52 protein-coding genes (1 of these 52 running past the window's edge) are annotated in these 56,836 nt (G+C 73.0%); 33 read left to right on the forward strand and 19 right to left on the reverse strand.

The window, feature by feature from the left end; genetic code table 11:
* The first annotated feature begins 57 nt into the window (after positions 1-57).
* The gene (locus tag ACFY1S_RS04090) at positions 58-1,950 is read left to right on the forward strand and encodes an endonuclease/exonuclease/phosphatase family protein (protein WP_387112691.1); all 1,893 of its coding nucleotides are present in this window, start codon (positions 58-60) and stop codon (positions 1,948-1,950) included.
* A 6-nt stretch (positions 1,951-1,956) separates the two neighbouring features.
* Here the strand turns inward: ACFY1S_RS04090 and ACFY1S_RS04095 are convergent, their stop codons facing one another.
* From ACFY1S_RS04095 to cofC, 5 genes are read right to left on the reverse strand one after another with little or no spacing between them, the layout of a single operon-like run.
* Entirely contained in the window at positions 1,957-2,835 is an 879-nt protein-coding gene (locus tag ACFY1S_RS04095) for an NUDIX domain-containing protein (protein WP_387112693.1), read from the reverse strand.
* A complete protein-coding gene (locus ACFY1S_RS04100; protein ID WP_387112695.1) occupies positions 2,823-4,343 on the reverse strand; it encodes a CHAD domain-containing protein in 1,521 nt (506 codons plus the stop codon). Before ACFY1S_RS04100 ends, ACFY1S_RS04095 begins: the two co-directional genes overlap by 13 nt.
* Before the next feature lie 24 nt (positions 4,344-4,367).
* Positions 4,368-6,719: an RNA degradosome polyphosphate kinase gene (locus tag ACFY1S_RS04105; protein ID WP_387112697.1), complete on the reverse strand. Its 2,352-nt coding sequence runs from the start codon at positions 6,717-6,719 to the stop codon at positions 4,368-4,370.
* A gap of 54 nt (positions 6,720-6,773) precedes the next feature.
* Entirely contained in the window at positions 6,774-6,971 is a 198-nt protein-coding gene (locus ACFY1S_RS04110) for a cold-shock protein (protein WP_139585579.1), read from the reverse strand.
* A 22-nt stretch (positions 6,972-6,993) separates the two neighbouring features.
* Positions 6,994-7,641 (reverse strand): 2-phospho-L-lactate guanylyltransferase, encoded by a 648-nt coding sequence (cofC, locus tag ACFY1S_RS04115; protein WP_387112699.1) that lies wholly within the window; start codon positions 7,639-7,641, stop codon positions 6,994-6,996.
* A 125-nt stretch (positions 7,642-7,766) separates the two neighbouring features.
* On the opposite strand from cofC, the gene ACFY1S_RS04120 reads away from it, so the two are divergent.
* The 5 genes from ACFY1S_RS04120 to ACFY1S_RS04140 all read left to right on the forward strand — a co-directional run bounded on the left by ACFY1S_RS04120 (position 7,767) and on the right by ACFY1S_RS04140 (position 12,622).
* Positions 7,767-8,501: a lysophospholipid acyltransferase family protein gene (locus ACFY1S_RS04120; RefSeq protein ID WP_387112701.1), complete on the forward strand. Its 735-nt coding sequence runs from the start codon at positions 7,767-7,769 to the stop codon at positions 8,499-8,501.
* Entirely contained in the window at positions 8,498-9,505 is a 1,008-nt protein-coding gene (locus ACFY1S_RS04125) for an NAD(P)H-dependent glycerol-3-phosphate dehydrogenase (RefSeq protein ID WP_387112703.1), read from the forward strand. Before ACFY1S_RS04120 ends, ACFY1S_RS04125 begins: the two co-directional genes overlap by 4 nt.
* Positions 9,506-9,512: 7 nt before the next feature.
* The gene (locus tag ACFY1S_RS04130; RefSeq protein WP_387112705.1) at positions 9,513-10,631 is read left to right on the forward strand and encodes a cystathionine gamma-lyase; all 1,119 of its coding nucleotides are present in this window, start codon (positions 9,513-9,515) and stop codon (positions 10,629-10,631) included.
* On the forward strand, positions 10,632-11,414 hold the full coding sequence (locus tag ACFY1S_RS04135; protein ID WP_387112707.1) for a putative protein N(5)-glutamine methyltransferase: 783 nt from the start codon (positions 10,632-10,634) through the stop codon (positions 11,412-11,414).
* 158 nt (positions 11,415-11,572) lie between these two features.
* Positions 11,573-12,622: an ROK family protein gene (locus tag ACFY1S_RS04140; RefSeq protein WP_387112709.1), complete on the forward strand. Its 1,050-nt coding sequence runs from the start codon at positions 11,573-11,575 to the stop codon at positions 12,620-12,622.
* Positions 12,623-12,729: 107 nt separating this feature from the next.
* On the opposite strand, the gene ACFY1S_RS04145 is transcribed toward ACFY1S_RS04140, so the two are convergent.
* Both ACFY1S_RS04145 and ACFY1S_RS04150 read right to left on the reverse strand, forming a co-directional pair.
* Positions 12,730-12,930 (reverse strand): DUF397 domain-containing protein, encoded by a 201-nt coding sequence (locus ACFY1S_RS04145; protein ID WP_354818686.1) that lies wholly within the window; start codon positions 12,928-12,930, stop codon positions 12,730-12,732.
* A gap of 5 nt (positions 12,931-12,935) precedes the next feature.
* Complete coding sequence (locus tag ACFY1S_RS04150) at positions 12,936-13,781, reverse strand: helix-turn-helix domain-containing protein (RefSeq protein ID WP_387112711.1); 846 nt, start codon at positions 13,779-13,781, stop codon at positions 12,936-12,938.
* A gap of 276 nt (positions 13,782-14,057) precedes the next feature.
* Here ACFY1S_RS04150 and ACFY1S_RS04155 point away from each other — a divergent pair, with 276 nt between their 5' ends.
* Both ACFY1S_RS04155 and ACFY1S_RS04160 read left to right on the forward strand, forming a co-directional pair.
* Positions 14,058-14,276 carry a hypothetical protein gene (locus ACFY1S_RS04155; RefSeq protein ID WP_387112713.1) on the forward strand — a complete coding sequence of 73 codons (219 nt, stop codon included), beginning with the start codon at positions 14,058-14,060 and terminating at the stop codon, positions 14,274-14,276.
* A 195-nt stretch (positions 14,277-14,471) separates the two neighbouring features.
* Positions 14,472-15,572 carry a D-alanine--D-alanine ligase family protein gene (locus ACFY1S_RS04160; RefSeq protein WP_387112715.1) on the forward strand — a complete coding sequence of 367 codons (1,101 nt, stop codon included), beginning with the start codon at positions 14,472-14,474 and terminating at the stop codon, positions 15,570-15,572.
* Between the two features lie 39 nt (positions 15,573-15,611).
* On the opposite strand, the gene ACFY1S_RS04165 is transcribed toward ACFY1S_RS04160, so the two are convergent.
* A complete protein-coding gene (locus tag ACFY1S_RS04165) occupies positions 15,612-16,295 on the reverse strand; it encodes a DUF3515 family protein (RefSeq protein WP_387112717.1) in 684 nt (227 codons plus the stop codon).
* Between the two features lie 9 nt (positions 16,296-16,304).
* Positions 16,305-16,538: an Lrp/AsnC ligand binding domain-containing protein gene (locus tag ACFY1S_RS04170; protein WP_013284547.1), complete on the reverse strand. Its 234-nt coding sequence runs from the start codon at positions 16,536-16,538 to the stop codon at positions 16,305-16,307.
* A gap of 153 nt (positions 16,539-16,691) precedes the next feature.
* Here ACFY1S_RS04170 and ACFY1S_RS04175 point away from each other — a divergent pair, with 153 nt between their 5' ends.
* Together ACFY1S_RS04175 and ACFY1S_RS04180 are read left to right on the forward strand one after the other, a co-directional pair.
* A complete protein-coding gene (locus tag ACFY1S_RS04175) occupies positions 16,692-17,624 on the forward strand; it encodes a thiamine-phosphate kinase (protein WP_387114281.1) in 933 nt (310 codons plus the stop codon).
* Between the two features lie 29 nt (positions 17,625-17,653).
* On the forward strand, positions 17,654-18,115 hold the full coding sequence (locus tag ACFY1S_RS04180) for a GNAT family N-acetyltransferase (RefSeq protein WP_387112719.1): 462 nt from the start codon (positions 17,654-17,656) through the stop codon (positions 18,113-18,115).
* A 127-nt stretch (positions 18,116-18,242) separates the two neighbouring features.
* On the opposite strand, the gene rpmB is transcribed toward ACFY1S_RS04180, so the two are convergent.
* Positions 18,243-18,434 carry a 50S ribosomal protein L28 gene (rpmB, locus tag ACFY1S_RS04185; RefSeq protein WP_007456456.1) on the reverse strand — a complete coding sequence of 64 codons (192 nt, stop codon included), beginning with the start codon at positions 18,432-18,434 and terminating at the stop codon, positions 18,243-18,245.
* Positions 18,435-18,598: 164 nt separating this feature from the next.
* On the opposite strand from rpmB, the gene ACFY1S_RS04190 reads away from it, so the two are divergent.
* A complete protein-coding gene (locus tag ACFY1S_RS04190) occupies positions 18,599-20,209 on the forward strand; it encodes a DAK2 domain-containing protein (protein WP_387112721.1) in 1,611 nt (536 codons plus the stop codon).
* Positions 20,206-22,404 (forward strand): ATP-dependent DNA helicase RecG, encoded by a 2,199-nt coding sequence (recG, locus tag ACFY1S_RS04195; RefSeq protein ID WP_387112723.1) that lies wholly within the window; start codon positions 20,206-20,208, stop codon positions 22,402-22,404. Before ACFY1S_RS04190 ends, recG begins: the two co-directional genes overlap by 4 nt.
* Before the next feature lie 211 nt (positions 22,405-22,615).
* On the opposite strand, the gene ACFY1S_RS04200 is transcribed toward recG, so the two are convergent.
* On the reverse strand, positions 22,616-24,136 hold the full coding sequence (locus tag ACFY1S_RS04200) for a cell wall anchor protein (RefSeq protein WP_387112725.1): 1,521 nt from the start codon (positions 24,134-24,136) through the stop codon (positions 22,616-22,618).
* 303 nt (positions 24,137-24,439) lie between these two features.
* On the opposite strand from ACFY1S_RS04200, the gene rsmD reads away from it, so the two are divergent.
* The 9 genes from rsmD (at position 24,440) to ACFY1S_RS04245 (ending at position 32,399) form a co-directional block, all read left to right on the forward strand.
* A complete protein-coding gene (gene rsmD / locus ACFY1S_RS04205) occupies positions 24,440-25,003 on the forward strand; it encodes a 16S rRNA (guanine(966)-N(2))-methyltransferase RsmD (protein ID WP_364366914.1) in 564 nt (187 codons plus the stop codon).
* Positions 25,000-25,482, forward strand: coding sequence for a pantetheine-phosphate adenylyltransferase (gene coaD / locus ACFY1S_RS04210; protein ID WP_387112727.1), 483 nt, complete (start codon positions 25,000-25,002; stop codon positions 25,480-25,482). The genes rsmD and coaD overlap by 4 nt, the downstream gene beginning before the upstream one ends.
* A 256-nt stretch (positions 25,483-25,738) precedes the next feature.
* Entirely contained in the window at positions 25,739-26,236 is a 498-nt protein-coding gene (locus tag ACFY1S_RS04215; RefSeq protein WP_089017300.1) for a hypothetical protein, read from the forward strand.
* Between the two features lie 110 nt (positions 26,237-26,346).
* On the forward strand, positions 26,347-26,910 hold the full coding sequence (locus tag ACFY1S_RS04220; protein WP_387112730.1) for a YceD family protein: 564 nt from the start codon (positions 26,347-26,349) through the stop codon (positions 26,908-26,910).
* A gap of 5 nt (positions 26,911-26,915) precedes the next feature.
* On the forward strand, positions 26,916-27,089 hold the full coding sequence (gene rpmF, locus ACFY1S_RS04225) for a 50S ribosomal protein L32 (RefSeq protein ID WP_074317731.1): 174 nt from the start codon (positions 26,916-26,918) through the stop codon (positions 27,087-27,089).
* A gap of 114 nt (positions 27,090-27,203) precedes the next feature.
* Positions 27,204-28,187: a phosphate acyltransferase PlsX gene (locus tag ACFY1S_RS04230; protein WP_364370628.1), complete on the forward strand. Its 984-nt coding sequence runs from the start codon at positions 27,204-27,206 to the stop codon at positions 28,185-28,187.
* A complete protein-coding gene (gene rnc, locus ACFY1S_RS04235; RefSeq protein WP_364366906.1) occupies positions 28,184-29,107 on the forward strand; it encodes a ribonuclease III in 924 nt (307 codons plus the stop codon). Before ACFY1S_RS04230 ends, rnc begins: the two co-directional genes overlap by 4 nt.
* Positions 29,100-29,957 (forward strand): bifunctional DNA-formamidopyrimidine glycosylase/DNA-(apurinic or apyrimidinic site) lyase, encoded by an 858-nt coding sequence (gene mutM / locus ACFY1S_RS04240; protein WP_387112733.1) that lies wholly within the window; start codon positions 29,100-29,102, stop codon positions 29,955-29,957. The genes rnc and mutM overlap by 8 nt, the downstream gene beginning before the upstream one ends.
* A gap of 222 nt (positions 29,958-30,179) precedes the next feature.
* A complete protein-coding gene (locus tag ACFY1S_RS04245) occupies positions 30,180-32,399 on the forward strand; it encodes an MMPL family transporter (RefSeq protein WP_387112735.1) in 2,220 nt (739 codons plus the stop codon).
* A gap of 48 nt (positions 32,400-32,447) precedes the next feature.
* Here ACFY1S_RS04245 and ACFY1S_RS04250 read toward each other — a convergent pair whose 3' ends face one another.
* Together ACFY1S_RS04250 and ACFY1S_RS04255 are read right to left on the reverse strand one after the other, a co-directional pair.
* Complete coding sequence (locus ACFY1S_RS04250) at positions 32,448-33,290, reverse strand: endo alpha-1,4 polygalactosaminidase (protein WP_387112737.1); 843 nt, start codon at positions 33,288-33,290, stop codon at positions 32,448-32,450.
* Positions 33,291-33,407: 117 nt separating this feature from the next.
* Positions 33,408-34,532 carry a CAP domain-containing protein gene (locus ACFY1S_RS04255; protein WP_387112739.1) on the reverse strand — a complete coding sequence of 375 codons (1,125 nt, stop codon included), beginning with the start codon at positions 34,530-34,532 and terminating at the stop codon, positions 33,408-33,410.
* 373 nt (positions 34,533-34,905) lie between these two features.
* Here ACFY1S_RS04255 and ACFY1S_RS04260 point away from each other — a divergent pair, with 373 nt between their 5' ends.
* From ACFY1S_RS04260 to ACFY1S_RS04270, 3 genes are all read left to right on the forward strand, one after another.
* Entirely contained in the window at positions 34,906-35,100 is a 195-nt protein-coding gene (locus tag ACFY1S_RS04260; RefSeq protein ID WP_007456482.1) for a hypothetical protein, read from the forward strand.
* Between the two features lie 347 nt (positions 35,101-35,447).
* Complete coding sequence (gene smc / locus ACFY1S_RS04265; protein WP_387112741.1) at positions 35,448-39,062, forward strand: chromosome segregation protein SMC; 3,615 nt, start codon at positions 35,448-35,450, stop codon at positions 39,060-39,062.
* Positions 39,062-39,682 carry an HAD family hydrolase gene (locus ACFY1S_RS04270; RefSeq protein ID WP_387112743.1) on the forward strand — a complete coding sequence of 207 codons (621 nt, stop codon included), beginning with the start codon at positions 39,062-39,064 and terminating at the stop codon, positions 39,680-39,682. The genes smc and ACFY1S_RS04270 overlap by 1 nt, the downstream gene beginning before the upstream one ends.
* Before the next feature lie 7 nt (positions 39,683-39,689).
* Here ACFY1S_RS04270 and ACFY1S_RS04275 read toward each other — a convergent pair whose 3' ends face one another.
* From ACFY1S_RS04275 to ACFY1S_RS04295, 5 genes are all read right to left on the reverse strand, one after another.
* A complete protein-coding gene (locus ACFY1S_RS04275; RefSeq protein WP_387112745.1) occupies positions 39,690-40,220 on the reverse strand; it encodes a DinB family protein in 531 nt (176 codons plus the stop codon).
* 43 nt (positions 40,221-40,263) lie between these two features.
* A complete protein-coding gene (locus tag ACFY1S_RS04280) occupies positions 40,264-40,758 on the reverse strand; it encodes a universal stress protein (protein WP_357981096.1) in 495 nt (164 codons plus the stop codon).
* A gap of 10 nt (positions 40,759-40,768) precedes the next feature.
* A complete protein-coding gene (locus ACFY1S_RS04285; protein WP_387112748.1) occupies positions 40,769-42,388 on the reverse strand; it encodes an MDR family MFS transporter in 1,620 nt (539 codons plus the stop codon).
* Positions 42,389-42,517: 129 nt separating this feature from the next.
* On the reverse strand, positions 42,518-42,958 hold the full coding sequence (locus ACFY1S_RS04290) for a MarR family transcriptional regulator (protein WP_364366874.1): 441 nt from the start codon (positions 42,956-42,958) through the stop codon (positions 42,518-42,520).
* Between the two features lie 10 nt (positions 42,959-42,968).
* Positions 42,969-44,696 (reverse strand): alkaline phosphatase D family protein, encoded by a 1,728-nt coding sequence (locus ACFY1S_RS04295; RefSeq protein WP_387112750.1) that lies wholly within the window; start codon positions 44,694-44,696, stop codon positions 42,969-42,971.
* Between the two features lie 83 nt (positions 44,697-44,779).
* On the opposite strand from ACFY1S_RS04295, the gene ftsY reads away from it, so the two are divergent.
* The 9 genes from ftsY (at position 44,780) to ACFY1S_RS04340 (ending at position 56,005) form a co-directional block, all read left to right on the forward strand.
* Entirely contained in the window at positions 44,780-45,964 is a 1,185-nt protein-coding gene (gene ftsY, locus ACFY1S_RS04300) for a signal recognition particle-docking protein FtsY (protein WP_364366869.1), read from the forward strand.
* A gap of 6 nt (positions 45,965-45,970) precedes the next feature.
* On the forward strand, positions 45,971-46,834 hold the full coding sequence (locus ACFY1S_RS04305) for an aminoglycoside phosphotransferase family protein (protein ID WP_387112752.1): 864 nt from the start codon (positions 45,971-45,973) through the stop codon (positions 46,832-46,834).
* A 243-nt stretch (positions 46,835-47,077) separates the two neighbouring features.
* On the forward strand, positions 47,078-48,487 hold the full coding sequence (locus tag ACFY1S_RS04310; RefSeq protein ID WP_364366863.1) for an ammonium transporter: 1,410 nt from the start codon (positions 47,078-47,080) through the stop codon (positions 48,485-48,487).
* A gap of 25 nt (positions 48,488-48,512) precedes the next feature.
* Positions 48,513-48,851, forward strand: a complete 339-nt coding sequence (locus tag ACFY1S_RS04315; RefSeq protein WP_172862163.1) for a P-II family nitrogen regulator — start codon at positions 48,513-48,515, stop codon at positions 48,849-48,851.
* Between the two features lie 17 nt (positions 48,852-48,868).
* A complete protein-coding gene (locus ACFY1S_RS04320) occupies positions 48,869-51,145 on the forward strand; it encodes a [protein-PII] uridylyltransferase (protein WP_387112755.1) in 2,277 nt (758 codons plus the stop codon).
* Between the two features lie 247 nt (positions 51,146-51,392).
* The gene (locus tag ACFY1S_RS04325; RefSeq protein ID WP_387112757.1) at positions 51,393-52,547 is read left to right on the forward strand and encodes a sensor histidine kinase; all 1,155 of its coding nucleotides are present in this window, start codon (positions 51,393-51,395) and stop codon (positions 52,545-52,547) included.
* Positions 52,544-53,200: a response regulator gene (locus tag ACFY1S_RS04330; RefSeq protein WP_387112759.1), complete on the forward strand. Its 657-nt coding sequence runs from the start codon at positions 52,544-52,546 to the stop codon at positions 53,198-53,200. Before ACFY1S_RS04325 ends, ACFY1S_RS04330 begins: the two co-directional genes overlap by 4 nt.
* 110 nt (positions 53,201-53,310) lie before the next feature.
* A complete protein-coding gene (gene ffh / locus ACFY1S_RS04335; protein ID WP_387112761.1) occupies positions 53,311-54,864 on the forward strand; it encodes a signal recognition particle protein in 1,554 nt (517 codons plus the stop codon).
* Between the two features lie 61 nt (positions 54,865-54,925).
* Positions 54,926-56,005: an amidohydrolase family protein gene (locus ACFY1S_RS04340; RefSeq protein WP_387112763.1), complete on the forward strand. Its 1,080-nt coding sequence runs from the start codon at positions 54,926-54,928 to the stop codon at positions 56,003-56,005.
* Positions 56,006-56,402: 397 nt separating this feature from the next.
* Here ACFY1S_RS04340 and ACFY1S_RS04345 read toward each other — a convergent pair whose 3' ends face one another.
* On the reverse strand, positions 56,403-56,836 hold the 3' portion of the coding sequence (locus ACFY1S_RS04345; RefSeq protein ID WP_387112765.1) for a TetR family transcriptional regulator. Its footprint extends 169 nt past the window's final position; the window shows 434 of its 603 coding nt (coding positions 170-603); its start codon lies beyond the right edge, outside the window — the gene reads right to left on this strand; its stop codon occupies positions 56,403-56,405.

Consider the following 56,836-nt stretch of genomic DNA (forward strand, 5'->3'; position numbering starts at 1 on the left):
CGCAGAATCGCCGTGCCGGCCCCCTCCGCCGGCCTGCCGACGGGAAGTGGGGCGCCGGTGCGCTACCGCCAATTCGCCACCGCGTCGCTCGCGCTCGGCGTTCTCCTGCTCATCGACGTGCTGCGGGTGTGGCTGCCCGGCATCATCACCATCTTCGGCCAGGCCGCGTCCACCCCTGCCGAACTGATGGGCGCCTTCGCCCTCGGCTGGTTCGTCCTGGCGCTGGCCGTGCCGGCCGTCGTCCGCCGCCTGGGCTCCCGCCCGGTCACCGTCGCCGCAGCCGTCGCGCTTGCCGGCGCCCGCCTCGCGCTCACCGCGACCCCCGGCGGGCGTACGCAGCTCTGGGTGGCCACCGTCGGCCTGCTCGCCGGGCTGGTGTGGCTGGTAGGCGTCGCCGCCGGCACGGACCGGCCGGTGCCGGGTCTGGCGCTGGGCCTGGCCGTCAACGCGGCCGTCCACGCGCTGCTCGACACCTACGACCTCGTCTGGCGCGGCGACTGGGTGGCGTGGCTGCTCAGCGCCGTGGCGGTGACGCTGTTCCTGCTCGGCACGACGCGGCCCACCCCGCCGGCGGGCCCCCGAGGGGCGCGGGCCTGGCTGTTGGCCGGGCCGGCGCTGCTGCTGGCCGGAATGGTGGCTCTCGCGCCGGCGCTCACCCAGACCGGGATGTCGTACCTGGCCGGTGGGGACGGGGTGGCCCGTTCTCCGTTGTTCGGGATGGCCCCGGTGCCGGTCGCGGTCGCCGTGTTCCTCCTCGCGGCGCTGACCGCGCCATCCCGCCGGTGGGGTCGGCTGCTCGGCCCGGTGGCGTTGCTGGCCGGCGCGGTGCTCTTCGCCCTCGACCGGGGCGACCTGCTGCTCGTGGCGGTCGGTCTCGCGGCCGGCGGTCTCGGCGCCTGCCTGGCCCTGACCGACGACGCCGGTCGGGACGACACCAGCGCCGACGCCGACGACGCGCGGTCGGCGGCCCGCCGGGGGTACGCGGCCGCCGCCGGGATGCTCGTCTTCGTCCTCGGGGCGGTCGGCTACTACTCCGCCTACGACCTCGGCTACCCCAACGCGGCGGTGCCTGTGGTGGTCGCCGGACTGGTCGCCGTGGTGGCGTTCGCCGCCCACCCCAGCACGCCCCGGGTCGCGGGGCCGTTCCCGGCGCTGCGGACCACGACGGTGGTCACCGCGGTCGCCCTGCTGGCCCCCGTGCTCGCCGACGAACTGCCGGTGGCCAGCAACCGGGACGGCCCGCCGCAGCGGCTGACAGTTGTGGCGTACAACATCCGGATGGGCTTCGGGCTGGACGGCCGGTTCGACCTGGCCGGCCTCGCCGGCGCCATCGAGCGGCAGCGGCCCGACGTCGTACTGCTCAGCGAGGTGGACCGGGCGTGGCTGCTCAACGGCGGCCACGACACCCTGGACCTGCTGTCCGACCGGCTCGGCATGCCGTACGTCTTCGGACCGGCCGCCGACCCCGTCTGGGGTGACGCGGTGCTCAGCAGGTGGCCGGTGACCGACCCGCGGACCCTGCCACTGCCGGCCGTCGGCGCACCCACCGGGGCGCAGGCCCTCGCCGTCACCCTGGACCTCGGCGACGGTGTGCGTACCGCCGTGGTCAGCACCCACCTGCAGCCGCCGCCGGATGAAGGGCCTGTGGTCCAGGCCCGCGCGGTGGCCGACTTCGCCACCGGGTACGCGGCCGGCCGTCCCCTGGTGGTGGCGGGTGACCTGAACACCGAGCCGGGCGACGAGGCGTTCGGGCAGTTCACGGCCGCCGGCCTGGTGGACGCGTTGAGCGGTGCCCGACCGCTTGCCACCAGCCCCGCCGACGACCCGCGGCAACAGATCGACCACGTCTTCGTCTCGCCCGGCCTGACCGCCTCCGCACCTGTCGCGCCGCGCGGCACGGCCAGCGACCACCTGCCGGTCGCGGTGACCCTCGACCTACCGGCCCGCTGACCGGCGCTACAGGCGGTCGGTGGCGAGCAGCCCGTCGGTGGTGAACGCGAGCAGCCACCCGCCGCCCTTGGGCGTGGTGAAGTCCTCGTCGGCGCGGCCGGACAACCGCTCCAACGCCCCCGGCAGCACCTTGCCCTGGCTGCACACCGCCACCTGCCCGCCGGCCTGGGCCAGCTCCAGCAACCGGGCGGCGGTGGCGAGGACCTGTTCGTCGCCCTGCTGGCCCGGCTGGGGCTCGTCCAGGTCGCCGCAGATCTCGATGGGCAGGTCGAGCAGCGAGGCGGCCGGGTCGAGGGTCTGCACGCAGCGGCGCGGCGACGCGGACACCAGCCGGCCCGGCCGGACCAGGACGATCAGGTCGGCCAGGGCGGACGCCTGGGCCCAGCCCTCCGCGTCCAGGGGACGAGCCGTGTCCGGGCCGGTCCAGGTGGCGCGCTTTCCGGCGTGCGCGTGGCGGACCAACGCGACGGTCGCGGTCACCTGCGGCAGCGCGGCGAACGCGCCAAGCACCTCGGCGTCGTGGGGATAGCTGACCAGCCGGATCGCCTCGTCCACGGCGAGCCACCGGATGTCGTCCACCTCGGTGCCCGGCTGGAAACCGCCGTTGGCGACCGCGAGCATGGACCAGTAGTCGACAAGCTTCGCCTGGCCCTCACTGCGGTAACGCACCGACGGCAGCCGCACCTGCGGTACGCCCCGCACATCGGCCTCCTCGGCCACCTCGCGGACCGCAGCGACCATCGGGTGCTCACCCGGCTCCAGCTTGCCCTTGGGCAGTGTCCAGTCGCCGTAGCGGGGGCGGTGCACCACGCAGACCCGTACGCCGTCGTCCGACGGGCGCCAGGCCACCCCACCGGCCGCCCGGATGCCCGTCACGGCAGCCAACGGGTCCGCCGCCGCCGGGTCGCCCGGTGCCACGCGGCCGGGAACCGGGCCCGCATCAGGCGTACCGACTCCCGTTCCCGTTCGGCCAGCCGGCCGGCGGTGACCGCCACCTCGTGGTCTGCCGGCCGCTCGGCGGCCAGTTCCAGCCAGGTGTCCGCCGCCACGGCCGCGTCCTGGTGCTCGCCGAGCACGTCCTGCACGCCCGCCAGCGCGCGGGACAGCCGTCGTGCGGCCCTGTCGACAGCCGGGGCCACCGCGTTCACCGCGTACCGGGTCTGCTTGCCCTGCTTGCGGACGGCGTGCCAGCGCTCGTCCGGCGACGACGGGTCGAGCCCGTCGACGCCGTCCGGGCCGGTCAGCCGCCGCCACGGCCGGGCCACCAGTTTGGGCAGCGCCCGCGCCGCCGGGGTGGCCGCCCGGCGGGTGAGCCGGGGCGCCCGTGCGGCAAGCACAAGCGCGTCGACGAGGGCCAGGTAACGGGGGGAGCGCAGCGCCTCGTCGATCGCGGCGTGCGCCACCCGCTGCCGTGCGGCGAGCGCCTCGTCCAGCCGGTCCACCGCACCGGCGTCGAGCGGGCTGAGTGGGTCGGCGTCCGCGGTGCCGCGCAACCGCTCGCGCAGCACCTCGGCGTCCCGGGCCGCGCCGAGCACCCCGGCCAGCCAGTGCAGCTCGTCGCGCAGCGGACGGGACCAGCTCTTGCGGACCAGCGGCTGGAAGGTGCGCAGGTCGCTGCGCAGCCGCCGGCAGGCCACCCGCATCTGGTGCACTGCGGTGTCACCTGTGGCGGCGGGGGCGCGCAGCCGCACCAGCGGATCGTGCGTCAGCAGGCGGCGTACCTCCTTGCGGACCGCCTCGGTGACCACGTCGCCGGCGCTCGGGTCGTCCGGCAGCCCGGCCGGCGCGACCAGGTCCGGGTCGGCCTGCGCCGCCGGGCCCAGGGCGCGTACGTGCTTCGGGGTGAACGAACCGCCCCGCGCGCCGGCCTCGCGCAGCACCGAACCGGCCCGCTCCAGCAGCTCCCGGTCGCCGGACTTGAGTTCCACCTCCAGTTCGCGGAACGCGCCGGTGGCGGTGCCCGAGGCGTCCAGCACCCGCACCCGGTCGTCCACCACCTCGACGAGCACCGTGCCTGCCTCGTCGCACACCTCGTGGGCGTGCCGGACGGTGCGGACCACTGTCACCGGGGCCAGCGGTGCGCCCCGGTGCAGGGCGGTGACCAGCTCCACCAGCTCCGGCGGTGGTTGCCCCTTCGGGCCGGGGCGGGAGATCTCGTGCCGGACACCGGGGCTGCCGGTGGGCAGCTTCACCGTCCAGGGCAGCTCGTCGCCCTTGCGGTGTCGCAACGACGCGCCGGCCCGGGCCAGCCGCAGGTCGACCGTGTCGAGGTAGCGGGCCACGAGCGTCACCGGCGGCAGCGCCCGTACCCGGCCGCCGGCCGGGGCCACGGCGGACAGGTCCGGCAGCACGTAGGTGTCGTCCACCTCGTACTTCTGCTCCTCCTCCACCATCAGCTCAGCCTATGCCGCGATCGGTCAGCCGGCCGTGCCACCGACGCGGCGCAGCAACAGTTCCTGCAGATGCGTACCGGCCGTCTCGTCGCCGCCGGCACGCCTGGTCCAGGTGCCGTCGCCGGCCAGCTCGAACGCGTCCACGTCCGGGCCCATCGCGGCGGTCAGCACGTGGTCCAGCTCGGCCCGCGCCACCGGGTCGCTCACCTGCACCAGCGCCTCCACCCGGCGGTCCAGGTTGCGGTGCATGAGGTCCGCCGAGCCCATCCAGAACTCGGCCTCGCCGTTGTTGCCGAACCGGAACACCCGCGAGTGCTCCAGGAACCGGCCCAGGATCGAGCGGACCCGGATGTTCTCCGACAGCCCCGGCACCCCCGGGCGCAGCGTGCACATGCCCCGGATCAGCAGGTCCACGTGCACGCCGGCCTGGGAGGCCCGGTACAGCGCGTCGGTCACGCCCTCGTCGACAAGCGAATTCACCTTGAACTGGACCAGCCCCGGCATGCCGAGGCGGACGTGCGCGATCTCCCGCTCGATGCGCTCGATGAGGCCGCTGCGGATGCCCTGCGGGGCCACCAGCAACCGCCGGTACGCGGTCTGCCGGCTGTACCCGGTCAGCACGTTGAACAGGTCGGTGAGATCGGCGCCGATCTCCGGGTCGGCGGTGAGCATGCCGAAGTCCTCGTACAGCCGGGCGGTCTTCGGGTGGTAGTTGCCGGTGCCGATGTGGCAGTAGCGGCGGATCTGGTTGCCCTCCTGCCGGACCACGAGCGCGGTCTTGCAGTGCGTCTTGAGGCCCACCAGGCCGTACACCACGTGGCAGCCGGCGCGTTCCAGCGTGCGCGCCCAGCCGATGTTCGCCACCTCGTCGAAGCGGGCCTTCACCTCCACGAGCACCACCACCTGCTTGCCGGCGGCGGCCGCGTCGACGAGCGCGTCGACGATCGGCGAGTCACCGCTGGTGCGGTAGAGGGTCTGCTTGATGGCCAGCACGTTCGGGTCGGCGGCGGCCTGCTCGATGAAGCGCTGCACGCTCGTGGCGAACGAGTGGTACGGGTGGTGCACCAGGATGTCCCCGTCGCGCAGGGTGGAGAAGACGCTGCGCGGCACCTCGCCCTCGGTGAGCCGGGGATGGGTGGCCGGCACGAACGGCGGGTCCTTCAGATCGGGGCGGTCGGCCTCGCCGTACACCTGCCAGAGGGCGGAGAGGTCCAGCAGGCCGGGCACCCGCAGCACGTCCTGGTCGTCCATGTCCAGCTCGCGCACGAGCAGCTCCAACATGTGGTCGGAGATCGACGCGGCGACCTCCAGGCGCACCGGTGGGCCGAACCGCCGCCGGGCCAGCTCCCGCTCCAGGGCCTGGAGCAGGTCCTCGTCACGGTCCTCGTCGACCTCCACCTCGGCGTTGCGGGTGACCCGGAACAGGTGGCACTCGACGACCTGCATGCCGCTGAACAGCTGCCCCAGGTGCACCGAGATCAGGTCCTCGACCGGCAGCATCCGGACGCCCGGCTGGTCCCGGTCCACGCGGACGAAACGGGGGACGTTGTTGGGCACCTTCACCCGGGCGAACAGCTCCGAGCCGCCGTCCGGGTCCCGTACCGCCACCGCCAGGTTCAGCGACCGCCCGGAGATGTACGGGAACGGGTGGGCCGGGTCGACAGCCAGGGGGGTCAGCACCGGGAAGATGTGCTCGCGGAAGTAGGTCCGCAGCCGCTCCCGCTCGGGGTCGCCCAGTTCGCCCCAGCGCAGGATGCGGATGCCCTCGTCGGCGAGCTTGGGCAGTACGTCGTCGACGAAGCAGGCGGCGTGCCGGGCCACCAGTTCGGCGGTCCGCTCGGCGATCAGCTCGAGTTGGGTCCGCAGCGGCAGCCGGTCCCCGCCGCGTACCGGCAGGCCGGCGGAGAGCCGCCGTTTCAAGCCGGCGATCCGCACCATGTAGAACTCGTCGAGGTTGCTGGCGAAGATGGCCAGGAACTTCGCCCGTTCCAGCAGGGGGGTGCGCTGGTCCTCGGCGAGGGTGAGCACGCGCGCGTTGAAGTCGAGCCAGGAGAGTTCCCGGTTGAGGAACCGGTCCTCGGGCAGCGACGGGACGGCCGGCGCCTCGTCGTCCCCGTCGACGACGCTCGGCGCGGCGGGCTGGACGACTCCACCGGCGGCCGGACCGTCGGTCTCGGTGGGGCCGACGGCGGGGTCGAGGACCTCGTCCAGTCCGGAGGAGGCGGCTCCTGGGTCGTCGCCGAGGGTGTCGGCGCGGGCGGCGCCGGCCCGTTCGGCGCGGGACGGACGGAAACGGCCGTCAGCGCCACGGATGCGGGCGCCGTTGAGAGGTTCGGTGGCTGACGGGGTGGCCGGGTGCTCGCGAGGGGTGCTCACCCGCTCATAATCACCCGATTCGGGTTAACGCAAAATGAACTTGGGCTCGCCGGCTCAGATCATGGTCGGCAATGTCACCCGGACGACCTCGCCGTCGGGATCGGTGTCGATGCGCACCCGCTGGCCGAGCCGGAGCAGCCGCAGCCCGGAGGCGTCGAACGCCCGCGCGGGGAAGCGCAGCTCGGTGCCGTCGTCGAGCAGCAGGACGCCGCTGCGCGTCGCCGCGTCGTAGCTGGCCACCGTGCCTTGCATGCTGGCACCGTACACCTGTGGGTCAGCTCGCGGAGGCGGCCGGGCAGCCGGAGTCGAGCAGCGCGGCCGTGCCCGGTCCGAGCCCGAGTCGCGCGGCGGCCGCCAGGTCCGCCGCGGTGTCCACGTCGCGGCGCAGGCTGGGCCAGTCCCCGGTCAGCGGCAGCGCGCCGCTCGCCGCGTGCGCCGCCGCCGAGCCCACCCCGAAGCGTGGGTCCAGCGCAACGCCGGGCGGGGCGGCCAGCAGCACGGTGCCGTCGCCTGGCGCGTCCGGCACGAACCGGCGTACCCCGTCTGGAGCGGCCTGAGCCGCGAGCAGCGCGGCGGCCAGCTCGGCCGGGCGCAGCGCCGGCAGGTCGGCGGTGAGCCCGGCCACCCAGCCGGCGGGCCCGGCCGTCGCGCCGTGCCGGAACGCGGCGTTCAGCCCGGCGTCCGGCTCGTCGGGCATCACCCGGGCGCCGGCCGCCCGGGCCACCGCCGCCACCCGGGCGTCGTCGGTGACCACCCGGGCCTCGGCGACCGCCGGGCAGGCCAGCACCGCGCGGAGCGTGTCGGCCGCCAGCGCCAGTGCCAGCTCCTCATGCGGTACGCCGGGCAGTGCGCCCCGCAGCCGGCTCTTGGCGGCGGTCAGACGCTTCACCGGCACCACCACTGCCCACCTCGGCTGACTCACGTCCGCAATCCTGCCAGCAGGACGGAGGGACCCTCGCTGGCCGTACCGGGGGCGAGCAGGCATGATTTCCGCTGCGGGTGTCGTGGACGCGGTCCGCGGCGGGGCGGGCGCGACGAGGAGGCACAGTGGCACGGCGGAGGCTGGGGTTCTGGCAACGGTTCGCCGTGGTGCTGGTGAAGCCGGTGATGCTCGTCTGGACCCGGCGTACCTGGCGTGGCCAGGAGCACCTCGGCCGGGACGGCGGCGTGATCATCGTGGCGAACCACATCTCGCACGCCGACCCGCTGGTCTCCGCGCACTTCATCTACGAATCCGGACGCTGGCCGCAGTACCTGGGCAAGGCAAGCGTGTTCCGGGTGCCGGTGATCGGCTGGATCCTGCACCGCTGCCTGCAGATCCCCGTCGAGCGCGGCAGCGTGGACGCGGTCCGCTCACTGGACAAGCTGGTCGCCGCGCTCGACGAGGGTGGCGCTGTGGTGATCTACCCCGAGGGCACCACCACGCGGCAGCCGGACCTGTGGCCGATGAAGGCCAAGACCGGGGCGGCCCGGCTGGCGCTGGCCACCGGCGCGCCAGTGGTGCCGCTGGTGATGTGGGGGCCGGAGCGGATCTTCGACCCGCGGACGGCCCGGTTGAACCCCCGACCCCGCATCCCGGTGACCGTGGTCGCCGGGGAACCGGTCGACCTGAGCCGGTGGGCGGACGCCCCGCCGACCCGGGCGACCCTGGAGGAGATGACGGACGCCATCATGCTGCGTTTGCGGGACATGCTCGCCGAGATCCGTGGCGGCACCCCGCCGCCGCTGTGGGAACGGCCGGTCCGACCGTCCGCCCAGCACCAGCAGGGTGAAGCCGCGTGAGCGGCCACGTCGCGGTGCTCGGCGCCGGCTCCTGGGGCACCGCGTTCGCCAAGATCCTCGCCGACGCCGGGCGGGACGTGACCGTGTGGGCCCGCCGCGCGCCGGTGGCCGAGAGCATCCGCACCGAGCGCCGCAACCAGGAGTACCTGCCGGACCTGCTGCTGCCACCCCGGGTCACCGGCACCGCCGACGCCGCCGAGGCGATCACCGGCGCCGAGCTGGTGGTCCTGGCCGTACCCTCGCAGACCCTGCGCGGCAACCTCGCCGAGTGGGCCGGGTACCTGCACCCCGACTCGACCCTGGTGTCGCTGATGAAGGGCATCGAACTCGGCACCACGAAGCGGATGAGCGAGGTCATCGTGGAGACCGCCGGCGTGGCCGCCGACCGGGTGGTGGTCGTGTCCGGCCCGAACCTGGCCCCGGAGATCGCCGCCGAGCAGCCGGCCGCCACTGTCGTCGCCGGGACGAGCAGCCACCGCACGGTGCTCGTGCAGTCGTCGATCCGGACGCCCTACCTGCGCCCCTACACGAACGACGACGTGATCGGCTGCGAGCTGGGCGGTGCCGTCAAGAACGTGATCGCCCTGTCGTACGGCATCGCCACCGCGATGGGCTTCGGCGACAACACCAGGGCCATGCTGATGACCCGGGGGCTCGCCGAGACGGCCCGCCTGGGCGTGGCGCTGGGCGCCGACCCGATCACCTTCGCCGGCCTGGCCGGCATGGGCGACCTCGTCGCCTCCTGCTCGTCCCCGCTCGCCCGGAACCGCACCTTCGGCGAGCACCTGGGTCGGGGGGAGACGCTCGAGCAGGCCCAGGCCGCAACCCGGCAGACCGCCGAGGGCGTGAAGAGCTGCCTGGCGATCCGTGACCTGGCCCGGGCGCATGGTGTGGAGATGCCGATCACCGAGCAGGTCGAGCGGATCTGCCACGAGGGGATGGACCCCCGGCTGGCCGTGGACACGCTGATGAGCCGGACCGCCAAACCCGAGTCGTACGAATGAGGATCCGATGACTGATCTGGGAGACGGCACCCGCTGCGTACGCGCCGGACTGCCCGAGCCGGCGCCGGGGGACCCGTTCCTGCCGGGGCCGGTCCTCGCCGCGCCGTACCACCTCGACCCGTGGCAGGGCCCCGCCGCCTCGCCGAACGGCTACGGCCGCCCCGACAACCCGACCCGACGCCTCCTGGAGGCGGCCGTGGGCGAGCTGGAGGGTGGCGAGTGCCGGGTCTTCGCCAGCGGTCAGGCGGCCATCACCGGCGTGCTGCTCGCCCTGCTGCGCCCGGGTGACACGGTGCTGCTGCCCAGCGACGGCTACTTCCCGGTCCGGTCGTTCGCCACCGACGTGCTGGGGACGATGGGCGTCCGGGTGGTCTTCGTACCGACCGCCGGGCCGTACCCGTCCCTCGACGGCGTCCGGCTGGTGCTTGTGGAGACCCCCGCCAACCCGGGTCTGGACGTGGTCGACGTGGCGGTCCTGGCCGAGCAGGCGCACGCCGCCGGCGCGCTGCTCGCCGTGGACAACACCACTGCCACCCCGCTCGGGCAGCGCCCACTGGACCTCGGCGCCGACCTGGTGGTCGCCTCCGGCACCAAGGCGCTCACCGGGCACTCCGACCTGCTGCTCGGGTATCTGGCCAGCCGGAACACCGAGCTGGTCGAGGCGGTGACGCTCTGGCGTACCACCACCGGGTCGGTGCCCGGCGCGTTCGACGCCTGGCTGGCGCACCGGTCGCTGGCCACCCTCGACCTGCGGCTGGCCCGGCAGAGCGCCAACGCGGCCGCGGTCGCCGACCTGCTCGCCGCCCGGGCGGACGTGTCGGGTCTGCGCTGGCCGGGCCGACCCGACGACCCCGCGTACGCGGTGGCCTCGGCGCAGATGCGCCGGATGCCCGGGGTGCTCTCGTTCGACCTGGGCGACGCCGACCGCGTGAGCCGGTTCGTCGAGGCCGCCCGGCTGGTGGCGGCTGCCACCTCCTTCGGCGGCCTGCACACGACCGCGGACCGACGGGCGCAGTGGGGTGACGACACGTCGCCGGGCTTCGTCCGGCTCTCCTGCGGCGTGGAGGACACGCCGGACCTGGTGGCCGACATCGCCGCCGCGCTGGACGCCGCAGGAGAGGCCTGAGTGGAGTCCGTCCCCGTCGACAGGTCCGCCCTCGTGGACCGGCTGCGCGCCGCCGGGTGCGTCTACGCCGAGGACGAGGCGGACCTGCTGCTGGCCGCCGCCGACGATCCGGCGACGGTGGCGGCCCTGACCGAGCGTCGGGTGGCCGGCGAACCGCTGGAGTACCTGCTCGGCTGGGCGGAGTTCTGCGGCCTGCGGATCGCCGTCGACGCGGGTGTCTTCGTGCCGCGCGGCCGGACGGCTCTGCTGGTCGAGGCGGCGGCGGCGCTGACCGGCCCGACGCCGGCAGTCGTCGATCTGTGCTGCGGGTCCGGGGCCACCACCGTGGCGCTGGCGCACCGGCTCGCGCCGCGTTGGCTGGCCGCCACCGACATCGACCCGGCGGCCGTGGCGTGCGCCCGCCGCAACCTCGCCGGGTTGGCCGCCGAGGTGTTCGAGGGTGACCTGTTCGCGCCGCTGCCGCCGCACTGGCGGGGGCGACTCGACCTGGTGGTCGCCAACGCACCGTACGTCCCGACCGACGCGGTGGCGCTGATGCCGCCGGAGGCGCGGCTGCACGAGGCACCGGTGGCGCTCGACGGCGGCCCGGACGGGCTCTCGGTGCTGCGCCGGGTGGGCGCCGAGGCGGTCGGCTGGCTGGCCCCCGGCGGCCACCTGGTGGTCGAGGTAGGTGTCACCCAGGTGGACGTGCTCGGCGAGGCGTTCGCCGCCGCCGGGCTGCTGCCGAGCGTCCGCCACGACGACGACCTGGACGCCACGGCCCTGACCGCCCGCCGCCCCTGACCCCTCACCCGCGATCTTGCGGTTTCGGTTGTCGAAATGGGTGCGATACGCCTTGTGCCGCGACAGCAGGTGCACGATCGCGGGGACGGCGGGCGTGGCGGGGGAGAGGGCTTGGCACTAGCCTCGGCTCACACTCATGACGGCGGGAGGCGGTTTCGGTGGGCAGCGCAGGGGTGCCTGTGGTCGTCGGGTTGGACAACGGCGGCACCAGCAACAACGCCACAGTGCTGACGGTGGACGGCCGGTTCCTGGTGGACGGCCTGCTGGAGATCCCCAGCGAGGTGCGGGCCGGGCCGGAGGCGGCGATCGAGGCGTTGGCCCGGGCACTGGACGGCGCGTTGGCGCACACCGGGGTGCCGCGCGAGCTGGTCCGGGCTGTCGGGCTGGACACGCCCGGCCCGGCCAGCGCCGCAGGCGTCATCTCCTCGCGGGGCTCGACCAACTTCTCCCAGCCGGCCTGGCGGGGCTTCGACGTGCGGGGCGCGCTGGAGCGGCGGCTCGGCCTGCCGGTGATCTACCACAACGACGGCAACGCGGCGGCGCTCTACGCCCACCACGTGTTCTTCGGCGCCGAGGCGATGAACCGATCGTCGGTCGCCGCGATCGTCGGCACCGGTCTGGGCGGCGGGGTGGTCGAGAGCGGGCGGGTGATCGCCGGCGCGGCCGGGATGGCCGGGGAACTGGGTCACGTGCACATCCCGCTGAACGGGCTGCTCGGTCCCGGCCAGTCGGACCCCACCTGCGCCTGCGGCTTCACCGGCGACGTGGAGAGCGTCGCCTCGTTGACGGGCATCGAGCGCAACCTGCTGCCGTACTGGCTGACCCGCCACCCCGACCACCCGCTGGCCGCCGAACCGGTGGCTCGGGCGGCGAAGCTGGTCCGTGGGTACGGCGAGCGGGGCGACGTGCTGGCCCGGGAGCTGTTCACCCAGCAGGCGATGGCGTTGGGCAGGCTGTTCACCGTGGCGGCCAACTTCACCGACCCGCACGCGTACTTCGTGGGTGGCGGGGTGGTGGAGGCGGCGCCGGAGTTCCGCGACTGGTTCCTGGGGACGGTCCGCGAGCACACCGTGCTCCGGGAGGAGCAGGCGGCCGTGGCGACCTTCGCCCTGGTGCCGGAGCGGGACATGGCAGGTGCCCGAGGAGTGGCGATCGCCGCCCTGGAGGCGCTGCGTACCGTGCCGGAGTCCCGTCCGCTGGTGGCCTGAACCCGGCGCGCCGTGCGCCCCGACGGATCGGCGAGCGACCCGCCGGGGCCTGGCCGGCACGCCGGTGAGCGACCTGCAGGGACCTGGCCGGCCGCGTCGACGGCCGGTCAGCTACGGGGTGGAGCCTGGGTGAAGGCGGCCCAGGCGGCCGGCGGGAACAGCAGGGCCGGACCGGCCGGGTCCTTGGAGTCGCGGACGGCCACCAGCCGCGGGATCGCGGCCACCTCCACGCAGGCGCCCTGGTCGCCGCTGCGGCTGCTCTTGCGCCACGCCGCCACGGCCAACGCCGCGGTGATCGTCGGTGTCATCGGTCCTACCGTCCCTTCAGGACTTCCAGGAGCATCGCCCGGCTGTCCGCCGGGCTGAGCGCCACGCTGCGCAGATGCTCCATGATCTTGGTGCAGGTACGCGTCTCGCCAGCCCGGTCGAGGATCATCTGCCCGGCGACGGTTTCCACCGAGGCGATGATCGGGTCCTCCGGGTCGGCGAACTCCAGGATGTGCAGGGAACCCCGGGTGCCGCGGTGGTAGCCGGCGGAGAGCGGGATCACCTGGACGGTGATGTTGGGCAGCTCGGCCATCTTGACGAGGTGGCGGAGCTGACCGTCCATCACCGACTGGTCGCCGACCGGCCGGAGCAGCGCGCCCTCGTCGATGACCGCGTCGAGGATCGGCGGGTCGTCGCCGGTGAGGCGCTGCTGACGGTCGAGGCGGACCTTGACCCGTTGCTCGACGAGGTCGTCGCCGAGGGTGTGGGGACCACCGCGCATCACGCCGCGGATGTAGTCGGCGGTCTGCAGCAGGCCGGGCACCACCGAGGGTTCGAAGTTGGCGATGGCAGTCGCCTCGGCCTCCAGCGCGATGAAGTCGATGGTGCGGGGGTCCAGCAGGTACGAGTAGGACACCCACCAGCCCGGTTTGCGGGCGTCCTTGGCGAGCTGCACCGCCGAGGCGACCTCCTCGGCGCTCACCCCGTACGAGGTCAGCAGGGCGCGCACGGTGGCAGGCGTGATCAGTGTCTGGGCGTTCTCGTACCGGGACAGGGTGCTGCGGGTGCTGTTGATCTCATCCGCTGCGGTCTCCAGCGTCAGGCCGGCGGCTTCCCGGTGGTGGCGCAGGGCGATGCCGAGTCGGCGGGCGCGGGCGGTCTTCGGGGCCATGCATCGATGGTCGCACACATTTGCGGGAACGTCTGCATGAGAGAACGTCGATGAGAGTTGCATTCACGGCCGTCCACGTGTCAATCTGTCATCGCGTCCTCACCGCCGGTTGTCGTGGCGACGGTGGTGGTGAGCGACCGGAGGGGATGGGGCGCGCGGCGATCGGGTTTCTCCCCCGTGCCCGATCGCCGCGTGCCGCAGCCATCCCGCCCCGCCGGAAGGAGACGACGTGCGTGACGGTCCGCAGCCCCCCGCCCTGCATCCGGGCGGCCGGCGATGACCCGCTTCCTGGTGGTGCTCACCGACGTGCGCCCCGTCGAGGGCATCGAGCGCAACGAGCGGATCGCCCCCGAGCGGCGCCGGCAGGTGGTCGGCGCCAACAGCCGGGAGGCCGCCGACCGGATCGCCGGGGCCTTCATGGCGCTGGGCATGGTCCGGGCCGGCCGGCAGCGGGTCAAGGTGATCGCGGTCGGCCGCCGGCACTCCCGCGACTGAGCCGACTCGCGCCACCGATCGATGTGGCAGCCTTCCTCCCGTCACGCACCGTATAACCTCTGTTGACCGATTGCCGCGTACCGCTGTGGCTCCCCGGGTATCGCCTCGCCCTACCGCCACGCACAGTAAGGTCAACCGGGTGAACGCCACCGGCGAGCACGACCAGCCGCAGTCGCGTACGAAGAGGTGACCGGAGTGACCACCCCAGGCAAGACCCGCGTGGCGATCGTCTTCGGCGGCCGCAGCCCGGAGCACGGCATCTCCTGTGTCAGTGCCGGCAGTGTGTTGGGCGCCCTGGACCCCGACGAGTTCGAGGTGGTGCCGGTGGGCATCACCCGGGCCGGCCAGTGGGTGCTGACCAGCGGCGATCCCGCCCAGCTCGCGATCAACGCCCGGCAACTGCCGGAGATCACCGCCGACTCCGGCGACGACATCGTGCTGCGCGCCGACCCCACCGGCAACGGGCTGATGGTGCTCGACCCGACCGAGGGTCCCCGGGTGCTCGCCGACGTGGACGTGGTCTTCCCCGTGCTGCACGGCGCGTACGGCGAGGACGGCACGATCCAGGGAATGCTGGAGATGGCAGGCATCCCCTACGTGGGCGCCAACGTGTTCGCCTCCGCGGCCGCCATGGACAAGGAGTTCACCAAGAAGCTCTGCGCGGTCGAGGGCATCCCGGTCGGCCCGTACGCGGTGCTGCGCAACGGGATGACGCTCAGCGAACAGGACAAGGACCGGCTCGGCCTGCCGGTCTTCGTGAAACCGTCGCGGGCCGGCTCGTCGTTCGGCATCACCCGGGTCACCGACTGGGCGCAGCTCGACGCGGCGGTCGCCACCGCGCGACAGATCGACCCGAAGGTCATCATCGAGGCGGCGATCGTCGGCCGCGAGGTCGAGTGCGGCGTGCTGGAGGGCGAGGCCGGCGGCGCGCCCGAGGCGTCCGTCCTGGCCGAGGTGCGGGTCGTCTCCGACCACGACTTCTACGACTTCGAGGCGAAGTACCTCGACGACTCCTGCGAGTACGACATCCCGGCCGGGCTGCCGGAGAAGGCGACCCGCCAGGTGCAGGAGTACGCGGTCCGCGCGTTCACCGCACTGGACTGCGCCGGCTTGGCGCGGGCCGACTTCTTCGTCACCCCCGAGCTGGACATCTACCTCAACGAGATCAACACGATGCCCGGGTTCACCCCGACGTCGATGTTCCCGCGGATGTGGGCGGCCGCCGGCCTGGAGTACCCGAAGCTCGTCAACCGCCTGATCCGTACCGCCCAGCGGCGCGGCGTCGGCCTGCACTGAGACAGCGGGCCCGCCCGCGCCGAGCCGGCGCCTGTCGGGTCAGCCCCGGCAGCCGGCGGGGGCGGCGCCACCCGAGGGCACCGTCGCCACGATGGTGTTGGAGATGGGTGCCGCCCACTGCAACGGCTGCTCGTACGAGCGCGGAATGCGCAGGGTGACGGGTGTCTCCCGGTCGACAGTGGTGAGCAGCGTCGCGTCGGCCTCTTCGACCGGGTGCCAGCAGACCGAGTTCACCCGCCAGACCTCGTCGGTGGCCGGAACGGTGGGCGCGGGGCCGCCGCAGGCGACGGTGAGGGCCGGGTCGCCGTACGCCGCGTTCTGCTCCGGGCCGGCGGTGACCGGACGCTGGGCCAGGTCGCGGATGGTCTGCGGCAGCTGGGAGACCAGCGCGCGGCAGACCGTGGCCGGGCGGTCGGCCAGCGCCGGGGCGGCCATCTCCACAGGTGCGGTGGACTGCGCCCGCACGCTTGTCGCCGAAGGGCTCGGCGCGGCGGCCGGAGTGTCAGGCGAGAGCTTCGAGAAGGCCAGCAGGGCGACCAGCAGGGTGACAGGCAACGCGATCAACGTGGCGACCAGCGCGGCTCCGCGGATCGTCCGGTCCCGGCCGCTCGGCGCGTCGGCGCCCGGCTTGGCGGACTCGCGGATACCGTCAGCCGGCTCGGGCGTCCCGCCGGTCGTGCCGCGCGTCTCGTCGTCGTCCAGAGCAGCGGAGGAGGTAGTCATCTCGTCCACTTACAACCGCACCACCGAACACGTGAGGGTGCGGGTGATGCCGGGCACCATCTGCACCTTGCTGACGATGAGTTTGCCGAGCTCGTCGACGGTGTTGGCCTCGGTGAGGACGACCACGTCGTACGGCCCGGTGACGGCGTCGACGCGTACCACGCCGGCAAGGTCCGCGATGAGACCGGCCACGTCACGTGCCCGGCCGACCTCGGTCTGGATGAGGATGTACGCCTGTACCACGACTCGACCTCCGTCCGTCGCCGCCGCGGGGCGGCTCGAAGGGTGAAACTACCTTACGGAGCAGGTCCGATCCCTATCGGTGGTCAAGGAGCAGCGGTGAGCGAGCGCGGCGGTGCCGGGCAGAACGGACGGAACGTCGGCGGCGGCGCCAGCGTGGCCGGTATCGGCGAGTTCGGGTTGATCGGGCGGATCACCGCCCGGCTGCCGGTCGGGCCGACGACCCTGCTCGGCCCGGGGGACGACGCGGCCGTGGTGGCCGCGCCGGACGCCCGGGTGGTGGCATCCACGGATGTGCTCGTCGACGGACGGCACTTCCGGCGCGACTGGTCGTCGGGGCGTGACGTCGGACACCGCGCGGCGGCGGCGAACCTGGCCGACATCGCGGCGATGGGCGCCACCCCGACCGCCCTGCTCGTCGCCCTCTGCATGCCTGCGGACCTGCCCACGGGCTGGGCGGAGGAGCTGGCCGACGGGCTCGCGGCGGAGGCGGACACGGTCGGCGCGAGCGTCGTCGGCGGGGACATGTCGGCCAGCCCCACCCTTACCGTCGCGGTGACCGCGCTCGGCGACCTCGACGGCCGCGCGCCTGTGGTGCGCTCGGGCGCACGCCCGGGGGACGTGCTCGCCCTGGCCGGGCGCACCGGGTACGCGGCCGCCGGGCTGACCGTGCTCACCCGCGGTTTCCGGACGCCCCGGCTGCTGGTCGAGGCGTACCGGCGGCCACTGGTGCCGTACCAGGCGGGGCCGCAGGCCGCCCGGCTGGGCGCCACCTCGATGATCGACGTGTCGGACGGCCTGCTCGCCGACCTCGGGCACGTGTCGACGGCCAGCCGGGTGGCGATCGACGTGCGCCGGGACGCGTTCGAGGTGCCCCGGCAGATGGCCGACGCGGCGCAGGCCCTCGGCGTCGACCCGTACACCTGGATCCTGGCCGGTGGCGACGACCACGCGCTGGCCGCGACCTTCCCCCCGGCGGTGGCGTTGCCGCCGGAGTGGCGGGCGATAGGCGTGGTGACGGAGGGTGCCGGCGTGACAGTCGACGGGGTGCCCTACGACGGCCCGACCGGCTGGGACCACTTCCGGTGAGGCCCGGTGGCCGCCGTACCCTGGACACCGTGAGTGAGATCGAGATCCGGCTGGTGCGGTTCGACGCACCTGTGGCGCAGCAGTTGATCCGTGACGCGCTGGCCGACCTCGGTGTCCGCTACGGCGGCACCGGCGACGACACCCCGGTGGCCGCCACCGAGTTTGAGCCGCCGGACGGCGCGTTCCTCGTCGCCTACCTGGGCGGCGAACCGGTCGGTTGCGGTGGCTGGCGCAGCCACGGCGCGGACACCGCGGAGCTGAAGCGGATGTACACCGCCCCGACGGCCCGGGGGCGTGGCGTCGCCCGCGGCGTCCTCGCGGCGGTCGAACGGTCGGCGCGTGAGCAGGGCCGCAAGCGGATGGTCCTGGAGTGCGGCGACAAGCAGCCCGAGGCGATCGCCATGTACACGGCCGCCGGCTACGAGCGCATCCCGAACTTCGGCTTCTACAAGGACTCCGAGGGCTGCGTATCCTTCGGCCGCACCCTCTGACCTGCCCGAGGAAACGGACGGCCGGGCGCGGACCGGACCGGGAAGCGCCCGTCGGCGTGCACGACAAAAGCCGGCGGACCGCAGCGGTCCGCCGGCTGAGCCGTATCGAAGAGGGTGGTGCCGCGCGTCAGGCGCGGGTGACCTTGCCGGCCTTGATGCACGAGGTGCAGACCTGCAACTTCTTGGTGTTGCCGCCACCGGCCGGGGTACGCACCGACTGGATGTTCGGGTTCCAGCGGCGGTTGGTCCGCCGGTGCGAGTGGGACACGTTGTGGCCGAAGCCCGGTCCCTTGCCACAGACGTCGCACACGCTAGCCACGGGATACTCCTGGGATTGATACGTTCACGGGGTCGCCGGCAGGTGCTGCCCGGGCAACCTGGTCAGGTTACCCGATGACCCGCCGACCCGGCCAACCGCCCCGGTCCAGCGGACACGCCGGACGAGTCCGACGGGTGTCAGTCAGCGCCAGTAGGCTTCTGGCCGTGCTGGACACCCTCGACGCCGCAGCGGTCCGCCGCTGGTGTGTGGGTGGGTTGGCCGCGCTGAAACGCCACCAGAGTGAGATAGACCAGCTCAACGTCTATCCGGTGCCCGACGGCGACACGGGCACCAACCTGGTGCTCACCCTCACGTCGGCCCAGCAGGCCCTCGCGATGGATCTGGACACGCTGCCCGACAGCGGGTCGACCGCGCACGGGCACGCGTCGCGGCTGATGGCGCAGGGCGCCCTGCTCGGGGCACGGGGCAACTCCGGGGTGATCCTGTCGCAGATCCTGCGCGGCTTCGCCGACGCCGTCGCCGCCGTGCCCGTGGTGCGCGGTCGGGAGCTGGCAGTCGCGTTGCGGTCCGCGACCACCGCCGCGTACGGCGCGGTCGGCCGCCCGGTGGAGGGCACCCTGCTCACAGTGGTCGCCGCCGCCGCCAACGCGGCCGAGCGCGCGGACACCGACGACCTGTGCCGGGTGGCCGGCGCCGCGGCGCGGGCGGCGGCCGAGGCGCTGGCGCGTACGCCGCAGCAGTTGCCGGCCCTGGCCCGCGCCGGCGTGGTCGACGCCGGCGGCAGAGGACTCTGCGTGCTGCTCGACGCCCTGGTCGAGGTGCTCTCCGGGGAGGGCGCGGCACCGGTGGGGCAGACCCCACGCACCGCCCGCCCGGCGGCCACAGTCGCCCGCGAGACAGGTTCCGAGGAATACGCCTACGAGGTCCAGTTCCTGCTCGACGCCACGGCCGAGGCGGTCGACGAGATGCGCCTGACGCTTGACGCGCTAGGCGACTCCCTGGTCGTCGTCGGTGACGGGCGGGAGCCGGTGGGCACCTGGAACGTGCACGTGCACGTCAACGACGTGGGCGCGGCGGTCGAGGCGGGTGTCGCCGCCGGCCGTCCGTACCGGATCTCGGTGACCCGCTTCGCCGACCAGCGGGAGTCGCCAGGCCCGGCCACGGCCAGCCGGGCGGCGGTGGTGGTCGCCACCGGCATCGGGATCGCCGAGCTGTTCGCCGCGGAGGGCGCCACAGTGGTGCCGGGCAACCCGTCGACGGGCGAGCTGCTGGACGCGGTGCGCAGCACCAACGCCGCCCGGGTGGTGGTGCTGCCCAACGACCCCAACACGGAGGCGGTGGCGAGTGCGGCGGCCCGCGAGGCACACCGGCACGGCATCAAGGTGAGCGTGGTGCCGACCCGCTCACCGGTGCAGGCCCTGGCCGCCCTCGCGGTCCGCGACGGCACCCGCCGCTTCGAGGACGACGTGATCGCGATGGCCGAGGCCGCCGGAGCCTGCCGCTACGCCGAGGTCTGCCACGCCAGCCGGGAGGCGCTGACCGTCGCCGGCCCGTGCCAGCCCGGCGACGTGCTGGCGCTCGTCGAGGGGGAGGTGCACCTCATCGGCGCCGACCTCACCGACATCTGCGCAGCCGTCGTCGACCGGATGCTCGGCGGCGGTGGGGAGCTGGTCACCCTCCTGGCCGGGGTGGACGCCCCGGCCGGGCTCACCGATGCCGTCCGCGCGCACGTCGCGCGGCGCTGGCCGTTCGTCGAGGTGCACGCGTACCCGGGCGGTCAACCGTTCTATCCACTGCTGGTGGGGGTTGAATGAGCGAGCCGGCCACCGTGGACACGCCGCTGAAGAAGCTCGTCGGGGACAAGACGGCCAAGGCGCTGGCCTCCGCCCTCGACCTGCACACCGCGGGTGACCTGGTCTACCACTTCCCGCGCCGGTACGACGAGCGCGGCGAGCACACCGACATCCGCTCCCTGGACGTGGGCGAGCAGGTCACCGTGCTGGCCCAGGTGCAGCGCACCGCCGTACGGCCGATGCGGCAGCGCCGGGGCAACCTGCTGGAGGTGACAGTCGGCGACGGCTCCGGGGGTGTGCTCACGCTGACGTTCTTCGGCAACCAGGCCTGGCGCGAACGCGAGCTGCGTCCGGGCCGGTGGGGTCTGTTCGCCGGCAAGGTCACCGAGTTCCGGAGCAAACGCCAGCTCAACGGCCCGGAGTACGTCCTGCTCGGCGAGGGCGGCGAGGGCGAGGCGGCGGTCAACGACGAGATCGAGGAGTTCGCGGGCGCGCTGATCCCCGTGTACCCGGCCGCGGCGGCCGTGCCGACCTGGGTGATCGCCCGCTGCGTACGCGTCGTCCTGGACACGTTCACCCCGCCGGAGGATCCGCTTCCGGCGTCCGTACGGGCCGGTCGCAACCTGGTCGACCTGGGCGCCGCGCTTCGGGAGATCCACCGACCGTCCACCAAGGAGGCGCTCTACCGGGCGCGGCGGCGGCTCAAGTGGGACGAGGCGTTCGCCGTCCAGCTGACCCTGGTGCAGCGCAAGCACCGGGCCGCCGACTGGCCGGCCCGGCCCCGCCCGCCGCGCCCCGGCGGGCTGCTGGACGCGTTCGACGCCCGACTGCCGTACGAGCTGACCGCCGGGCAGCGCGACGTGGGCGTGGAGATCGCCGAGGACCTGGCCACGCCGCACCCGATGCACCGCCTGTTGCAGGGCGAGGTGGGCTCGGGCAAGACGGTGGTGGCGCTGCGGGCGATGCTCCAGGTGGTCGACGCGGGCGGGCAGGCGGCGCTGCTGGCGCCCACCGAGGTGCTCGCCGCGCAGCACCACCGGGGGATGCTCGACCTGCTCGGGCCGCTCGGGCGTGCCGGTGAGCTGGATTCCGCCGAGCACGCCACGAGGGTCGAGCTGGTCACCGGCTCACTTGGCGCGGCGGCCCGCCGCCGGGCGCTCGCCGAGGTGGCCAGCGGCGCGGCCGGCATCGTGCTCGGCACCCACGCCCTGCTGTACGAGGGTGTCGACTTCGCCGACCTCGGCCTCGTGGTGGTCGACGAGCAGCACCGCTTCGGTGTGGAGCAACGCGACGCGCTGCGGGCCAAGGCGGACCAGCCGCCGCACACGCTTGTGATGACGGCCACCCCGATTCCACGCACGGTGGCGATGACCGTCTACGGCGACCTGGAGGTGTCCACCCTCTCCCAACTGCCCCGGGGCCGTTCGCCGATCGCCTCGCACGTGGTGCCGGCAGCCGAGAAGCCCGCCTTTCTGGACCGGGCGTGGCGCCGGCTGCGCGAGGAGGTGGCGGCCGGGCACCAGGCGTACGTCGTCTGCCCGCGGATCGGTGACGGACCGGTATCGGACGAGGAACCGCCACCCGAGGACGACAACGGCCGCCGCCCACCGCTGGCCGTGACCGAGGTGGCCCCGCTGCTGGCCGAGGGGCCGCTGCACGGGCTGCGGATCGGGGTGCTGCACGGCCGGCTGCCCGCCGACGAGAAGGACGCGGTGATGCGGTCCTTCGCCGCCGGCGACCTGGACGTGCTGGTCGCGACCACCGTGATCGAGGTCGGCGTGGACGTGCCGAACGCCACCGTGATGATCGTGCTGGACGCCGACCGGTTCGGTGTCTCCCAGCTGCACCAGCTGCGCGGCCGGGTCGGCCGGGGCTCCGCCGCCGGGCTGTGCCTGCTGGTCAGCGAGGCCGCCGAGGGCTCGTCGGCGCGGGAACGCCTGGACGCGGTGGCGTCCACAAGCGACGGCTTCAAGCTCGCCGAGCTGGATCTGGAGCAACGCCGCGAGGGTGACGTGCTGGGCGCCACCCAGTCCGGGCACCGCTCGCACCTGCGCCTGCTGTCCCTCAAACGCGACGCGGACCTGATCCGCGACGCCCGCGCCGAGGCGATCACCCTGATCGAGGACGACCCGGAGCTGACCCGCAACCCGGCCCTCGCCGCGTCCGTCGCGGCCCTGGTCGACGAGGACCGCGCGGAGTACCTGGAAAAGGGCTGACGCCGTCGCCCTCACCTGACTCCCGGTGTCGGGGCCTGGTGTCAGGCGCCCGGCACCGCGCAGGCGGCCGGCAGGATGACGTCGCCGCCCGTGTACCCGCTCCACTCGGCGCGCCGGAGGCAGGCGGATCCGTGCGGACACCGGGACCACGACGACCGAGGGCGCGCCGACCGGGTGGTCGACGCGCCCTCGGGCTTCAGCGCAGGTCAGGTCAGGCGGTGAAGGTCACCCGACGCCGACGGGCGATGACGAAGAGCACCGCGCCCGCGATCAGCAGCGCGATCGCGCCGGCGGCGATGCCGCCCGCCGCCGCACCGGTGACCGGAAGGCCCGGCTCCTCGCCGCCAGCGCCGCCACCGCCGCAGTTGCCCTCCGGCGTGTAGATGGCTTCCATCTCAAGGTCCATGTCGGGCAGGGCGACGACAGCCGTCTTGTCCTTGCCGGCCTTGAAGGTAACGGTCTCGGACGCGCCGGCCGCGACCGTACGGGTCTCGGTCTTGTCGCCGTAGGTGAACGTCGCCTTGACCGGGAGACCACCCTCGGGGTTGGTCACGGTGAGGGCGAACTCCTTGCAGTCGGCCTTGGTGGTGACGGCCGGCAGCGGGCAGTCCTCGGGGCGCTGCCACGAGTAGGTGCCGTTCTCGATGACCTTGCCGTCGACCAGCACCTCGATCTTGCCGGCGTCGGCGGCGGGCACCACGATGCTCGTGTCGGCCTTACCTGGCGCGACGGAGACCTTCTTGGTGAAGCCGTTCTCGCCCTTGACCTCGAACTCGACCGCGTACTTGCTGATCTTGCCGTCGTTGCTCAGCGAGACGGCGACCGAACCGTCGCAGTTGGACGCGAAGGTCGAGGCCGGGGTGGTGCAGCTCTTGCTGCCGCCGTTGTACCAGCCCTGCGGGCCCTTGGACCGGTTGCCCGGGGCGCCAGGCGAGCCGAGCTTCTTGTCGTCGTAGCGCTTGCCGCCGTCGACCAGCTCGTCGATGACCTGGTCCTTGCCGCCCCAGATCAGGTCGACCTGGGTGTGGCAGTCCGGGATCTCCACGTTCAGCGTGATCTCGGTCTGGGTGCCACCGATGAAGTCGCTGTCCGGCGTGCCGTACACGTACTGCGGGGTGGCGAACTGCGGCCGGGGCGCGAAGTACGAGACGAGCGTGAACCACTGCTTGCCCTCGCCGCACAGAGGCCGGTCACCGTCGAGCTTGACGGTGGCAGTCCCCTTGGCGCCGTCGAAGGTGTGGCTGTACTTGGCCTTGTCGACCTCGACGCACTTCGGGGCCGGGGTGCAGGACTTGTCACCGGCGAGGTCGATGTCGCCGTTGGCGGTGTGGTTCGCCGTGACCTTCCCATCCTTGATCCACTCGGCGTACACCTGGAGGTGGGCCTTGGTGGTGTCGCCGGGCACGCGCTGGACGGCCAGCTTGGAGGAGGCCTTGGGGATGATCAGCCCCTGCAGCGGCTTCGCCTCCTTCGCCCCCGCGACCAGCGAGGTCACCGGGGTGCCCGGGTCAGCGGTCACCCTCTGGATGGTCGCGTCCTTCTTGGCTTCGCTGTTCTCCACCTTCCACGTGATCACCCGCTCGCCGGTGAGCCGGTCACAGTCGGCCTTGGCAGTGATCGTGGTGTGGTGGGCGCTGGCTGGGGTGGCCACCGCGACGACCCCGGTGAGGCCGATGAGGGCGGCTCCCAGGATGGCCAGCGGTCGCCGGAGCGACAGCTTGGGACGGATCACGGGTACTCCTGGAGTGCTGAAGCGTCAGGGGGGGTGGCACGGGAGCGACAGTGGACGGTCACTGCACGTCGATGGAGAGGCGCCCTCCCGAGCCGTGGGCCGGTGGGTTGCCGCCGACACCCGGCAGACCCTAGCGAGATCGCCGCGTGTGTTACAGCGCTCAGGATTTGTTAAGACGGATGTTATGAACTTGAGATCATTGATATACGAGAAGTGATCACGTGGTCCTCGTGGCGGCACCGACCGTGTCGAACGCCCGCTCCGGGGGTCGCGTAGCGTCGAGGTCATGAGCAGGAGGAGACCGTGACCCGGATCGTGGCCGGGACGCTCGGCGGCCGGCGGATCGCCGCGCCGCCCGGCGCCGGCACCCGACCCACCTCCGACCGGGTCCGGGAGGCGCTGTTCAGCGCCGTCGAGTCCGAGGTCGACCTCGACGGCGCGCGCTTCGCCGACCTGTACGCGGGCTCCGGCGCGGTCGGTCTGGAGGCGCTCTCCCGGGGCGCTGGGCACGTGCTGCTCGTCGAGTCCGACCCACGGGCGGCCCGGGTGATCCGGGAGAACGTGACGACCCTGCGGGCCGGCTCGGCCGTCCGGCTGGTCACCGGCAGGGTCGCGACGGTGCTGGCCGCCGGACCGGACGGCGGCCCGTACGACGTGGTCTTCGCCGACCCGCCGTACGCGGTGCCGGAGGCGGAGATCACCGCGCTGCTGACCACGCTCGTCGAGGAGGGCTGGCTGGCGCCAGACGCGCTGGTGGTCGTGGAGCGGTCCCGGCGGACCAGGGAGTTCGACTGGGTGGAGGGGATCACCCCGGAGCGCAGTCGCCGTTACGGCGAGACCACTCTTTGGTACGGTCGCCGATCATGAGACGTGCGGTGTGTCCCGGCTCCTTCGACCCGGTCACCAACGGACACCTCGACATCATCGGTCGGGCCAGCCGGCTGTTCGACGAGGTGATCGTCGGCGTGCTGATGAACCAGTCGAAGAGCGGTCTGTTCACCGTCGAGGAGCGGATCGAGATGCTCCGCGACGTGACCGCCTCGTACGGCAACGTGCGGGTCGAGTCGTTCCGCGGGCTGCTCGTCGACTTTTGTCGGGCGCAGCAGGCGAGCGTGCTGATCAAGGGTCTGCGGGCGGTCAGCGACTTCGACTACGAGTTGCAGATGGCCCAGATGAACATCGGTCTGGCCGGTGTCGAGACGTTGTTCATGCCGACCAACCCGCTCTACTCGTTCATCTCGTCCAGCCTGATCAAGGATGTGGCGAAGTGGGGCGGCGACATCTCCGCGCACGTCCCCGACCCGGTCCGCGAGGCCCTCCAGGCCCGCCTGACCCCTCGCCCCTGACCCACCCCCACCCCCGCGATCTTGCAGTTTCGGTCGGTGGAATGTGCTCCGCTGCGGCATTTGTCGACCGCAGAAAGTGCAAGATCGATGAGGTTGGGGAGGGTGCTCCCATCGCGGAGCGCGATGACGGCGCGACGCGCCGGGTTGGGGTGGATGGGGCACGTGTGGGGTGGGCACGACATGATTGGTCAAGCGGGGGACCGGCCGTAGCCCGCATCATGGAGGTCGGCCGACGAACGACAGGAGTGAGGTACCGGTGGACCCGCTCGATCGCATCGACGAACTGATCGCCATGGTGGAGCAGGCCCGCTCCGTCCCGATGTCGCGCAACAATTGCATGGTCGACAGGGGCGAGATGATCGCGGCCCTGGACGAGATGCGCGCCGAACTCCCCGCCGACCTGCGCCGGGCCGCCGCCCTCCTGGACGAGCGGGACAAGATCATGGAGGCCGGCAAGCGCGAGGCGGACCGGATCATCAGCGAGGGTGAGGCAGAACACGCCCGCCTCGTGTCGGTGAACGAGATCACCGTGTCGGCCGAGCACGAGGGCGCCCGCATCATCGCCGAGGCCCGCGCCGAGGCGCAGCGCCTGCGTGAGGAGGTCGACGACTACGTCGACACCGCGCTCGCCAACTTCGAGCAGTTCCTCACCCGGGCCCTGGCGTCGATAGAGCGTGGCCGCGACAAGATGCACGCGCTACGCGAGATCGGCACCTTCGGTGGGGATGAGGCCGAACGCCCGCTACCCTTCTGAGCGGCACCTCACCAGCCGACATTCTCGGGCAGGCGTCGCCCCCGGTTCGACGGTCCGGCGGTCGCCCAGGTAACCTTTTTTGTCGGCCTCTCACCGGCCGGAGTCTGACTATGCCCAAGCACTCGCCATCGACACTCGACCCCAGGTCGCCGCTGGTCCTCGACACGAGGGACCTGCCGCGCCGCCCTGGTGCGTTGCGTGAGGTCCAGCGGGTCGTGCCGGCACCGACGGACCTCGGTGTGGAGTTGATCGGCGTGCCGGAGGGCGCGGACCTCGACCTCGATCTGAGGTTGCAGTCGGTGTCCGAGGGTGTGCTCGTCTCCGGGACCATCACCGGTCCCATCCGGGGCGAGTGCGGGCGTTGCCTACGCGAGATCAACGAATCGATGGCCGTGACGATCCAGGAGCTGTACGCGTACGAGAACAGCACCACGGACGCCACGACCGACGAGGACGAGGTGGGCCGGATGCAGGGCGATCTGATCGACCTGGAGCCGGCGCTGCGGGACGCGTTGGTGCTCACGCTGCCGACCAACCCGCTCTGCCGGGAGGACTGCCCAGGACTGTGCCCCGAATGCGGGACGCACTGGGACGATCTGCCGGCCGACCACAGTCACCAGCAGATCGACCCGCGTTGGGCGGGCCTGTCGCAACTGACCCGTACAGAGGAGTAAGAACCGTGGCCGTCCCGAAGCGCAAGATGTCGCGCAGCAACACCCGGTCCCGCCGGGCGAACTGGAAGGCGACAGTGGTCGCGACCGTCGCGTGCCCGCAGTGCAAGTCCCCGAAGCTGCCGCACGCCGCCTGCTCCGTCTGCGGCACCTACAACGGCCGCCAGGTCATCGAGGTCTGACCTGGACGCCGAGTGACGCCCCCGACTCCAGGTCGGGCGGCGCGCGCACCCTGGCATTCGCCCGGTGCCCCGGCTCCCTCCGACGCCGGCCGGCCCAACCCGGTCGACGTTCCGGTGGAGCCGGGCACCGCGCGGATCGCCGTTGACCTCCTCGGCGGGGACGATGCTCCCGCCGTCGTGGTTGACGGCGCTCTGCGGGCCGTGCGCGCCGACCCCGACCTGCACCTGCTGCTCGTCGGTCCGACCGAGGTCGCCGACGAGATGATCGCCGCGCTCGACCCGGCCCAGCGGTCCCGGATCACCGTGCGGCCGGTCCGTGCCGTCGTCGGCATGGCCGACCATCCCAGCGCCGCCCGGGCCGAGAGCACCGTGCGGGCCGCGGTCACCGCCGTGCGCGACGGGACCGCCGACGCCCTGGTCTCGGCCGGTGCCACCGGCGCGACAGTCACCGCCGCCGTGCTCGGTCTCGGCCGCTGGCCGGAGATCCGCCAGCCCGCCCTGGCCGCCACCCTGCCCGCGCTCACCGGGCCGGTCGTGCTGCTCGACGTCGGCGGCTCGCTGGAGCCCCGCCCCGCCACCCTCGCCCGGCACGCCGTGCTCGGCGCCGCGTACGCCGAGGTGGCGCACTCGATCGCCGCGCCCCGGGTCGGCCTGCTCTCGGTCGGCACCGAGGCGGGCAAGGGCGACCGGGTCCGCCGCGCCACCGACCCGCTGCTGGCCGTCGAGCCGCTGCCCGGCGGGGCACGCTACGTCGGCCTCGTCGAGGGGTACGACGTGACGCTCGGTGCGCGCGCCGATGTCGTGGTCACCGACGGCTTCACCGGTAACGTGCTGCTCAAGGCCATCGAGGGCGCGTACGCCATGGCCGGCGGCCCGCCCGCCGGGGGTGGCGCGCCCCGCGCCGCCGCACTGCTGGGCGTGGCGGGAACCGTGGTCGTCTGCCACGGTTCCGCCCGCGCCGACGATGTCGCCTCCGGCATCGCCCTCGCCGCCCACCTGTGGCGGCGGCACGCCACCGACCTGGTCTCCGCCCTGCTCGACGGCGACGTCGCGACGGAGAACACCGACCGTTCCACCGACACCGAGGTACGCACATGAGCAACGACAAGCGGCGGCGGGCGTCCGTCGGTCACCTGGAAGCCGCGTTCGGCGTGAGCCTGGAACCGGAGCTGCTGCAACGCGCGTTGACCCACCGCTCGTACGCGTACGAGAACGGTGGTCTGCCCACCAACGAGCGGCTGGAGTTCCTCGGCGACTCGGTGCTCGGCGTGGTGATCACCACGGCGCTCTTCCACAACCACCCGGATCTGCCCGAGGGGCAGTTGGCGAAGTTGCGTGCCAGCGTGGTCAACATGCGGGCGCTCGCCGACGTGGCCCGTGGGCTGGGCCCGGACGGCCTCGGCGCGTACCTGCTGCTCGGCAAGGGCGAGGAGACCACAGGCGGCCGGGACAAGGCGAGCATCCTGGCGGACACCCTGGAGGCGCTGCTCGGCGCGATCTACCTCCAGTACGGGCTGGACACCGCAGGGATCGTCATCCACCGGCTCTTCGACCCGCTGATGGCCGAGTCGGCCGGTCGGGGCGCGGCGCTGGACTGGAAGACCAGCCTCCAGGAGCTGACGGCCGCGCTCGGGCTGGGGGTGCCGGAGTACCGGATCGAGGGCACCGGCCCGGACCACCTCAAGACGTTCACCGCCTGGGTGGTGGTGGCCGGCAACCGGTACGGCGGCGCCGAGGGGCGCAGCAAGAAGGAGGCCGAGCAGCGGGCGGCGGAGGCGGCCTGGCGGACGCTCGCCGACCAGAACGACAAGGACGGGTCGGCTGGCCGGGACGGGTCGGCCGACCGGGAGTCGGTGGGTCCGCTGGAGCGGGCCGAGCGGGCGGCCCGGACGGAGGAGGCCGACCACCTGGCGCAGGTGATGCCGGCCGACGTCGCGGCCCAGCAGTCGTCGGGCGATGGCGCGCAGGACCGGGTGGGCGCGGCAGTCGACCGCGACGCGGGGGCGGGGCGTGCCTGAGCTGCCAGAGGTGGAGACCGTCCGGCAGGGACTGGCCCAGTGGGTCATCGGCCGCCGGATCGGCTCGGTGGAGGTCCGCCACCCGCGCGCCGTCCGCCGGCACGTCCCCGGTGGCGCGCACTTCGCGGACGTGCTTGCCGGCCGTACGGTGCTCGACGTGCGGCGGCGCGGCAAGTATCTGTGGCTCCCGCTGGACAGCGGTGACGCGGTGATCGGTCACCTGGGCATGTCCGGTCAGCTGCTCCTGCAACCGCCCGGCACCGCTGACGAGACGCACCTGCGGGTGCGGTTCCGGTTCGCCGACGACGGGCCGGAGCTGCGCTTCGTCGACCAGCGCACGTTCGGCGGACTGTCGGTGAGCGAGGGCGGCGCCGAGCTGCCCGCGGAGATCGCGCACATCGCCCGCGACCCGATGGATCCGGAGTTCTCCGACACGGCGTTCGTCGCGGCGCTGCGCCGACGGCGGACCGAGGTGAAGCGGGCCCTGCTCGACCAGAGCCTGATCTCCGGGGTGGGCAACATCTACGCCGACGAGGCGCTGTGGCGGGCCCGGCTGCACGGCGCGCGCCCCACCGACGCGTTGAGCGGCCCGGCGGCGCAGCGGTTGCTCGGTCACGTCCGGGACGTGCTCGGCGAGGCGATCACTGAGGGCGGCACCAGCTTCGACGCCCTCTACGTCAACGTCAACGGTGAGAGCGGCTACTTCGACCGGGAGCTGAACGTCTACGGGCGTGAGGGTCAGCCCTGCCGGCGGTGCGGCACGCCGATCCGCCGCGAGGCGTTTATGAACCGTTCGTCGTACAGCTGCCCGCGTTGCCAGCCGCGACCTCGGGGTGCCGCTCGGGGATGACCCGGAGCCGGCTCCGGGTCGGCATCGGCGGGTCGCGGCCTGACGCTCCGGGCCGTACCCCGGCGCGTGCCCGGATCGTCGGTCAATGGCCGTCGCACGGGCCGGGCTTCCCTCGTGTACGGGTTCCGGGGCGGGCCAGGGCCGATCCCCGATGTGACCGCCTCGTCACGCCCCTAGCGTCAGCACAGTTGACAGGGGGTTGACGTGACAGGGGGGCCCGAGATGGCTGGCAGACCGGTGACGGTGCGGATGGCGAGGTGGAGCGCCGAGCACCCGTGGCGGGCGATCGCCCTGTGGGCGGTGTTCGTGGCGGTGTGCTTCGTCGGTGGCAACGCCGCCGGTCTCAACGAGGCCACGAGCGGCGACCAGGCGATCGGCGAGGCGGGACGTGCCAGCCTCATCGTGGACGCCGGCGACTTCGACGACCCGGCAGTGGAGAACGTCCTCATCACCTCGCGGGGCGGCGCGCTGGACGCGGCGGCGGCGAAGGCCGCGGCCGACGACGCCGCAGCCCGCCTGCGGACGGTCACCGGCGTCGCCGAGGTCGGCCAGCCCGTCCCGGCCCGGGACGGGTCCGCGCTGCTTCTGCCGATCACCATGTCCGGCGATCCGGAGACGGCGTCGGACCGGGTGCAGCCGCTGCGCGACGCCACAGCCACCGTGCAGACCGCGCATCCGCAGCTCCGCGTCGAGCAGGTGGGCGGGCCGTCGATCGGTCAGGCCCTCGACGACACCCTGGGCAAGGACTTCAAGCGTGCCGAGTTGCTCAGCCTGCCGGTCACCCTCGCCATCCTGATCATCGCGTTCGGCGCGCTGATCGCGGCGAGCGTCCCGGTGCTGCTGGCGCTCTCCTCGGTCGCCGCCGCGATGGGTCTGTCCACCCTCGCCTCGCACCTGGTGCCGGCCACCGACACCACGTCGCCGGTGATCCTGCTGATCGGCATGGCCGTCGGGGTGGACTACTCGCTGTTCTACATCCGCCGCGAGCGTGAGGAACGCGCCAAGGGCCGGTCCGGTCTGGACGCCGTGGAGATCGCCGCGGAGACCTCCGGGCACGCGGTGGTGGTCTCCGGCTTCGCCGTGATCATCGCGATGGCCGGGCTGCTGCTCGCCGGCGACGTGGTCTTCTCGTCCCTCGCCGTCGGCTCGATCCTGGTGGTCGCCGTCGCGGTCACCGGTTCGCTGACCGTGCTGCCCGCCCTGTTGGCCAGGCTCGGCCGTTGGGTGGACCGGCCGCGGGTGCCGCTGCTCTGGCGCTTGACCGCGCCGCGTACCGGCCGGCACGGCACGCCCCGCCCGCCGCGGCTCTGGCCGGCGCTGCTCCGGCCCGCGCTGCGCGCCCCGGTCGTGACCCTGGTGATCTCGGTCGGGCTGCTGCTCGCCCTGGCCGCGCCGGCGCTGGGCATGAAGCTGAAGTTCCCGGGCATGGAGGACCTGCCCCGCACCACCCCGGCCATGCAGGCGTACGACAGGCTCACCGCCGCCTTCCCGAGCACCGGCACCAACCACGTGGTGGCCGTGCGGGCGCCGGCCGAGCAGGCCGACCGGGTCCGCGTCGCTCTCACCGACCTGGCCACCCGTGCCGCAGGTGACCCGCTGTTCGCGCCGACCGAGGCGGACGGCCCGAAGATCCAGGTGTCGGACGACAGGCGGGTGTCGGTGCTGGACGTCGCCACCCCGTACGCTAGCCGGGACGACCGGTCGGTGCGGTCACTGGAGGCGCTGCGCGAGGACCTGGTCCCGGCCGAGCTGCGGGGCATCCCCGGCATCGAGTACGCGGTGGGCGGCAGCGTGGCCGACAGCGAGGACTACGCGCGGCACGTCCGCGACAAGCTGCCGCTGGTGATGGGCTTCGTGCTGGTGCTCACCTTCCTGGTCATGGTGCTCACGTTCCGGTCGGTGGTGGTCGCGGCCAGCTCGATAGTGCTGAACCTGCTCTCCGCCGGCGCCGCGTACGGGCTGCTGGTGCTGGTCTTCCAGGGCGACTGGGCCGAGGGGCTGCTCGGGTTCACCTCGATGGGCGCCATCGTGTCCTGGCTGCCGTTGTTCCTCTTCGTGGTGCTCTTCGGGCTGTCGATGGACTACCACGTGTTCGTGGTCAGCCGGATCCGCGAGGGGATCCGGGCGGGCATGCCCAACCGCGAGGCCGTCTCGTACGGGATCACCTCGTCGGCCGGGGTGGTGACCAGCGCGGCGATCGTGATGGTGGGCGTGTTCTCGATCTTCGCCACGTTGAGCACGATCGACATGAAGCAGCTCGGCATCGGTCTCGCGGCGGCGATCCTGCTGGACGCCACGATCATCAGGGGCGTGGTGTTGCCGTCGCTGATGACCATGCTGGGCGACGCGAACTGGTGGGCTCCCCGCTTCCTGCGTCAGCGCCCGGCACCCGCTCCCGCCGACCCGCCGGCCCCCGCGCCGGAGCTGGTGCCGGTGCCCTGAGACCGGACGGTGGCTGGCCGGGTCGCGACAGCGGCCCGGCCAGCCGTCTCAGGGCAGCGGGCAGGGGGCCCGCGAGGCGTCAAGCGTGCGGTCCTTGCGGATCGAGGCGAAGCCGTAGCCGACGGTCGTGACGCAGAAGTCGCCTGTCGAGCCGGTGTACTCGACGTGGAAGACGGGCTTGCCGGCGTCGGCGAACGGCAGCAGTTTGGCGCACTGGCCCAGGCGGACGCACTCCTCGTTCACCGCGAAGTCGAAGTCCGGCGCGAGCGCGGCGACCTGCGGCACGTCGTTGACCAGGCCGGGGGAGAGGCTCAGCGAGCGCGCCAGCTCGGCCAGCCGGCGGTTGAACAGCAACTGGTCGTCGAAGTCGAGCGGGAACCCGGTGCGGGACGCGTACCCGTCGGCGTCGGCGAGGGCCACCGCGCCGAAGCCCTTGCCCCGGCACAGCCGGAACCGGTCGGCCAGCACCGGTCGCAGCGCATCCCAACTCCGGACGTCCAGCCACCGGCTGCCGGGTCGACGCCCGACCGCGCCACGTACGACCTCCGGGAAGCGGCTGGCGTCCGGGTCGTTCGGCCGGACCGATCCGACGTGCACCTGGCAGACCAGTCGACGGTCGTGCGAGCGCAGTTCGGCGGCCTGCGCGGCGGTGGTGTCCACCGGGTCCAGCAGGAAGACGTCCGCGTCCACCGTCGTGTCCAGCGGCCCGGTGAGCTGCCACTGCCACTGCCAGTGGCGGGACTGGCCGGACGGCCAGGCGGTGGGTGCTCCGGGCGGGGTCAGCTCGGCGCGGCACCCGTACGCCGGCACGACCACCACCGCCGCGAGGCCGGCGGCCAGGAGTCGGCGCAGTGAACGCGTCGCGGCAGGTCGCCGCGGCCGGATCCGCATCGGCAGCTCCCGGGTCCCGGGCGGCCCGTCGCCACCCTCGGCCGGTACGCCGGCCCCGCGCTCGGCCCGACGTACCTCACCGGGTCAAACGAGCGCGGGGGTGCGGACGACGCGCGGTCAGCGCGGCGCCGCGAAGACCTGCGTCCAGTACGGGCCGTTGCTGCTGGCGATGCCGACGCCGATCTCGGTGAACGCGCAGTTCAGGATGTTGGCCCGGTGGCCGGAGCTGTTCATCCAGGCGTCCATCACCGACGCCGGGGTCTTCTGGTTCCAGGCCACGTTCTCGCCGTAGGTGCGCCACGCGTAGCCGACGCGGTCCAGCCGTACGCCGGCGTTGCTGCCGTCGCTGCCGGTGTGCGACATGTTCTGGTGGTCGGCCTGGTCCTGGCTGTGCTTCTGCGCGGCGGTCATCAGCTTGTCGTCGATGCTCAGCGCCTTGCAGCCGGCCTTGGCCCGTTCGGCGTTGACCAGGTTCACCACCTCGCGCGCCTGGCTGCTCACGGTGCCGCTGGAGCTGCCGGAACCGTTTGCGGTGGTCCCTCCGGTGCTGCGCGGTGCGACGCGTCGGGAGGGGGCGGTGGTCCGCGACGGCGTCGGGCTGGGCTTGACGACCTTGCTCGGCGACGGGCTCGGCGGGGCGGCGACCGTGGGTGTGCCGGTCGGGGAGGGCGCGACGAGGGTGTCCAGGGCCGGCTGTTCGGTGGGCGCCGCCGAGGCGGCGTACGTGTCGTCGACGGCCGTCGGCTCGCTGGCCGTGTCGTCGCCACCGGGGAGCGCGAGCGCCCCGACGCCGAAGCTCACCACGAGGGTGGCCGCCGCGGCGGCACCGCCGATCATGAGCGGCCGCCGCCAGCGGCGCGGGGAGCGGTGCCGCCCCTCGCCGGGCCGTGCCGTGGGCTCGGCCTCGGCGGCGCTCCAGTCGTCGGCGGACTCCTGGGCGGCGTCGGCGCGCCAACGACCTGTGGTGTCCGCGCGACCGCGCCAGTCCGTCGGGTCGTCGTCGACCGGCCGGTGGGCCGGCCAGGCGGCGGTGTACGCGTCGGCGGGCGCGGCGGGCTCCGGCTGCCAGCGGGCGGTGGGCTGCTCGCGCTGCCACTCGTCGCCGGGGCGGTCCGGGTCGTCGCCGAACAGGTAGGCCGAGCGGGGCTCCGGGTGGTCGCGCAGCCAGTCCGGCTCGTCTGTCTGCCGCTCGGCGCTCCGGGGTGCGCCGTTCGGGTCCATCGGGTCGGTCCAGCCGTACACGCCTCTGCCTCCACGGGGTCGGTTGTTGGCCCGGGTGACGCTACGACCCGCCTACGAGCTGCGGCAACGTGGCTAAGGAAGAGTTAAGGGGAAGTAGGACGGCAGGGGGCGGACTTCCGGGAATCGGGGCGTACAGTAAAGGCGTCCGGACAGAGCGTGTCCGTGCCGTGAAGGCAGCCCCCCGACAAGTGGACAGGTCGACGTGGAGATGATCTACGGCCTGCGAGAACTTGACGAAGGAGGGGTTTGCGGCTCAATATATAGGTGTCGCCAGTCGCGCCCGGTCATGCCCAGATACAGCCTGGAATGACAGCCGCGTACAAATGGGCGCGCGTTGGCCGGCCTTTCCGGCAGCGCATATCAAGGAGTCAGCATGGCGAAGGCCCTCTACGGCCACGTAGGTGCAGCGCCCGACCGGCGTCTGCTCGACGAGGTCACCCGGCTGCGTGCCAGGGTTCAGGCACTGGAGTTCGAGATCACGCGTCTGCGTGCCGACAATGATCGGCTCGCGGCGGCTGCGGCGGAGGCGGACGATCTGCTCCGTCTGGCCGAGCCGGCGCTGACCTGACCTTCGGGTCGGAAAACTGAATCGCACCACCGCAGAAAAGCGCGCCGACACGTCACGTGCCGGCGCGCAACGCTGTCCGGCTCCCTTTCGCGTTCGACGATTCCTGATCTTGCACTGAGTCATACCGGAAACGGGCCGACACCGCGGAAAGCCTCGACGGATAAGCCGATCATGAAACGCGCTTGTCTTTACCGCGCGACCCTTGCGGACGTGCCGCTAGCGCGTCGGCGACACCGTCCGGGGCGGGTCGCGTGCCGGCCCGCTCGCGTCACCGGGTTAGTCTGCGGGTTCACCCAGGTCCGCGCAGCCGGCGACGGTACGGCGGCCACCGGACGAGGATCGAGAAGGTGTATCTCAAGAGCCTGACGGTGAAGGGCTTCAAATCCTTCGCCTCCGCCACGACGTTGAAGCTGGAGCCCGGGATCACCTGCGTGGTGGGCCCGAACGGCTCCGGCAAGTCCAACGTCGTCGACGCCATCGCCTGGGTGCTCGGCGAGCAGGGCGCCAAGGCGCTGCGTGGCGGCAAGATGGAGGACGTCATCTTCGCCGGCACCGCCGGCCGCGCGCCGCTGGGCCGCGCCGAGGTCACCCTCACCATCGACAACACCGACGGCGCGCTGCCGATCGAGTACACCGAGGTCTCCATCACCCGCCGGATGTTCCGCTCCGGCGAGAGCGAGTACGAGATCAACGGCAACTCCTGCCGGCTGCTCGACATCCAGGAACTGCTGTCGGACTCCGGCATCGGCCGGGAGATGCACATCATCGTCGGCCAGGGCCGGCTCGACGGCATGCTGCACGCCAAGCCGGAGGACCGCCGCGCGTTCATCGAGGAGGCCGCCGGCGTCCTCAAGCATCGCAAGCGCAAGGAAAAGGCGCTGCGCAAGCTCGACGCCATGCAGGTGAACCTGAACCGCCTGACCGACCTCACCGCCGAGCTGCGCCGCCAGCTCAAGCCGCTGGGCCGGCAGGCGGAGGTGGCCCGCCGCGCCGCCGCCATCCAGGCGAACCTGCGCGACGCCCGCCTGCGGCTGCTCGCCGACGACCTGGCCACCCTGCGGACCACCCTGGACCGGGAGATCGCCGACGAGACCGCGTTGCGGGAGCGCCGCGAGCAGATCGAGGGCGAGCACGCCGAGGTGCAGGGCCGGCTCGGCGAACTGGAGGCCGCCCTCGCGGAGGACGCGCCGCTGCTCGCCGCCGCCCAGGACACCTGGTACAAGCTGTCCGCCCTGCAGGAACGCTTCCGCTCGATCGAGCAACTCGCCCGGGAACGCCTGCGGCACCTCAGCGCCACCGGCGACGACGAGCGGCCCGGCCGCGACCCGGACCAGCTGGAGGCCGAGGCCGAACGCGTCCGCGAGCAGGAGGAGGAGCTGCGCGCGGCCCTCACCGACGACCAGATCCGGCTGGCCGAGGCGGTGGAGCACCGCCAGGAGCTGGAACGGCAGCTCGCCGCCGCCGAACGGGAGCTGGTCGCCGCCGCCAAGGCCATCGCCGACCGGCGCGAGGGAATGGCCCGGCTCACCGGCCAGGTCAACTCGGCCCGCGCCCGGACCACAAGCGCCGGCGAGGAGATCGAACGGCTCGCCGTCGCGCACGCCGACGCGCTGGCCCGTGCCGAACAGGCACAGGCCGACCTGGACGCGGTGGCCGCGCAGTCCACCGAGGCGGACCGGGACAACGCCGACCTGGACGCCCGGCACGCCGAGGCGGTCGCCGAGCAGGAGCGTGCGCAGGCCACCGTCCGGTCGCTCGCCGACGCGGAGCGGGCCGCCGAGAAGGACGCCGCCACCTGGAAGGCCCGCGAGGAGGCGCTCGCCCTGGGCCTGCGGCGCAAGGACGGGGCCGGCGCGCTGCTCGCCCGCGCCGACGACGTACCCGGCCTGCTCGGCAGCCTCGCCGGACTGCTCACCGTCGCTCCCGGCAACGAGGCCGCGCTTGCCGCAGCGCTCGGTGGGCTCGCCGACGCGGTCGCCGTGAGCGGGGTCGACGAGGCAGTCGAGGCGATGCGGCTGTTGAAGATCTCCGACGCCGGCCGGGCCGGCCTGCTGGTCGGCAGCCCGGCCGGACCGGGCATGACCGGCTCCGCCGACGCGCTGCGCCCGAAGCTGCCCGACGGCGCCCGCTGGGCACCCGACCTGGTGGAGTGCGGCGCCGAGCTGCGTCCGGCTGTGCACCGGGCGCTGCGGGACGTGGCGCTCGTCGACGACCTGGCCGCCGCGGCGGAGCTTGTCGCCGGCAACCCGGAGTTGCGCGCCGTCACCCCGGACGGGGACGTGGTCGGCGCGTACGCGGCGGCCGGCGGGTCGTCCAAGGCGCCCAGCTACATCGAGGTGCAGGCCGCCGTCGAGGAGGCCCGTACCAACCGGCTCACCGCCGAGCGGGCCGGCGCGGAGCTGCGCGACCAGCTCGTCGAGGCGCGCGCCGAGGTGACCACCGCCAAGGAGCGGGTGCAGCACGCCGCCGCCGAGAAGCGCGAGGCGGAGAGCCACCGCAACGCCGCCGCCCGCCGGCTCGCCGAGCTGGGCGCCGCGGCCCGCTCGGCGAAGGCGGAGACCGACCGGCTCGGCGACTCCCGCTCCCGCGCCGAGGCCGCCCGGCAACGGGACCTCACCGCGCTCGCCGAACTGGAGGAGCGGCTGCGCCTGGCCGAGGAGACCCCTGTCGACGCCGAGCCCTCCACCGAGGAACGGGACCAGCTCGCCGCCATGGTGCCGCAGGCCCGGCAGAACGAGATGGAGGTCCGGCTCGCGGTGCGTACCGCCGAGGAGCGGGTCTCCTCGATCGCCGGCCGGGCCGACTCCCTCGCGCGGCAGGCCACCGCGGAGCGCGCCGCGCGGGAACGCGCCGCCGCCCGGCGGGCCGCGCGTACCCGGGGCGCGGGCATCGCCCGGGCCGTCGCCGGCGGCGCCCGCGAGGCGCTGACCCGGCTCACCACCTCGATCGCGACGGCCGAGGAGCACCGCGACGCGGTCGCCCGGGAACGGGCCGCCCGCGAGGCGGAGCTCCAGGAGGTACGCGGGGCCGCCAAGCGGCTCGGCGCCGAGCTGGAGCGGCTGACCAGCCAGGTGCACCGGGACGAGGTGGCCCGCGCCGAGCAGCGGCTGCGCATCGAGCAGCTGGAGGCGAAGGCCGCCGAGGACTTCGGGCTGGACGTGGAGAGCCTGGTCGCCGAGTACGGCCCCACCCAGCCGGTCCCGCCCACCCAGGCCGACGTGGCGATCGCCGAACGGGACGGGCTGCCGGTGCCCGAGCCGGTCCGCTACGAACGGCCGGTGCAGGAGAAGCGTGCCGCCAAGGCGGAACGCGAACTGGCCCTGCTCGGCAAGGTCAACCCGCTCGCGCTCGAGGAGTTCGCCGCGCTGGAGGAGCGCTTCAAGTTCCTCTCCGAGCAGTTGGAGGACCTCAAGGCCACCCGGCGGGACCTGCTCACCGTGGTCAAGGACGTCGACGAGCGGATCCTGGAGGTCTTCGCCAGCGCGTTCGAGGACACCGCCCGGGAGTTCGAGCAGGTGTTCACAGTGCTCTTCCCCGGCGGCGAGGGCCGGTTGATCCTCACCGACCCCGAGGATCTGCTCACCACGGGCGTCGAGGTCGAGGCCCGCCCGCCGGGCAAGAAGATCAAGCGGCTGTCGCTGCTCTCCGGCGGCGAGCGGTCGCTGACCGCGGTGGCCATGCTGGTGGCGATCTTCCGCGCCCGGCCCAGCCCGTTCTACATCATGGACGAGGTGGAGGCGGCCCTGGACGACGTGAACCTGGGCCGGCTGATCACGTTGCTGGCACAGTTGCGGGAGAAGAGTCAGCTGATCGTCATCACCCACCAGAAGCGGACGATGGAGATCGCCGACGCGCTCTACGGCGTGACCATGCGCGGCGGGGTCACGCAGGTGATCAGCCAACGGCTCAACCGGGCCGACGAGGACGACAAGCGGCACGGCCGCGGCGAGGAGAACGGGTAGTGGCTCGGGAACGCGCAACGGCGCTCCTGCTGGATCTGGACGGCGTTCTGCGCCGGTTCGACCCGGCGGTCGCCGCCGGGGTGGAGCGGGAGTACGGCCTCGCCGACGGGGTGCTCACCGAGATCGCCATGCAGTGGGGCCGGCTCCAACCGGTGCTCACCGGGCAGGTCACCCACGCCGACTGGGTCACGAGCGTGGCCGACGCCCTGGCCGAGCCGGCCGGAGGCGCGGACCGGGCCCGCGCGGCGGTGGAGCAGTGGCAGCGCTACCGGGGCGAGGTGGACACCGAGGTGCTCGACTTCGTCCGGGAGGTACGCGCCGCCGGGATCCGGGTCGGCCTGGCCACCAACGCCACCGACCTGCTCGACGCCGACCTGGCCGCGCTCGGGCTGGTCGGCGAACTGGACGTGGTGGTCAACTCCTCCACGCTCGGCGTGCACAAGCCGGCCCCGGAGTACTTCCAGGCCGCCTGCCAGGCGCTTGCCACCCCGCCGGCCCGGGTGCTCTTCGTCGACGACGAGGACTGGGCGGTACGGGGTGCCCGCGCGGCTGGCCTGTCGGCGCACCGCTGGGGCGGCCACGCCGACCTGCGCTACCTGCGGGCGGCCCTGGACTACTGAACGCCACTCACTCGCCTGTGACGCCGTCGATGCGTTCCCGGATCAGGTCGGCGTGACCGTTGTGCCGGGCGTACTCCTCGATCATGTGCACGTAGACCCAGCGCAGGCTGAAGGTGCGGGTCCCGTCGCCGCGGGTCAGCGTGAACGTCTCGTCCAGGGACCGTCCCTCGGCCACGGCCCGCGCCGCTTCGACCTCGGCTGTGAAGGCGGCGAAGGCGGCCTCCGCGTCGGCGCCGGCCGCAGCGTGGAAGTCGGCGTCGTTGTCGGTGCTGTAGTCGAAGAGGTCGGGCAGGTCCTGGCCGGCGGAGCGCTGGCGGAACCAGGAGCGCTCGACGTCGGTCATGTGCAGGACCAACCCGAGAAGGCTCAAGCCGGACGGCTCGACGCTTGCCGTGCGCAACTGCTCGGCGGTGAGGCCGGCGCACTTGTGCAGCAGGGTGTCGCGGTGGTAATCGAGCCAGCCGTCCAGCATGGTGCGCTCATCAGCGACCAGGGGCTCGTGGCTACGGTCGATCTCCGGTGCTCTCCATGTCGTCATCGGGTCATCCTGCAGCTCGGGTACGACAGCCGCGAGCGGGTTTTCAGGGCACCACGACGACGGGCCAGCGCCCGGTGCGGACCAGACGGGTGGCGACCGAGCCGACCAGCCGGTGACCGGCCTGCTCGGAGGCCCCCACGACCACCATGTCGGCTTGGCACTCGTCAGCGGCCGCGCACAGTTCGGCGTACGCGTCGCCGCGCCGGCACAGGAACGTCAGTGGCACACCCAGCTCCTCGGCGCCACGCCGGCATTCCCGGCGCAGCTCGTCGGCCAGTTCGTCGTGGGTGCGCTGCACCGCGGCGGCGTCCATCCCGGGCACCAGGGCGCTCAGCCCGCTCGTCGAGCTGACGAAGACCACCACCAGCGAGGCGCCCTGCCGGCGGGCCAGGCCGGCGGCGTACCAGCCGGCCCGCTCCGAGGTGCGGGTGCCGTCCACGCCGACCAGGACCACCCGGGGCCCGTCCGTGCCGCGTTCGAAGGGCAGCGGACGGGTCCGGGGGCCGTACTCCTCGCGGTCCGGTGCTCCCACGCTCATGGCTGCTTACTCATCTCTGCTCGCCGGTACGGACCACGCCAGCGCCAGCGCCGGCCGGGATTGCTGATTCTCGCTCGGTCTCGGCGCCGATCGGAGAGCTGTTGTGCTGGCGCAGCGGTACCTCCTTGATGAAGATCACCGCGATCAGCGCGATCAGCGCGAAGGGCGCGGCGGCCAGGAAGATGTCACCGGCGCCGTGGCCGTACGCGCTCTCCACCACGAGCCGGATCGGGCCGGGCAGGGCGTGCACGTCGGGCAGGACTCCGCCGCTGCCCGAGCCGGCTGCGGAGATGCCGAGCCGTCCCAGGCCGTCCGCCGTGTAGCCGGTGACCCGGTGGGCGAGCACCGCACCGAGCACGGAGACGCCGATCGCGCCGCCCAGGCTGCGGAAGAACGCCACGGTCGAGCTGGCCACGCCGAGCTCGTGCGTGCCGACGGTGTTCTGCACGGCGAGGACCAGGTTCTGCATCGTCATGCCCAGGCCGACGCCGACCAGCGCCATGTAGACGCTGAGCAGGGTGAAGCTGGTGTCGGCCCGCAGTGTGCCCATCAGCGCGAAGCCGGCGGTGAGCAGTGCCGTACCGATCACCAGGAACCGCTTCCAGCGGCCGGTCCGGGTGATGATCCGGCCGCTCAGTGTCGAGGACACCAGCAGGCCGAGGATCATCGGGAGGGTCATCAGGCCGGACATGGTCGGGCTCTGGCCACGGCTGATCTGGAAGTACTGGCCGAGGAAGACCGAGGCGCCGAACATGCCCACGCCGACCGCGATGCTGGCGACGACAGCCAGGGCGATGGTGCGGTTGCGGAACAGCCGGGGCGGGATCATCGGCTCGGCGGCCCGGGTCTCCACCCGGATCGCCAGCGCGGCGAGCACCAGGGCACCGACCACCATGACGACGCTCTGCCAGGAGGCCCAGGCGAACTGGCCGCCGGCGAGCGAGACCCAGATCAGCAGCACCGAGACGGCCGCCGTGATCAGGGTGGCGCCCCACCAGTCGATCTGCGCCTTCCGCTTCACGACAGGCAGGTGCAGGGTCTTCTGGAGCACGACGAGCGCGGCGATGGCGAACGGCACGCCTACGTAGAAGCACCAGCGCCAGCCGAGCCACGAGGTGTCCACGATCACACCGCCGATCAGCGGGCCGCCGATGGTGCCGACGGCCATCACGGCGCCGAGGTAGCCGCTGTAGCGGCCCCGCTCGCGCGGCGCGATCATGGTCGCCATGATCACCTGGGCCAGCGCGGTGAGGCCACCGGCACCGATGCCCTGGAGCACCCGGCAGGCGATCAACTCGGTGGTGCCCTGTGCGGCGCCGGCCAGCACCGAGCCCAGCACGTAGATCCCCAGGGAGATCTGGACCAGGAGCTTCTTGCTGGTCAGGTCTGCGAGTTTGCCCCAGATGGGGGTGGTCGCGGTGGTCGCGAGCAGGGCCGAGGTGACCACCCAGGTGTACGCGGACTGACCGCCGCGCAGTTCGGTGATGATCCGCGGCAGCGCGTTCGAGACGACCGTGGAGGAGAGGATCGCGACGAACATGCCGAGCAGCAGGCCGGAGAGGGCCTGCAGGATCTGCCGGTGGGTCATGTCGACGCCGGTCGCCCGTGTGGGCGCTGTCGCCTGGGTCATCGTTGCTGCCTCCGGGAGGAGTGAGTGGTGAAAGCGGTGAACCGCCGGAGTGTTGCCCGAGGCAACCATGAACTAGTTGCCTGAAGCAACAACCTGTGGGACCCGAGGTTCATTCCCCGCACCGCGTTGTCACTGCCAGGCGTCGTTGAACCGGCCGAGCAGACGCGCGAACTCCTCGACGTCCCGGGCCGGCCAGTCGTTCATGGTGCGCAGCAGCTCTCCCACCCGCGCGGAACGGGCGGCGTCGAACCGGCGCTGGCCCTCCTCGGTGAACGTGATCTGCGCGGCCCGCCTGTCACTCGGGTCGGGGTCGCGGCGGACCAGGCCGAGGACCTCCAGCGCGTTGATCTGCCGGCTCAGCGTCCCCTTGCCCACACCGAGCCGAGCCGCCAACTCCGTCAAACGGATCGACCCGCTACGCCGCAGCCAGAGCAGCAGCCCGTAGGTGTTCGGTTCGAGGTTCGGATGCACCTCCCGGGCGATCTCCCACGAAACCGCCCGGCCACGACGCAACAGGGCGGTCAACTCGTGCTCGACCGCCCGGATCGGCTCCGGCAGGTGCTCATCCACGGGCTAGAGACTACGACGCGGCCCGCTCGCCGGCTGCCGACAGTCGGCGCCGCATCACCGGTCGTAGGTGCCCGTCCTTCGTGGTGCCCTCGATCGTCACGTCCGCCCCACGCCCCTCGTGGGTCAGGGTCGCCACCGCGTTGCCGAAGTAGGGACCGGCCAGCTTGCGCCAGCGCACCCCCGGCCGGCGGACACCCGCCGAACGGGCCAGCGCCCGGGTGGCCCCCGCCGGACCCGCCGACCAGCCCAGCCGCATCAACGGGCGGACGCCGGCTGGCACCTGGTTGTGGATCGGTGAGCAGGTGAGCTGGTGTACGGGGGTGACCACGGCCGGGTCGGCGAACCGGGCCCGGGCCACGTACGAGTGGTGCACATCCCCGGAAAGCACGCTGATAGACGCCGGTGGGGCGTAAGCCGGGCCGGCGCCCACCCGGGCGCCCGACTCCCTCGGGGTGCCGGTGCCGATCCGGGCGAACGTCTCCGCGAGCGCCTCGAAGGACTGCCGGAACGCCGCCCAGTGCTCCAGGTCCAGAGCGCGGCGCAGCTTCTCCGCCCAGCGGGCCATCCACGGCCGGTGCGAGTCCGCCAACTTCTCGTTCCACGCCTCGATGTGGTGGATGCCCTGCGGCAACAGCCAGGGCAGCGAGGCGCCGACCACCAGGTGGTCGTAGACCCCGTGCGCCTGGTCGAGGAACCAGGACCACTCGCCGGGCGGCAGCATCGCCCGGCTGCCCGGTTCGAGCACCCGGCTACACCTGTTGTCGAGCATGACCAGCCGCGTCCGGCCCAGGTCCAGGGCGTAACTCCACTGGTACTGCACCGCGCGCCAGCGCTCGGTGTCGTGCGCCAGGTCGGACTCTTTGTCGACCCGGTGCCCGAACTCGCGCAGCACCCCCGTGGCGTCCTCGGCGGCGGCGACCTTCGCGAAGACCGGGTCGGCGGCGATCTCGTCCGGGGAGAGGTTGCCGAGGTGCTGGTAGACCCAGTACGAGGCGAGGCCGCTGCCGATCCGCTCCTGCCACCACGGCTGCTCGCGCATCTCGGCACGCCACGACTTCGAGGTGTTCCAGTCGTCGATGACCTCGTGATCGTCGAAGATCATCACGCTCGGCACGGTGGAGAGGAGCCAGCGGATCTCCGGATCGCGCCACGACTCCAGGTACAGCTTCGTGTACTCGTCGAAGCTCACCACCTGGTCGGCCGGGGCGCCCTTCGGCCGCCGCCGGCGCCGACGCAGCAGCCGGCGCACCGTCGGCGAGGTCACATCGGCGTACACCTGGTCGCCGAGCAGCACCAGCAGGTCCGGCAGCGCGTTGGAATCCGGGTCGGCCATCAACCGCCTGGCGTACGCGTCGAGCGCGTCCGGCGGCAGCCTGCGGGTCGTGGAGTGCTGGGTGGTCTCCCGGCACGAGCCGAAGATCAGGTTGACCGGCTGGTCCCGGTCGTCGGCCGCCCGGGTGCGGATCACGCTCGGCGGGAAGCCGCCGCTGGCCACCGGCCAGACCAGCTCGTCGTCGACAAGCACCTCGTAGGTGGTGGTGCTGTCCGGGGTGAGCCCCTCCACCACGACGAGGGCGTAGTGGTGGTCGTACGCCGAGAAGGTGGGCGCGGTGCCTGTGGCGCCGCCGGCGGTGCGGACCGTGACCACGGCGGGCGCCGCCGTCTCCACCCAGATGGTCGCCCTGGTGTCGACGACTCGCCGCAGGAGTGGACCGATGAGGAGGTGTGCGGCGGGCATGTCGCCGAGCCTACCGCCGGTTCCTGGCACCAGCCGGGTGCGGTGGCTGGGACGCCGTCGCCGCCATCTGACAGGATTCCGGCATGGCCGAATATCTCGTCCTCGCTCTGGTCCTGCTCGGTGTGCTGATCGCCGGCACAGTCGGGCTGGTCGTGCCGCGGTTGCGGCGGCGGCCCGAGCCCCCGCTGCCCCGCACCGAGGTCGACACCAGGGCCGAAGAGGATCTCGCCGGCCCGCCGGTCGAGGCACCCGAGTCCGATCTGTCCACTGGTGTCCTCGTCGAGCCGCCACCGGTCATCGAGGCACCCCCCGTCGAGGTGCCCGAGCCGACCGCCGGGCGGCTGGTCCGGCTCCGCTCGCGGCTGTCCCGCTCGCAGAACGTCTTCGGCAAGGGTCTGCTCGGCCTGCTCGCCCGCGACCACCTCGACGAGGACGTCTGGGAGGAGATCGAGGACAGCCTGATCAGCGCCGACGTGGGCGTCGACGCCACCCGGGACATCGTCGACCGGCTCCGCGAACGGACCCGGGTGCTCGGCACCCGCTCGGCCTCCGAGCTGCGCGCGCTGCTCGCCGCCGAGCTGGTCAACGCCCTCGACCCGGGCATGGACCGCTCGCTGCGGACCGCCCCGAAGGAGGGCGTGCCCGCAGTCGTGCTCGTGGTCGGCGTCAACGGCGCCGGCAAGACCACCACCTGCGGCAAGATCGCCCGGGTGCTGGTGGCCGACGGCCGCAGCGTGCTGCTCGGCGCCGCGGACACCTTCCGGGCCGCCGCCGCCGACCAGCTGGAGACCTGGGGGTCCCGCGTCGGCGCCGAGACCGTCCGGGGCCCCGAGGCCGCCGACCCGGCGAGCGTCGCCTTCGACGCGGTCAAGCGCGGCATCGACACGGGCGTGGACACCGTGCTCATCGACACCGCCGGCCGGCTGCAGAACAAGGTCGGCCTGATGGACGAGCTGGGCAAGGTCAAGCGCGTGGTCGAGAAGCAGGGGCCGATCGACGAGACACTGCTCATCCTGGACGCCACCACCGGGCAGAACGGCCTGGAACAGGCCCGGGTCTTCACCGAGGTGGTGAACGTGACAGGCGTGGTGCTGACCAAGCTCGACGGCACCGCCAAGGGTGGCATCGTGATCGCCGTGCAACGCAAGCTCGGCATCCCGGTGAAGCTCGTCGGTCTCGGCGAAGGCAAGGACGACCTGGCCCCGTTCGACCCCGCGCAGTTCGTCGACGCGCTGCTCGGGACCGAGGCCACCGGACGGGACGCGTAGTCTCTGGTGACCACCGACGATCGCGCGTACGCGGGCTGGCGCGACCCCGGCCACCCCTCGCAGCGCCTCGGGAGACCGTACGTGACTTCGCAGGAGATCCCGCTGCACGGCGGCAACGTGAGCACGGTTGTCCGGGTCGGGGACACGGTCCGTCGCAACGCCGGACCGTGGACCCCGTCCGTGCACGCCCTGCTGCGGCACCTGGAGTACGTGGGTTTCACAGGCGCCCCCAAGGCGCTCGGCATGGACGAACGCAACCGCGAGGTCCTGTCGTACCTGGAGGGGGAGTGCGGGGAGTACCCGCTCGCCCCCCACTGGGTGACCGACGAGGCTCTTGTCACCGTCGCCACCATGCTGCGGATGTTCCACGACGCGCAGTACGGCTTCACCCCGCCGCCCGGTGCGGTCTGGCGCTCGTTCGGGCCGCCGCCGCCGGACACCGAGGTGATCTGCCACCACGACGCCGCGCCGCACAACGTGATCTGGCGACCCGACGGCACGCTCGGGCTGATCGACTTCGACCTCGCGTCGCCAGGCGCCCGGATCTACGACGTGGCGTACGCGGCCTGGACGTGGGTGCCGATCTTCGCGGACCGGGACTCGATCACCCTGGGGTGGAAGCGTCCGGACCGGCCGCGCCGGTTGCGCCTCTTCGCCGACGCGTACGGGCTGATCCCGCGGGACCGGCACCGGCTGATCCGCACCATCCGCAAGCGGATCGTGGACCACGTCGAGGGGATCCGCCGGATGGCCGCCGCCGGTGAGCCGGCGTTCGTCCGGATCGTGCACAAGGGCCACCTGCGCCGGCCGATGCGCGACCTGCGGCTGCTCGACTACGAGCGGCACGCCCTGGAGAACGCCCTGCGCTGAGCGCCGATCGGTCGATGGACCCGACCGGTCGGCCATCGACGTCCACCGCACGGTCGATCCGCCCCTGTCCATGCCGCGTACTGTGCGGACTTCGTGACACGTACGAAACAACCTGTCACGAAACGGAAACCGGCACGGGCCCCTGGGTGAAACAGCCGGCCGCGAAGCTTCCGCGCAACCGGCCTACGGGCGACGCTGCCCCGGAAAGCCGCGAAGGAGGACTTCACCTTTTAGGAGGCCAGCGTGCCTGAAGCACCGACGATCGACGGCGCCAATACCACGTGGCTGCTGGTTTCGACCGCGCTCGTGCTGCTCATGACCCCCGGACTGGCGCTGTTCTACGGCGGCCTCAACCGGGCCAAGGGCGTACTCAACATGATGATGATGAGCTTCTCCGCCATCGGGCTCATCAGTGTTCTGTGGTGGTTCTACGGCTTCAGCGTCGCCTTCGGGACCGACGTGAACGGTTTCTGGGGCGACCCGGGCGCGTACCTCGGCACCAAGACCTTCCTCGCCGAGACCGACCTGTGGGGTGCCACGGCGGAGAACCCCAGCGGCATCGGGGTCCCGCTCTACGTGTTCATGGCCTTCCAGATGGTCTTCGCGGTGATCACCGTCGCGCTGATCAGCGGCGCCATCGCCGACCGGGCCAAGTTCGCCGGCTGGCTGCTGTTCGCGTTCGGCTGGGCCACCCTTGTCTACTTCCCGGTCGCCCACTGGGTGTGGGGCGGCGGCATCATCGGCGCCGACATCCACGCGCTCGACTTCGCCGGCGGTACCGCTGTGCACATCAACGCCGGTGCGGCGGCCCTGGCCGTGGCGCTGGTGCTCGGCAGGCGGCTCGGCTGGCCGCGTGAGGGCATGAAGCCGCACAACATCCCGCTCGTCGCGCTCGGCGCCGGTCTGCTGTGGTTCGGCTGGTTCGGGTTCAACGCCGGCTCGGAACTGACCGTCGACTCGGTCGCCGGTCTCGCCTTCATCAACACGCAGCTCGCCACGGCGGCGGCGGTGCTCGGCTGGATCGCGGTCGAGTGGATCAAGGACCGGAAGCCGACGATGGTGGGCGCCTCGTCCGGCGCCATCGCCGGCCTGGTCGCCATCACCCCGGCCTGTGGCTTCATCGCCCCCTGGGCGGCCGTCCTGCTCGGCGTCGTCGCCGGCGCGGTGTGCGCCGTCGCCGTCGGCCTCAAGTACAAGCTCGGCTTCGACGACTCCCTCGACGTGGTAGGTGTGCACTTCGTCGGTGGTTGGATCGGGTCGCTCTGGCTGGGCCTGTTCGCCACCAACTCGGTGAACGCCGCGATCAGCGACGTGGTGGGTGCCTCCGACGGCCTCTTCTACGGCGGCGGCGCGACCCAGCTCGGACGGCAGGCCCTGGCCGGCCTGATCGTCACCGTGTGGTCGTTCGGCATCGCCTGGGTGCTGGCCTTCGTCATCGAGAAGACGATCGGCTTCCGCGTCCGGGGCGAGGCCGAGGTCGAGGGCATCGACATCGCCGAGCACGCCGAGAGCAGCTACGACCTGTCTCCTGCGGGCGGCGGCACGGGCAGCGCGTTCGCGATGGCCGGCATCGGCACCCCCGGTGGCGGTACGAGCGGCGCCAAGCCGGAGGCCGAGCCCGCCGAGCCCGTAAGCGAAAAGGTCGCCGGTTAACGTTCCTGGGATGGAGGGGTTGGACATGAAGCTGGTGACCGCGGTCATCAAGCCGTACCAGCTGGACGCGGTGAAGGAGGCCCTGCACGCCCTCGGCGTGGCCGGGCTGACCGTCAGCGAGGTCCAGGGGTACGGGCGGCAGAAGGGGCACACCGAGGTCTATCGGGGTGCCGAGTACACGGTCGAGTTCCTGCCCAAGATCCGGGTCGAGGTGCTCACCGACGAGATCGACGTGGACAAGGTGGTGGACGCCATCGTCGGCGCCGCCCGTACCGGCAAGATCGGTGACGGAAAGGTCTGGGTCACCGGTGTCGAAGAGGTCGTCCGGGTACGCACCGGCGAGCGCGGCCTCGACGCCCTCTGACCTCGACCACCACTGACATGACCTCGTTGATCAAGGGGAACGCGTCCGGTCAGGCAGCTGACGGCGACGCGAACCACTTGATCAACGAGGTCGTCGGCGTACGCGGGGGGATCGGGGAGGCCGCCCGGGTGGGGCGGGCGGCCGCGTACGACGCCTTCCTGCGCGGGCTGCTGCCGGCACGGGACGGCGTGGCGCTGCTCGCCGTCGGCGGGTTGGGGCGTCGGCAGTGCGCGCCGTACGGCGACCTCGACCTGGTGCTCCTGCACGCCGGGGTGCCCGGCACCGACGAGCTGGCCGCCTCGGTGTGGTACCCGATCTGGGACGCCGGCCTGCGCCTCGACCACTCGGTACGCACCGTCTCCGAGGCGCTGTCGGTGGCCCAGGACGACGTCAAGGTGGCCCTCGGGTTGCTCGACGCGCGGCTGGTGGCCGGCGACCGGCCACTTGCCGACTCGCTGATCCGTACCGCCGCCGACCACTGGCGGCGCACCGCCGTGCGGCACCTGCCCGGTCTGCGGGCGGTCACCGAGGCCCGCTGGCAGGCCCACGGCGAGCTGGCCTTCCTGCTGGAGGGTGACCTCAAGGAGGCCGCCGGCGGGCTGCGGGACGTGGGGCTGCTGCGGGCGATCTCCGCCGCCGGCATCACCGACGCGCTGCGCCCCGCCGTACGCGCCGCCCACAGGCGCCTGCTGGACACCCGCGACGCCCTGCATCAGCAGGTCGGCCGGCGGGTCGACCGGCTGGTCGCCCAGGAACGCGACGGCGTGGCCGCACTGCTGGGGCTGGAGAACGGCGATGCTCTCCTGCGCCGTGTCGCCGGGGACGCCCGCACGGTCAGCCACGCCCTGGATGACGCCTTCCGGGCCGCCGACCGGCTGCGGTCCGGCAGGTCCCGGGGCGGAAACGGTCGTCCCGTCCGCCGCCCGGTGGCCCGTGACGTCGTCGAACACGACGGCGAGCTGGTGCTCGCACGGACCGCGATCGGAGCACGCCCCGACCCGAGCCTGTCCCTGCGGATCGCCGCCGCGGCGGCCGCCACCCGGCTGCCGATCGCGCGAGCCACCTGCGAGTGGCTGGCGGCGTACTGCCCCCCGCTGCCGGCGCCCTGGCCGGCCGAGGCCAGGGCCGCGCTCACCACGCTGCTGGGCGCCGGTCCCGGTCTGGTGCCGGCCTGGGAGACGTGTGACAGGTACGGGCTTGTCGACGGCTGGCTGCCCGAGTGGACCCGCCTGCGCAGCCTGCCCCAGCACAACCCGGTGCACCGCTACACCCTCGATCGGCACCTGGTGCAGACCGCACACGAGGCCAGCCGGCACACCCGCGAGGTGGAACGCCCCGACCTGCTGCTGCTCGGCGCCCTGCTGCACGACATCGGCAAGGGCCTCCCCGGTGACCACAGCACGGTCGGGGTGCCGCTCGCCGAGGCGGTGGCGACCCGGATCGGACTGCCGGCCGCCGAGGCCGAGCTGATCGGCAGGCTGGTACGTCTGCACCTGCTGCTGCCGGACGTGGCCACCCGACGGGACCTGGCGGATCCGGTCACCATCGCCTCGGTGGCGGAGGCGGTAGGTGACACAGGCACGCTCGACCTGCTGCACGCGCTGGTCCGCGCGGACGCGGCGGCGACCGGGCCGGCGGCCTGGTCGGACTGGAAGGGCCGGCTCGTCGCCGAGCTGGTCTCCCGGGTCCGTACCGCACTGGACACCGGCGTACTGCCCGAGCCTCCGGCTCCGGACCCGGCACTGCTGGCCGGGCCGCTGCCTGTCGTCCACCTCGCCGAGGACCGGGTGGCGGTGGCCGCCGCCGACCGGCGTGGGCTGCTCGCCACGGTGGCCGGCTGCCTGGCGCTGCACCGGCTGGAAGTGATCTCGGCGGACGCCTCGGCCGTCGACGGCCGGGCCCTGGTCGAGTGCCGGGTGCAACCCCGCTACGGGCTGCCACCGGACCCGGTCCCACTCCGGGCCGACCTGCGCCGCGCTGTCGCCGGGGACGTGTCGGTCACCCAGCGCCTGCGCGGGCGTGCGCTCGCCGGTCGTGGCGCCGGGGCGGCACCCCGCGTGGTGTGGCACCGCGAGGCGGCCACCGACGCCGTGCTCCTGGAACTGCGCGCCGCCGATGCCGCCGGGCTGCTCTACCGGGTCGCCTGCGCGCTCGACGAGGCCGGCGCCCTGGTCCGCGCGGCCCGGATCTCCACCCTCGGCGGCGACGTGGTGGACGCCTTCTACCTGGTGGGCGGCTGGCCGGAGGACGCCACCCGAGCCCGCCTGGAGGCCGCCGTCCTCGCCGCCGTCTGACCGGCGGTTCCCGGCCGTCGTCGAGCCGCGCGTCGGTCCGGTCGCGCGACGACGGCACGCTGCTCGTACGAGCCGACCACCTCGTTGAGCGACATACCGCAGAGGCATATTCATACCTGGGAGTCATATCGCTCACCGGTGTGGGCGCCGCCGCTTCCCCGGCGGTGGCGGGTACGTCGGCGGACGTAGCGGCGGTGCCGTCGCCGGACGCACGACGGGTGCTCCCGGCGCGGGCAGAATGACGGCCATGTGGCGCGGCGGGTGGCAGACGAGAGCGGCGGACGCCCTGCTCGCTCTGGCGCTGCTCGGGTTCGGGCTGCTCGCCACCGGCCTGGCCGGGGACAACCAGCCCGAGTCGCGGCCGGTGGACGCCGTCTGTCGGCTGCTGATCGCCGTCGCCGCGCTCACCCTGTCCGTCCGGCGGCGCGTCCCGCTCGTCACCCTCGCCGTGGTCACCGTGGCCACGGCGACGTACCTGCTGATCGGCTACCCGTACGGCCCCGTCCTGCTCACGTTCCTGGTGGCGGTGTACAGCGTGGCGGTACGGCTGCCGGTACGCCCGGCCGCGCTCGCCGCAGGCGCCGCGTTCGTCCTGCTGCTGGCCCACGTCTTCTTCGCCAGGGGTCCGGCGCCGGGTTGGACGGGAGTGCTGCCCGCCTCGGCCTGGGTGGTCGTACCGTTCGCGGTGGGGGTGGTGGTGCGCGTGACCCGGGAGGCCGCCGCCCGCACCCGGGTGGAGCAGGCCCGCGACCGCGCCGAACAGGCCCGGCGGCAGGCCGACGAGGAGCGGCTGCGCATCGCGCAGGAGGTGCACGACGTGGTGGGTCACGGGCTGGCAGCGATCAGCATGCAGGCCGACATCGCCCTGCATCTGCTGCCGAAGCGGCCGGAGCAGGCCGAGGTCGCCCTGACCGCGATCAGTCGGACCAGCCGGGAGGCGCTCGACGAGCTGCGGGTCACCCTCGGCGCCGTCCGACGGGGTGCGGAGCGTGGGCCGGTACCCGGTCTGGCCCGGCTCCCGGCGTTGCGCGACCGGCTCGCCGGAGCGGGGCTCACCGTGGAGGTACGCGTGGTAGGTGATCCCCGGGAGCTGCCGGCGGCGGTGGACCTGGCCGCGTACCGGGTGGTGCAGGAGGCCCTGACCAACGTGCTGCGCCACGCGCGGGTGGCCCGCGCGGAGGTGACAGTGGGGTACCGCCCCGACGAGGTGACAGTCGAGGTCAGCGACCGGGGCGCGGGGGCCACCCGGGCCGGTCTGGATCCGGCCGACGACGAGAGCGGGCACGGCCTGGCCGGGATGCGGGAACGGGTCACCACGCTGGGCGGGCGGCTCACCGCCGGGCCGCGCCCGGACGGCGGCTTCCGGGTGGAGGCGCGCCTGCCGGTGGGGTCGGTCCCGTGATCCGGGTGCTGATCGCCGACGACCAGGACCTGGTCCGGCTCGGTCTGCGCGCGCTCGTGGAGAGCGAGGACGACCTGGCGCTGGCCGGCGAGGCGTCCGACGGGCTGCGGGCGGTGGAACTGGCCCGCCGGGAGCGGCCCGACGTGGTGCTCATGGACATCCGGATGCCAGGCATCGACGGCATCGAGGCGACCCGCCGCATCGTCGCCGACCCCGACCTGACCGGCACGCGGGTGGTGGTGCTCACGACCTTCGAGCTGGACGAGTACGTCTTCGACGCGCTGCGCCACGGCGCGAGCGGGTTCCTCACCAAGGACACCCGGCCGGCGGAGCTGCTGCGCGCGATCCGACTGGTGGCCGAGGGCGAGGCGCTGCTGTCGCCGTCGGTGACCCGTCGGGTGGTGCGGGAGTTCGCCACCAGGCCGTCGCGGGCGCTGCGCCCGCACCCCCGGCTCGACACGCTCACCGACCGGGAGCGCCAGGTGGTCGGCCTGGTCGGCCAAGGGCTGAACAACGAGGAGATCGCCGCCCGGTTGGTGCTCAGCCCGGCGACCGCGCGGACCCACGTCAGCCGGGCGATGGGCAAGCTGGGAGCCCGGGACCGGGCGCAGCTCGTCGTCTTCGCGTACCAGTCGGGGTTGGTCTCGGGGTGAGGCCCGGGCCGCCAGCGGCCCGGCAGCGGGGCGGCTACCCTAGCGGTGGTCGGACTCCGCAGTGCCGGCCGCGTTGTGCCCGCCGGAACACTGACAAACGGGATGTTCGCGTGTTTGACACCTTGAGTGACCGCCTGTCCGGGATCTTCACCAAGCTCCGCGGCAAGGGACGGCTCACCGACGCCGACATCGACGCCACCGCGCGCGAGATCCGCCTCGCGCTGCTGGAGGCGGACGTCGCGCTGCCGGTGGTCAAGGGCTTCATCGCGGCCGTCAAGGAGCGTGCCCGCAGCGCCGAGGTCTCCCAGGCGCTGAACCCGGCCCAGCAGATCATCAAGATCGTCAACGAAGAGCTGATCAACGTGCTCGGCGGCGAGGGCCGGCGGCTCCAGTTCGCCAAGCAGCCGCCCACGGTGATCATGCTGGCCGGCCTCCAGGGCTCCGGTAAGACCACCCTGGCCGGCAAGCTGGCCCGCTGGCTCAAGGGCCAGGGGCACCAGCCGCTGCTGGTCGCCGCCGACCTCCAGCGCCCCAACGCCGTCGGGCAGCTCCAGGTGCTCGGTGGTCGGGCCGGCGTCGAGGTGTACGCCCCGGAGCCCGGCAACGGCACCGGCGACCCGGTGCAGGTGGCGCGCGCCTCGATCGAGCACGCCAAGCGGGCCGCCCGCGACATCGTCATCGTCGACACCGCCGGCCGTCTCGGCATCGACGCCGAGATGATGCAGCAGGCCGCCGACATCCGCGACGCCGTCCAGCCGGACGAGGTCATCTTCGTCATCGACGCGATGGTCGGTCAGGACGCCGTGCGCACCGCCGAGGCGTTCCGCGACGGCGTCGGCATCACCGGCGTGGTGCTCTCCAAGCTCGACGGCGACGCCCGTGGTGGTGCCGCACTGTCGGTCCGCGAGGTCACCGGGCAGCCGATCCTGTTCGCCTCCACAGGCGAGAAGCTGGAGGACTTCGACGTCTTCCACCCCGACCGGATGGCCAGCCGGATCCTCGGCATGGGCGACGTCCTCACTCTGATCGAGCAGGCCGAGCAGGCCTTCGACTCGGATCAGAAGGAGAAGATGACCGCCAAGCTGATGGGCGGCGAGCAGTTCACCCTCGATGACTTCCTCGACCAGCTCATCGCGGTACGGCGGATGGGCCCGATCGCCAACGTGCTGGCCATGATGCCCGGCATGGGGCAGATGAAGGACCAGCTCGCCGACCTCGACGACAGCCACTTCGACCGGGTCACCGCGATCATCCGGTCGATGACCCCTGGCGAGCGCAACAACCCGAAGATCATCAACGGCTCCCGCCGGGCGCGCATCGCCAACGGCTCCGGCGTCACGGTGATGGACGTCAACCAGCTGCTCAACCGCTTCGCCGACGCGCAGAAGATGATGAAGCAGATGGGCGGCATGATGGGCCTTCCCGGCGGCGGCCGGCGCAAGGCCACCAAGTCGCCGAAGAACAAGCGCAAGGGCACCAAGGGCGGCGGCCGTCCGCGTACCGGCGCCGGGATGCCCGGAGGCTTCCCCGGTGGCATGCCGCAGCTCCCGCCGGGCATGGACCCGAACGACCTCGCCGGAGGCCAGGGCCTGCCGCCCGGCTTCAAGCTCCCGAAGATCGACTTCAACAAGCTCGGCAAGGGCGGCGACAACCGCCCCCGCTGAGCGGGTGTGGGTGGGACCGACGGCTTCGCGAAGGCCCCGGTGATCGGGTAGGACTGTGCGCATGGCTCTTCACGTGCGCGGTGTGCTCCTCCCCGACGACGAGGTACGGGATCTCTGGCTGGTCGGCGACCAGGTGACCTTCACTCCGGTCCCCGGGGCGGAGACGGTCGTCGACGGCGGCTTCGTCCTGCCGGGGCTCGTCGACGCGCACTGCCACATCGGCATCGCCCGCGGCGGCGCCCCGATCACCTCCCTCGACCAGGCCCGCGAGCTGGCCCACGTCGACCGGGACGCAGGTGTGCTGGCGATCCGCGACGCCGGCTCGCCGTATCCGTACCCCGAACTCGACGACGAACCGGACCTGCCGCGACTGGCCCGCGCCGGCCGGCACGTCGCGCCGCCGAAGCGCTACCTGCGCGACATCGGGGTGGAGGTCGGCGCCGCCGAGGTGGCCGCCACGGTTGCCGCGCAGGCGCGGGCCGGCAACGGCTGGGTCAAGCTGGTCGGCGACTGGATCGACCGTGGCGTGGGCGACCTCGCGCCGGCCTGGGACGCCGACACCCTCACCGCGGCCGTCCAGGCCGCGCACGACGCCGGGGTACGCGCCGCGGTGCACACCTTCTCCGAATCGGCCGTCGAGATCATGGTGCGGGCCGGCGTGGACTCGGTGGAACACGGCACCGGGCTCAGCCTCGACCTGATCGACGAGATGGCCCGGCGCGGCACCGCGCTGATCCCTACCATGATCAATATCGCCACGTTCGGCGGCATCGCCGAGCAGGCGCGGGCCAAGTTCCCCGGGTACGCCGACCACATGCTCGCCCTGCGCGACGGCTTCCCCGACGTGGTGCGCGCCGCCCACGAGGCGGGCGTACCGATCTACGTCGGCACCGACGCAGGCGGCGGCATCGACCACGGGCTCGCCGCCGAGGAGATGCTGCTCCTGCACGAACGGGCCGGAATGTCGCAGCTGGACGTACTCGCCGCCGCCTCCTGGGGCGCCCGGCAGTGGCTCGGCTTCCCCGGCCTCGTCGAAGGCGGCCTCGCCGACCTGACCGTCTACCCCGAGGACCCCCGCCGCGACCTGCGCGTCGTCCGTGCCCCGTCCCGCACGATCCTGCGCGGCCGCGTCCTGCGCTGACCCGCTTCCGCTCCGCGGCCTCGCGCGCCCCGCGCGCCTCGCGCGCCGCGCAGCCCGCGCGCGCCCGCACACCCGCGTCGCCGCGCAGCCCGCGTCGCCGCGCAGCCCGCGCGCCGGGCAGCCCGCGCGCCGGGCAGCCCGCGCGCCGGGCAGCCCGCGCGCGCCGCAAGATCGTGCTCGATCCAGGATGTAGTGGCCTCCGATGTCGTGGCATGCCACTACATCCAGGATCGAGCCTGATCTTGCGCGGGACCGAAGGAAGATCCGCGCAACATCGGTGTTATTGCTGCCTCAGGCGCTCGTAAGACAGCAACTTCAGGGAAGTTGCGCGGATCTTGCGGCATGCGCCGGCTCGGGCGCAGGCGCGGGTGTGCTGCGGTCGGCTCGCGGTGCCGGGTCAGCGGGGTGGGCGGGCGGCGGCGCTGAAGAGGCGTACGGCCAGGTCGGTGAGGGCCGTGGCGGTCTGGTCGATAGGGGAGCGGGGGAGCACGATGTGGCTCACCACCAGCCGGACGATCGTGTCGGCGGCGAAGGCCAGCGCGGCCTGGTCGGCTCCGGGTAGGTGGTCGCCGGCCCAGTCGATGAGCGCGCCGGACGCCTCGGTGAGCACCACCTCGGCCCGTGTCGTGAGGTACGGAAGCAGTTCGTCGGACCCGCCACGGGCGCTTGTCAGGATGGCCTTGACCAGCGGGTTCTCGGCTGCGGTGGTGAGGGTGCGTTCGATCGCCGCGTACGCGCCGGCGTGTACGTCGGAGCCGTGCGCGAGCAGGGCGGCGCGGACCTCGCCGACGAACCGGTCCACCTCCCGGCGGGCGAGCGCCTCGGCCAGCC

Origin of the sequence: Micromonospora sp. NPDC000663 (assembly GCF_042898105.1) — a bacterium.
Taxonomy (GTDB): domain Bacteria; phylum Actinomycetota; class Actinomycetes; order Mycobacteriales; family Micromonosporaceae; genus Micromonospora.

Excerpts from the sequence above, each read along its gene's own strand:
- ACFY1S_RS04100 (WP_387112695.1), bottom strand. The coding sequence starts at position 4,343 with ATGGTGGAGGAGGAGCAGAAGTACGAGGTGGACGACACCTACGTGCTG.
- ACFY1S_RS04145 (WP_354818686.1), bottom strand. The coding sequence starts at position 12,930 with ATGACACCGACGATCACCGCGGCGTTGGCCGTGGCGGCGTGGCGCAAG.
- ACFY1S_RS04325 (WP_387112757.1), top strand. The coding sequence starts at position 51,393 with ATGTGGCGCGGCGGGTGGCAGACGAGAGCGGCGGACGCCCTGCTCGCT.
- ACFY1S_RS04130 (WP_387112705.1), top strand. The coding sequence starts at position 9,513 with ATGACTGATCTGGGAGACGGCACCCGCTGCGTACGCGCCGGACTGCCC.
- ACFY1S_RS04260 (WP_007456482.1), top strand. The coding sequence starts at position 34,906 with ATGGCGAAGGCCCTCTACGGCCACGTAGGTGCAGCGCCCGACCGGCGT.
- ACFY1S_RS04295 (WP_387112750.1), bottom strand. The coding sequence starts at position 44,696 with ATGCCCGCCGCACACCTCCTCATCGGTCCACTCCTGCGGCGAGTCGTC.
- ACFY1S_RS04285 (WP_387112748.1), bottom strand. The coding sequence starts at position 42,388 with ATGACCCAGGCGACAGCGCCCACACGGGCGACCGGCGTCGACATGACC.
- ACFY1S_RS04275 (WP_387112745.1), bottom strand. The coding sequence starts at position 40,220 with ATGACGACATGGAGAGCACCGGAGATCGACCGTAGCCACGAGCCCCTG.
- ACFY1S_RS04320 (WP_387112755.1), top strand. The coding sequence starts at position 48,869 with ATGACCTCGTTGATCAAGGGGAACGCGTCCGGTCAGGCAGCTGACGGC.
- ACFY1S_RS04220 (WP_387112730.1), top strand. The coding sequence starts at position 26,347 with ATGCCCAAGCACTCGCCATCGACACTCGACCCCAGGTCGCCGCTGGTC.
- ACFY1S_RS04155 (WP_387112713.1), top strand. The coding sequence starts at position 14,058 with ATGACCCGCTTCCTGGTGGTGCTCACCGACGTGCGCCCCGTCGAGGGC.
- recG (WP_387112723.1), top strand. The coding sequence starts at position 20,206 with ATGAGCGAGCCGGCCACCGTGGACACGCCGCTGAAGAAGCTCGTCGGG.
- rnc (WP_364366906.1), top strand. The coding sequence starts at position 28,184 with ATGAGCAACGACAAGCGGCGGCGGGCGTCCGTCGGTCACCTGGAAGCC.
- ACFY1S_RS04165 (WP_387112717.1), bottom strand. The coding sequence starts at position 16,295 with ATGACTACCTCCTCCGCTGCTCTGGACGACGACGAGACGCGCGGCACG.
- ACFY1S_RS04315 (WP_172862163.1), top strand. The coding sequence starts at position 48,513 with ATGAAGCTGGTGACCGCGGTCATCAAGCCGTACCAGCTGGACGCGGTG.
- ACFY1S_RS04245 (WP_387112735.1), top strand. The coding sequence starts at position 30,180 with ATGGCTGGCAGACCGGTGACGGTGCGGATGGCGAGGTGGAGCGCCGAG.
- ftsY (WP_364366869.1), top strand. The coding sequence starts at position 44,780 with ATGGCCGAATATCTCGTCCTCGCTCTGGTCCTGCTCGGTGTGCTGATC.
- coaD (WP_387112727.1), top strand. The coding sequence starts at position 25,000 with ATGAGACGTGCGGTGTGTCCCGGCTCCTTCGACCCGGTCACCAACGGA.
- ACFY1S_RS04280 (WP_357981096.1), bottom strand. The coding sequence starts at position 40,758 with ATGAGCGTGGGAGCACCGGACCGCGAGGAGTACGGCCCCCGGACCCGT.
- ACFY1S_RS04110 (WP_139585579.1), bottom strand. The coding sequence starts at position 6,971 with ATGCAAGGCACGGTGGCCAGCTACGACGCGGCGACGCGCAGCGGCGTC.
- ACFY1S_RS04340 (WP_387112763.1), top strand. The coding sequence starts at position 54,926 with ATGGCTCTTCACGTGCGCGGTGTGCTCCTCCCCGACGACGAGGTACGG.
- ACFY1S_RS04250 (WP_387112737.1), bottom strand. The coding sequence starts at position 33,290 with ATGCGGATCCGGCCGCGGCGACCTGCCGCGACGCGTTCACTGCGCCGA.
- ACFY1S_RS04150 (WP_387112711.1), bottom strand. The coding sequence starts at position 13,781 with ATGGCCCCGAAGACCGCCCGCGCCCGCCGACTCGGCATCGCCCTGCGC.